This window comes from Natrarchaeobaculum aegyptiacum (genome assembly GCF_002156705.1).
Lineage (GTDB): Archaea > Halobacteriota > Halobacteria > Halobacteriales > Natrialbaceae > Natrarchaeobaculum > Natrarchaeobaculum aegyptiacum.
The window spans coordinates 1,748,860-1,803,208 of sequence record NZ_CP019893.1; the positions used below are offsets into that span (position 1 = coordinate 1,748,860).

The window sequence follows — 54,349 nt, forward strand, 5'->3', positions numbered from 1 at the left end:
TCGAGGCGTCCACCGAGTGACCACGCTCTATCGACGCCCATCGTCGGATCGCCGCTGGCGAGGAGTGCACCTCGCTGGAGGCGAACCGGATGCCCGCCGAACCGTACGCACTTTAGGCCCGCCGCCGAACGCCTCCCTATGGGTACGGGACTCGAGGGGCAATTCGACGAGGAGAGGGGCGTCGTCCGCGTGGGTGGCGACGCACGCCAGCGCTACTACGACTCGCGGGGCTACGGCTATCCCAGGTCGGGCAACGAGATCGCACTGGCACCGGTCGAGGCGGCTCACCTGCTCTTCAGGGGTGACCTCGAGGCCGTCGTCGACGAGTCGGGAGCACGACTGGACTTCCGGGCGTTCGTCGCGCGCGAACCCGGCGCGGATTTCGGCGTCCGTTTTCTGGTCTACGCGGACCTGCGCTCGCGCGGATTCTACCTCTCGCCTGCCGCCGAGCCGTGGGTCACGGACCCGCCTGCCGCCGACTTCGCGGTCTTCCCGCGGGGAAAAGGCCCTCAGGACGGCGAGGTCGAGTACGCCCTGCGGGTTGTCGGCGAACGGACCGACATTCCGGCAACCGAACTCCGGGCGGGCGTCCTCGCGGTCGTCGACGAGGAGAGTGAGATCACCTACTTCGACGTCAGTCAGGCCGATCCCCGCGGCTCGTCGGCCGACTCGCTCCCCGCGAACTGTGATGCCGACCTGCTGGCCGACCGCGTCGTCGTCTGGGACCCACCCGTGTCCCTCTACGAATCGACGTTCTACGGACAACCGCTGGAGGGCCGGGAGTACGACCGACCCACGCTCCAGTGTTCGCTGCTCGAGGCGACTTACCTGGCCGAGCGGGGCGCGATCGACCTCGAGCCGACGACGGTGTACGAGCGCGGGCGGACTGTCGAGGGTGAGCGATTCGATCGCCGGCTGGCGGTGTACACGGCGCTCCGTGACCGCGGCGTCGTCCCGAAGACGGGTTACAAGTTCGGCGCGGACTTCCGGACCTACGCCGACGTCGAGTCGGTCGACGACCTCGGTCACTCCGAGTTGCTGGTCCGGGTCCACCCCGACGAGCACGTCTTCGAACCGCGGGACCTCGCACTCGACGTTCGACTGGCCCACGGCGTCCGCAAGACCATGGTGTTCGCGCTGGTCGGAGACGTGTCGGTGGCGCTTGGCGACGATCCCGGGGCTCTGACGGGCGAGTGGCCCGACGACGGCGACCTCGAGTGGTGGTCGATCGAACGGGTGACACCCTGACCCAATCCGAGCAGGGAACGACGCGCGACAGACGCACGTCTGACGCGAGGGGAAACGTCAAATCCCCGGACTGCGGAGCTACCGAACATGCAACTCGAGGTGATCGGCGTCGGCGGGGCCGGCGGTCGGATCGCCGACGCGATCGCGGCTGCCGACGCTCGCGGGGCCGAAGACGGTGCGACCCCTTCGTTCGTGGGCACCGCGTACGCGTTCGACACCGACGGCGAGGCCGTGACGGCGCTCGAATCGATCCCCGTCGCGAGACGACACCGGTACGGAGAGACGATCGAGAACGGACTCGAGGGAAACCTCCAGGAGGGGTTTGCGACGGGCGAGGAGTACGCCGACGAACTGAGTCGCCAGCTCGACGCCGGCCAGCCCTCGATCGCCGACGCGTTTCTCGTCTGCGTCGGACTCGGCGGGGCGACCGGCGGCGGGACGGTCCCGGCGCTGGTCTCGAACTTCCAGCGGCTCTACGACGCCCCGGTCTACGTCCTCGCGACGCTCCCGGCACGGAGCGAACTCGAGGAGTCGGCGGACGACCGCCTCGAGCCGCGGGCGGGCGGTGGCAACGCGACCCCCGATCGGGAAGACGTCCGGCAGGTCCGCCCGTTCGCCGAGGAGAACGCCGTGCGGACGCTCGATCGGCTCGACGGACTGGCCGACGCCGTCCTCTGTTTCGACAACGACGCGTGGGTGCGAGATAGCGAGCGACTCCACGACGTTCGCGACCGGCTCAACGCCGACCTCGCGACGCGCGTGCAGGCGTTCTTCGCAGCGGTCGCCGACGATGCCGGCGGGACCCCGCAGGCAGAGAGCGTCGTCGACGCGAGCGACGTCAGACGGATTCTCGGTTCCGAGACCGCCGTCGCCACGATCGGCTACGGTTCCCAGCAGGTCGAAACCGGCGGTGGCTCCCGCTTTGGCCTCGGGATCTTCGCTTCGAGAGAGCACGTCGATACGGGCGAGGCTGTCCGCGCGGTCGAGACTGTAATCGGCAAAGCCCTTCGAGGGCGGCTCACCCTCGACTGTGAACCGCAGGCAGCCGAGCGAGCGCTCTTGCTGGTCGGTGGCCCGCCGGCCTGGCTCAACCGCCAGGCGATTGCCGACGGCCGGTCGCGCCTCGAGTCCGAGACGGGATCGGCGGCGATCCTGACCGGTGACGCGCCACGGCCCGAGGGTGAGTCGGTGTTCGCCGTCGTCGTCCTCGCCGGCGTCGGTTCGACGCCGCGTCTCGAGGCGCTTCGGGAGGGAACCCGGCCGCTCGAGAACCGTCGTGGCCGCGAGCGCGACTCGTAGCCGGTGGTTCCTGTTCGCTGGCCGGAAATACGCGGCTGTCCGTGACGTATGGTCTGCCTACCGGGAGTCACGTCTGCCTACCGGTCGATACGACGATACGTCGGCCGAGACCGTCCGCCGCTCGGCGGCTGGACGGCCGAGTGCTTTTATATGTTTCAGTCTCGAGATACGTAAGAGAACGAGGGGCAGGGATGAGAATGGATAGTTCAGGAGACGTGGGCGAGGAACCCTCGGGGATCGGTCCGGACTGGGGACAGGTCGCGCTGGTCGGCCTCGCGGTCGCGATCCTCGCGCTCACGGCTGTCGCTGCCCCCGCACTCGGCGGCGCTGGGCTCGGCGACGCCTTCGACGGCGTGGGGGACGGTGCCGGCGACTCGAGCGAGCTTCCATCGCTGGGTGAGGAGGGCCCACCGGGTGGTGGCGATGGAGGCGACGAGGTCGGTGAAGGCGGTGGCGAAACGGACGCGGACGGTACTGACGGGGGTGGCGCAGAGACGAGTGATGCCGACGATGGCGAGACTGGGGCTCTCCCGGACGACCGTCGAGCGGGTGCAGATTCAGACGAAGTTGGCCCCGAAGCCGGTCTCGAGGCCCAGGACGCCGACCCCGAGTCGGGTGAACCGGGAGCCGAGGAGTCTGAGGCGGCTGCTGACGGCGAGAGCGTATCCGACGGTGCGGACGGGGACGCGGACGCTGTCGACGGCGAATTCGATGGTGGGGATGGCGACGACCTCGAGGGCGCCGGCGACGAGTCGGACGGATCGTTCGACGACGGCGATACGAGCGGGACGGCAGACGGTGGCGAGGCGGACGACCCAGCGTTCGGAGACGACGGATCTGGTGAGGGTGTCGACGGCGACGAGTCGATGAACGCAGACGGCGACAGCGGCGAATCGGACGGCGACGCTGGCGACGCCGAGGCAGACGACGGCGACGGCGCTGCGGACGACAGTGCCGCTGACGACAGTGACGAAGCGACGTTCGACGTCGGAGACGACGATTCGGACACGACCACGTCGGACGACGGAACCGACGATGCCGGTGACGGTGTCGACGGCGACGGGGGCGACGACGCCGCCGCAGGCGGTGAGGACGAGTCCGAAGCCCCGGCGGATGACGAGCGCGACCTGCTCGAGGACGGCGCAGACGGAGAGGCAGGCGCGAGCTACGGCATCTCCGTCGAGGACGAGTTGACGCCCGGCGGCGAGGCGACGGTCACCGTCACCGAGGACGGCGAGCCCCTCGAGGGTGCAACGGTCTTTTTCGACGGTGACTCCGTGGGAACGACGGACGTCGACGGCCGGGTGACGGGGACGGTCCCGTACACGACCGAACTCGAGGTGACGATCGATCCCGACGGTGCGAGCCAGCCGTCGATCGTTCGCGGGGCCGGTGCGCCCGGGTCGGGCGGTCCACAGCTCTCTGCCACGACGTTCGATCCGGGCGTCACGCCGCAGGCGGCCAACGACACCTTCGAGGTGACCGCCGAGACCGCTCTCGAGGTCGACGACCCACTCGTCGCGGGTGCGGAGACGACGGTGACGGCGACGGTAAACGACGTGCCGATTCCGGAGGGGACGGTCCTGATCGCTGGCGAGGAAGTCGGGACGACCGACGACGACGGCACGGCGACGGTTACCGTTCCCGAATCGGTCGCCGACGACGGCGACGCGGACGGCGACGACGAGGCCCAGACGACGACCGTCGCAGTCGAGCGCGACGAGATCCGTGCCGAACGGGTGGTCCCGGTCCGACTGCTCGAGGTCGACGTTGACTCGCTCCTCGCGCTCCCCGGACGGACGGTCGACGTCTCGGTCACGGATGGCGACGAGCCGGTCGACGGTGCCACGATCGCCCTCGCAGCGGGTGGCGACGCCGACATCGACGAGACCGGATCGGCGGTCACAACGACCGAGAACGGGACCGCCAGCGTCGACCTCCCGGTCGCGGGCGCGGCGACGATCGGAGCGAGCCACGACGGGGCGACCGCCGAGACGACCGTCGACGGCCTCTACCGGAACGCGGCGATCCTCGGACTGGTCGTCGTTGGAGCCGTCGCACTCGTGGCCCGGACGGTCGCCGGACGGGTCGAGGTCTCACGGGACGCGGTCCGCTCGCTTCCCGCGCGCATCGTCGCGTTCGTCGCCTCGCTCGGGAACCGGGCCGTCGACGCCGTCGTCCGACTCGCCGACGGCATCGCGCGTCTCGGCCACTGGGTCGCCACCCAGTCCCGGAGCGTCCTTCGCGCACTCGAGCGGGCCGCCCGGTGGCTGATCGGCCTGCCACGGGCGCTGGCCGACCGGGGACTGGTCGCGCTGGCCGCGCTCGATCCGCGACGACTCTGGCGCTGGCTGCGTGCGACCGTCGCCGCGCTGCTCGCGTCCTCGCAGGACCGCCTCGAGCGCGTCCAGTCTTCGCGATCTGGAGATGGGGCGGGCTCGACCGAGGGCTCCACGGGAGGCGTCGACGAGACGGTCGCCGCGAGGGTGCGCGATCTCTGGGCGGAGTTCGTTCGGCTGGTCCGGCCCCCGAGCCTGCGCACGAAGACGCCAGGCGAGGTCGGCCGCTACGCGGTCGGAAAGGGACTGCCGGAGCGCCCCGTTCGAACCGTCGTCGACGCCTTCCGCGACGTGGAGTACGGCCGGCGGGCGCCGGACGACGAGCGCCTCGAGCGGGTTCGGTCGGCCGTCGACGCGGTCGATAGCGATGGATCTGAGGACCTCGAGTCGGACACCGGGGCGGACTCGAGCATTCCCCCGGAGGCAGGTGAGAGCCCCTTCGACCGCGACGCCACCGGAGGTGACGAGTCGTGAGTCGATCGCTCCTCGACGCCCTCCTCGTCTGCGTCGCGCTGGTAGCGCTCGTTTTCGGTGCGCTACTCGCGGTCGTCCCCGGTCTCGTCCCGCCTGCAATCGAAGACCAGATTCTGACGCTCGAGCGCTCGCTCGACCCCGACCTCGCATTGCTCGCCATCGGCGTGCTCGTCGGTCTGTTCGCCATCTGGCGGTCGTACTTTTCCGGGGCGAGCGACGTCGGCGACAGTGCTCCGACTCGAGACAACCGTGCAACTGCGGCGAGTGACGCCCGCGGGACTGCAGCGACAGACGTCGCGGTCGTCGGCCAGCGCACGAGCGAGGACGTCGACCGGATTATCGAGGCCCTCCAGCGCGGCCGCTCGGTCGACACGGACCCGATCCGCGCGGACGTTCGGGACGCGCTGACGACCGTCGAGACTGCACGCGGGCACTCACCCGAGGCGGCAGCCGAGCGAATCGCTACCGGTGCCTGGACCGACGACCGGATCGCCGCGACCTTTCTCGGCGACGAGCGGGCTGGCCGGCTCACGCTCTGGCACCGCCTCCGGGCGTGGCTCTTCCCCGGTCGGACCGTCGAGCGCCGACTCGAGCGAACGCTCGCCGAACTCGAGCGCTACGCCGATGCCCGGGCGGCGGTCGACGACGCCAGAACGGGTGCGGGCTCGAGTGGAAACGAAGGGGGTAGCGAGGATGCGTAGAGTCCCGCGCTGGCACTCGGCGGTGATCGCCTCGATCGTCCTCGTGGCGGCCGGCTTCCTCGTCGGCTCGGCCGGTCTCGTTCTCGCCGCGATCGTGCCGATTACGGTCCTGGCCTACGCCGCGCTCTCGTCGGTTTCCGACCCGGAAGCGGTACTCGGCCTCGAGCGCGAGTGTACGCCCGCAACGCCGCTGCCGGGTGAACGCGTCGAGGTGACGCTCACGGTTCGAAACGAGAGCGACCGGACGCTGCCCGACGTGCGGGTGATCGACGGCGTTCCCGACGAACTCGAGGTGCTCGAGGGAACAGCGAGGAAGGCGGTGACCCTCCGGGCCGGCGAGGAGGCCACTCTCTCGTACGTGCTGCGCCCCCGTCGGGGCTCGTACGCCTTCGAGGAGACGTGGGTGCGCGTCCGGAGCCTGAGCGCGACCGCCGTCGCCACCGCCTCGGTTGCTGCCGCCGGGGACGACGCCCTCGAGTGTACGGTCCCGGTCGACGGGCTGCCGTTGCACCGCCGGACGATCCCGTTCGTCGGCGCAGTCGCGACCGACAGTGGCGGGCCGGGCTACGAGTTCCACTCGACGCGGGACTACCAGCAGGGCGATCCGCTGAACCGGATCGACTGGCGGCGGTACGCCCGCACGGGCGAACTCGGGACCGTCCGATACCGAGAACAGGAGGCCGCGAACGTCATCGTCGTCGTCGACGGGCGCGAGCAGGCCCGCGTGGCGGCGGCTCACGGACATCCAGACGGCGTCACCCTCTCGGCGTACGCCGGCGTCGTCACCGCGAGCGCGCTCGCGTCGATGGGCCACAGTGTCGGCGTCGCCGCCCTCGGAATCGCCGGTGACATCCCCGGCGTCTACACCGGCCCGCCGGCGTACGTCGAACCCGGGATGGGTGCCGACGTCGGTGGTCGGGTCGCGCGCGTCTGTGACGCCGTCGCGGCCCGTGGAACCAGCCCAGCCGACGACGCGACCCGCGCTGGGAACGGACCGAGAGGCGAACCCAGAACCTCTCCGCAGGTCCACGCCCGCGCAGATGGCGGCGCTCGAGCCGCCGACCACCTCGACGCGCTCTTCCCGCCGAACGCCCAGCTCGTCGTCTGCACGCCGGTCGTCGACGACCACGTGGTCGACCTCGCACTCGCGTTGCGCCGCCGGGGCTACCCCCTCTCGGTCGTCTCGCCGGACGTGACCGCCCGAGACGACGTCGGCGCTCGACTCGCCAGCGTCCGTCGCAACGCTCGCCTCGAGCGACTCCGCCGGGTGGACGCCCCCGTCGTCGACTGGGACCCGTCGGTGACCCTCGCGTCCGCGCTCGAGCACGGGTTCGGGGAGGTGATCCGCTGATGGCGACCCGTCGCGGAGCCAGACCGAACTCGAGTGTGACTCGCGAACGTAACGGGGACGAGACAGTCAGCGCGCCTGTGGCCGCGATCGCGACGATTTTCGCGACCGTCGTTGGCGTGACCGTCCTCGCGATCGGTGCCGACGCGCTCCTGCCGGGAATCGTCGCCGCCGTCGCCGGCTGCCTGCTCACCGGGCTGGTGACGGCGGCCAATCGCCGAACACCGGGCGGACGAGCCGTCGGGGGCGTCCTGACCGTCCTCGCCGCCGTCTCGCTCACCGGCGCGATCGGTCTCGCGGCACTCGAGGGCGGGGAGCCGTTCGCGCTGATCGCCCGCAGCGCCGTCGTGGTGACCATCGCCCTCGCGGCGTTCGGTGCGACTGCGACCGTCACCGGCGCGATCGGCGACGGGGCCGTCCGGGCTGCCATCCCGATTGCCGTCGCGACCTCGATCCCGATCGCCGTGGTCTCGGCGCTCTACACGGAGGCGCTCCGATCGATCTGGCTCGAGCGCGACGTCGGGGGCGTCGACGCGAACACGGTCACCGGCCCCCTGCTCACACCCGAGCCCGGAACCGGAGCTCTCGTCACGTTCGTCCTCGTCCTCACGGGAACGCTCTGGCTCGTCTCGGTCGTCGTCTCCCGACTTCCCATCCCGGACCTAGTTCCGCGAGACCGGCGGGAGGACGCCCGCGAGCGTATCGCCGCGATCCGGTCTGCGACACGCTGGTCCGGTCTCGCCGCGCTGTCGTTCGGTCTCGCCATCGCCGCGACGATCGCCGTCGCCGACTCGATCGTGGAGACCGTCGAGGACCACGCCGACTCGTACGCGTCTCAGGTCGAACTCGCCCTCGAGGGCCTCGAGTCGCTCTCGATCGCGCTCGCGGCGACACCGGCGCTCCGCCTCCCGCTGGTGGCGATCGTGGCCACATTCGTCGTGCTGTACGCCGTCTCGCGGCTCCCGATCCTGCACCGGGTGCGCCACAGCCGACTCCTCCCGTGGCTTCCGGTCTTCACGGGCGGCGCGATCGTCGCCCTGGTGCTGATCGCCGCCTACCCGCCAGTGTTCGAATCGATGCTCCGACCGGCGCTGGCCGACCTCGGATTCGCGTCGAGAGAGGACGGACTCGAGGAGCCGGCGTCGCTGCTCGCCCCGCCGAACGGCGTCGCAGTCGCGGCCGTGGCGACGACGGCGGTCGTCGGCCTCGTCACCGGAGTGCTCGGATCGATCTGGCTCACCGGTGCGGTCGCGCTCCTCCCCGACCGGGCGGCACCGGGCGCGCTCGGCGCGGGCGCGCTGGTTCTCGGAAGTGTCTTCGTCGCGCTCGGAGGGGCGACGACGCTCGTGATCGTCCTTCCCGTCGCCTGTGCGATCGTCGCCTGGGACGCCGCGAGCTACGGCGTCGCGATCACCGACGAACTCGCTCGAGACGCGCCGGTTCGCCGTCCGGCGCTCGTCCACGTCACCGGAACGGCCGTGGTTGCGGCGGTGAGCGTTGCGTTCGTGCTGGGGCTCCGGGTTGCCGCCCAAGCGGTCACCGTCCAGACGGGGATCACGATCGTCCTCAGCCTCACCGTCGCTTTGCTCGCGGTCTGGATCGTCCTGAAGCGACGAGCGGTGCGGACCGGCCGCGTCGCCGAGCCCGATGCGGGCGGGCGGTCGGCGGGCGATCCCCGCCCTGTGACGTCGACGACGATTCCAGTCCTCGACGACGTGGAGGCCCGGAACCTCCGGGCGACCGGCTTCGAGACCGTCGGCGACCTCGAGGCGGCGACCCCGGAGGAGATCTCCCGCATCGGCCAGATCGAGCCGCGAAAGGCCGAGGCGATCGATCGGGCGCTGCGGGACCTTCGGCGGGACCGAGAGCTTCTGGGAGACTCTCCTGACCCGGCGGACTCGACGGGTCCAACAGACCCGGAGAACGAAACGAACTGGCAGAACTGAGTGACTCGCCGGGATCAGGGCTGGACCGCCGGCACCTCGACGCGCTCGAGCACGTCCCGGACCACGGTCGCCCCGTCGACGCCTTCGATACGGGCGTCGGTCGTCAACACGAGCCGATGTTGCATCACCGGCTCGGCGATCAGTTTCACGTCGTCGGGGACGACGTACTCACGGCCGGCGATCACCGCTCGCGCTCTCGCAGCCTCGAAGTACCGCTGTATGCCTCGCGGCGAGATCCCGATCTCGACTCTGGGGTCCGTCCGGGTCGCCCGCGCGAGTTCCACGAGGTACTCCCGCACTGGCCGTTCCATCGTCACCCGCTCTGGAACCCGCTGGAGCGCTCGTACGCCGTCCGTGTCGAGCACCGGTTCGACCGAGGGCATCTTCGTCTCCCGGCGGCTCCGCCGCTCGATCAACTCGAGTTCGCCCGCCGCATCGGGGTAGCCGATCGACGATTTCACCATGAACCGGTCGCGCTGGGCCTCCGGCAGTTCGAAGGTCCCCTCCTGTTCGACCGGGTTCTGCGTCGCGATCACGAGAAACGGATCCGGCAACTCACGGGTCGTCCCGTCGACGGTCACCTGCCCCTCGTCCATCGCCTCGAGCAGCGCAGCCTGCGTCTTGGGTGGCGCGCGGTTGATCTCGTCGGCCAGCACGACGTTCGCGAACACCGGCCCCGCCGTGAACTCGAACGTGCCCGTCTGTTCGTTGAACACGTGCGAGCCGGTGATGTCACTCGGTAGCAGGTCCGGGGTGAACTGGATCCGACTGAATTCGAGGCCGAGCGCCTGAGCGAGCGTCAGCGCCGTCAGTGTCTTACCCGTCCCGGGGACGTCCTCCAGCAAGACGTGCCCACGCGCGAGCGCGGCCGTGAGAACGTGCTCGAGGAACGAACGGTCGGTGATCACCGCGTCGCTGATCCGATCGATGACGGCACCACAGCGCTCGCTCGCGGCCGCCACCGAAACGTCGTTGCTCATCGAGAGATACTGTCCGCCCGAGCCACAAGAACGTAGCGGCGGTACGTACTGAACCGCGGCTGACTCGTCTCTCGAAGACGGATCCTGGATACGGAGAACCAGATCGGCTACAGGGGCTGACAGAAGGTAGAACGAGATGGCAACAGCGGGCGTTCAGGGCAGTTGCGGGCGCTAGTGCTGATTGTAGCCGTGGCCGACGTACAGCGCGAGGACGTTGACGCCGAGCAGGGCCAGGAAAGTCAGGGTGACGGCCGGATCACCGAGTCCCTGCGCGAGCAGCGGGACGTGGACGAACGGCAGGGCGATCGCGATCCAGAACGAGAGGAACTGGGCGGGTCCCTTGATCGTCTCGAGGAGGGTTCGGCCGTCGCTCTGATCCGTCTCGGGGCCCGACGGCGTGAGCGATTCGTTCGTGAGCGGGGAGGGGTTAGTCACAGGGTGGTCACCTCGTCTCGAGAGAGACATTCACCTTGCACATCATATAACGGGCTGAATATTGGTTCTATTTCGACCCGTTTCACCCTGCTAACGGACGTCCTACGACATTTCGTGACGCTTCGAGAGGTCTCGAGACGTTTTATACTCGATGGAAACGCTGTATCTCGAGATTGTGAACGATCTATACACGATCAACACTGGAACGCCACCGATCCGACGTTCTCTCACCAATCTGTTATTCCTGGGATGGGAGGGACTGGGTAGCTGTTCCCCTCGCGAGCGCGGCTGGTCGTGACTCTTACCGGTCGACCCGTCGCGACCGGATCGTGACGGCACTGCGGCGAGCGCAACCCCCTTGTATCCGTGGTGCGACCGGCAGGACATGAACGAGAGTGCGAGCGCGAACGGTGACGAGAACGAGGCCCGTACGGCCACCGTCACCCGCGAGACCGGTGAAACCGAGATCGAGTGCACGCTCGCCGTCGACGGCACCGGCACCGCCGACGTCGAGACCGGAATCGGATTTTTCGATCACATGCTCACGGCACTGGCCAAACACGGCTTCTTCGACCTCGAGCTCACCTGCGACGGCGACCTCGAGGTCGACGACCACCACACCGTCGAGGACGTCGCGATCGTCGTCGGGACGGCACTGGACGAGGCGCTGGGTGACCGTTCCGGGATCGTCCGGTACGCAGACCGGCGGGTTCCACTGGACGAGGCCGTCGCGAGCGCCGTCGTCGACGTCAGTGGTCGCCCCCGGTTTTACTTCGAGGGCTCGTTCTCCCAGGACACCGTCGGCGAGTTCACGAGCGATATGGCCCGCCACTTCGGTGAGTCACTCGCGATGAACGCCGGCCTGACCCTCCACGTCGCCGTCGACGGCGAGAACGCACACCACGAAGTCGAGGCGCTGTTCAAGGCCCTCGCCCGGACGCTCGACGACGCCACGCGGATCGACGAACGACGGGAGGGAACGCCGAGCACCAAAGGGACGCTCGACGGCTGATCGGTCGCTCCGGCTTCGGCTCCCCGTGTGTTCGCTCTTCTCGAGTCTGCTCGTGCGTACTTCGGCCCGAGACGCCTCAGGCGCGATGAAGTTCGCCTCCCTGCTCGAGGAACGTCCCGCGCTCGAGCGTCCGGTCGACGATCGCCTCCGCCTCGTGATCCTCGAGGTCGTACGCGCTCGCGGCCAGCTCTTCGGCGGCAACGCGCTCGATCGGGAGGTCGCGGTTCTGCAGGAGGCGGATTACCTTGGCCACCGTTCGCCGGTCGACCGTCGACTGCGTCCGGCCGTCGTCCGTCGGGTCCGCGTGGCTCGCGGTGCTCGAGGTGGTGTCGTCACCCTGCTCGACGTCGTCGGTGCTCGCCTCGGATTCGTCAGCGTCTCCCTCGACCGGTTCGTCGGCTCTCACGACACCACTGCGGCCCCCCTCCGGTTCGACCGGTGTACTCCCGGCGGCGTTGCCCTGTCCCGACTCACCCGCGGCGGTTTCGTCGAACGTGATCCCCGTCCGTTCACCGGTCGCATCCGGCTCCGTGGTCCCATCGGCCCCGTCGACTCGAGCGCGTTCGGACGGATCGTCTCCCGCGTCCGTCCCGGCTGCTTCATCGGGACCTGTCCTCTCTTCGGGTGTCGTGAGAGACGCGTTCGGCCGTCTTCGCTGCCGCCGCTTCTCCGTCGATTCGTCGGCCGACGCCACGACCGATCCCGGTTGATCCGCTTCGGCGTCGGTCGCTTCTGGCTCGTCCGCTTCCGGGTCGACCGGCTCGGGATCGACCGCTTCGAGCGCTCGAGGATCGCGACCGGGCGCGTCGCTGGGGTTCGGTTCGGCTGCGGTGCCAGCACTATCGTCGTCCGTCAGGGTGCGATCCGGCTGCTGGTTCGACGTCCGACCGGCGGGGAAGCCGTCGGACCCGGGTTCGTCACCACCCTCCGCCGGACTCGCGCGGGCAAGCAACGGCTCGAGCAGGACCTCGAGGCGCTGTTTGCACGACTCACAGAGGACGGCTCGCCGGCGTTCGGCTTCGGTAGGCTCGAGTTCGGGCGGGACGACGTCGAACGTTCCGAGGGCGTCTGCGTCACAGAAGTCGCAGCTTCGAAGCGGGCGCATGTCGGGGGCCTACCACCGGGGACGATAAAAACGTCCGGTCGACCGAACTGTCACGTCATCTGGCACAGACGTTGGTGTCGTCGGTTCGCTGCGTGCACGGGATCACCGCACCTTATACCGCCCGCGTGGTACTATTCGGCCATGTTCGACGAGATCATGGAGAAATTCGAGGGGTCGCCGAGCCAGCAGGCCGTGATTCGGCTGCTGCTCGAGCGCGGCTTTTCGGTCAACGACGATGGCCGAGTCGTCTCCGGGGGGATCGAAATACCGAACACCGGCATCGCCCGCGAGATCGACGTCGATCGCCGCGTCGTCGACTCGACCACGGACGTCATCCTCGAGGACCCGGAACTGCGCCGGATCTTCCAGAACATCTCCCAGGTGCCCAGCCTGATGGACCTCGCGCCCGTCCTCGACCTGACGGTCCTTTCGATCACGGTCCACGATGCCGAGGCGGAGGGAATCGTCGCTGGCGTCACCGGGACGCTCGCCGACCACGGCGTCTCGATCCGCCAGACGATCAGCGAGGATCCGGAGTTCACCGACGAACCCAAACTCTACCTGGTCACCGACCACGACCTCTCCGGCGAGGTCATCACCGACATTCGCGACCTCGAGTTCGTGCGCAAGATCGAACTACAGTAGCAGGTGGTGGGCTGGCGAACGCGTCCGGTCACTCACCTTCGACGTCCATTACGTCGTGACTTTCGAGCACCGACTCGAGGGCGCTCGTCAGCTCTTCGAATCGCTCCATCGACATGTCGTCGACGGTCACCCAGACGCCGTGATCGCCGCGGATCACTCGCGACAGGTAGCCGTTCTCGAACAGTCGAATCGTCGCCTCGTACTCCCCGAGCTGTGAGTTTCGGTACGCCGACTGCGAGCGAAAGCCAAGCCGCTCGTGTTCGGCAAACCCGACGAGATCCGCCGTTCGATCGAGGTCAGATCGCAGGTACAGCTGTTCGAGGTCGTCTTCGGTAAAGTACGAGATGCTCCGAAGCTCGTCGCCAACCGTCGTCCGACAGACCGACAGCAGTTCGTCCGCGAGCGTCTGGTCGATAGCGTCGCCCTCCATGCGTTGGCATAGCACACCATTCCCTATGAGACTGTCGGACGGCGACGATTTCGCACCTCGACTCGGTCTGTGGGTCGTTTGACGGGTGTATTTCCGCCGTCGGGTGATCACGATCTTCTGGCCCTGTCTCCGACGTGGCTGGTGGGCGTTCTCACGGCCGGCGACGGCTGCTCGAGGCCTGCCTGCCCCGGGGACCGATGGGCTCTTTTCGCGGGTCCCGTACTGTTGGGTATGATCGTGACGGCGAGCGCGGCACCATCGAGTACCGCCAGGGGTGGGCGACGGTGAGCGGAACCTACCAGACCCTCGAGGGACCGGCCACGGCCTCGTTCGCCGTCCAGGGCTCGGAATTCATCGGCCACGCTCGCCCCGCCGACAGCGTCGCGGCAGCCGAATCCTTCGTCGACGCCGTCAGCGAGGAGTACGCCGACGCGACCCACAACGTCCCCGCCTACCGCGTCCGGGCCGACGCCGACGGCGACCTGCTACGCGAATACTCGAGCGACGCGGGCGAACCCTCCGGTTCGGCTGGCAAACCCGCGTTGAACGTCCTCGCCCAGCAGGACATAGAGAACTGCGCCGTGGTCGTCACCCGCTACTACGGCGGGACGAACCTCGGGGTGGGTGGACTCGTCCGGGCCTATTCCCGTGCAGTGAAGGAGGCCGTCGAGGAAGCCGGAATCGTCGAGGAACGCCCCCACGAACGCGTGGCGATTACGGTCGCCTACGACGACTCCGGGACCGTCCGCGGGATTCTGGAAAGTGAGGGCCTCGAGTTCGACGCCGACTACGAGGCCGAGGTCAGCTTCGAGGTACGGGTCCCACTCGCAGAGAGCGACGCCCTTCGGGACCGACTCCGGAGCGCGACGAGCGGACGCGTGGACCTATCCTGAGACTCGAGGGTGTGGGTAGGTTCCACACGAAACGAGGGGGTCTGGGTGGGCGATTCTGGTGGGTTGTGAATAGATACTGTAGGCGGATTTTGTTGGATGATGAACGTGTTTTCGGGTGGAGGGGTCGGGGCTCGAGATGATAGGGCTGCAAATGGGTGCCTGTTCACTGATTCCTGGGTAAACCATCCGCCAGCACATCAGTTTCACTCCACTAGACTCTCCTGTTCAGGGACTGTGAGCTATTTGAGGGCCTGTCGTGGCAATTTTTCACATGGGAAGAAAACCACGATCACGACGAGTGATTCTGGCAGCCCTCGGCAGTGTTGCCGCTGGGAGCACAGCAGCAAAGGCAACCGATCATCACGAGGATCTGGATCGACCACGGACGATCGAAGAGAACGGTATCGAATTCACGAAATGGGACTGTTCACGCGTCATCATCGAGGATCATACCGGACGAGCAGATCACATCAATATTCTCGTGCGGTACCTCGGACTCGAGATGCTAGACGATCCAGACGACGAGCCTCAACGTCTGGTGCAGGATCTGTCGACCGCGACCAGTTTGCCGGAACTCGACGGGAGAGTGGATATCAACGTCAACGAATACGCGCACGAAGTGCGACCAGAGCGTGGCTCGATCGTAATCAGCGAAATACGGGTGAGTAACTCTGATGGTGAGGGACAGTTGGCTCACGTCGTCTGGCCATCAGATGAATGGGACTGTGACTATGTGATGCACCAAGAGGTCGAATAGTGGTCTAGTTCTGTGATTCTTCTGTTGACAGGTCGTATTCTTTCATGCTCACGCTCGAGCAGTGTAGCTGGCACGATGCCCGCTTTCTGAACGGGACTCCCGTCGGGATCAAGGGCACCATGCTCGAGAACCGCGACGGCCAGCCGGGGGAAACTCCAAGGTCTACCGGGCGTATCCCGACCGACCCCGGCGGGCTGACGGCGGTACTGTTTCGTCGTCTATCGGACACACGGCCGGTCTGGCTGCACGATCGTCAAGGACAAGATGGTGAAGGTGTCGAACCTCCCACTACTCCGGTGGCACGACGGTGGCGATCACCGCGGGACTGAGCAGGCGAAGATATCGATTACAGACGTCTTTTGATGTCGTGTGGTGCTTACGTTTGATAACGTGACAGGAAACCGCTGCTGACTCGATGGAAATTCTGCTATATCCCATGAGAGCGTGAAACAAGTATGGGACGCAAGAGACCGAGCTGTATTCCGTGCCCGAGAGCACGTGCTGCTGACTGGTCCGAGTGCGTAGGAAGCCGAGTCCTGGGCATTACAGCCCGACTGCCGCCAGGAGCGGCAGTCGGGAAAGCCCGCATAGGTGAATCTCTGTTTCACGCACCGGCGTTCCAAGGTGAGCCCAATGTTCATTGGAATCGACGTACACAAGCGGTACTCACAGATCGCAGTACTGGACAAAAACGGTGAGATCGTCGAAGAGGTTCGCGTCGAAAACGCGAACCTCGACGACTTTGCCCAGCGGTACGCTGGGTCCAAAGCCGCGCTTGAAGCCACCAGCAACTACTACCACATCCACGATACGCTTTCAGCGTATCTGGATGTGACTGTCGCTAACCCCGGCGAATTGAAGCTGATCTCTGACTCGGATAAGAAAACTGACCGCGTTGATGCGAAACAACTCGCTCGAATGCTTCGGTTAGGCTCGGTTCCAGAAAGCTACGTTCCAACCGACGAGGTTCGGCAAGCCCGCGCACTCGTGCGCGGGCGCCAGAAACTCGTTGAGAACCGGACTGAGTACGCGAACAAGATCCATGGCTTGTTGAGTGACCACGGTATCACCCGTGAGGTAAAGCCGTTGAGTGTGGAGGGACGAGAGTTCCTGGCGGAACTCTCGCTCCCGGCACCGTGGGACGCGTTGTTGGAGTCGTACCTGGAACTGATTCAGGTGCTCACCGAGCAAATCGAATCGTTAGAAGCAGAGATCGAGGAGCGGGCTGGGTCTCTGAAGGAGACCCAGCTCCTGATGACGATTCCTGGTGTGAGTTACTTTACGGCGTTGACGATTTACGCGGAGTTGGGCGAGGTCAACCGGTTTGACCGGGCCAAGGAAGTTGTTAGCTACTTCGGGTTGAACCCGATAATCCGCGAGTCTGGCGACTCGCGGTTTGAGGGAAGCATCTCGAAGCGAGGGTCAGGACGGGTCCGGTGGCTGCTCGTTCAAGCGTCGTACACAGCGGTTCATACATGCGAAGACGAGTACCTTAGCCGGTTCTACAACCGGTTAGCTCGAAAGAAGAACTCGAAAACAGCGATTGTGGCAACCGCTCGGAAGTTGCTGGTTTCAATGTATCATATGCTGGACCGTGAGGAGGTGTACGATCCACCAGGGGTGAGTGCCTGAGCGCCGCCGGGGCGGCGCTCATTGGCTGGCTGGTGGCAGCGTGAGTGATTACTCTCGCAAACAGGAAGTCCCCCGCCTGATGGTTGTGACAGTAGCCACCGGTTCGCCGGTTGTCGATTCTAGGCCAGAAAACCACAGCAAGTCCTTGTCGCCCGAAGAATTATCTTGGCAAACGTGGTTTGATCGATTAGCAGAATTTCCATAGGTGAATATAGAGGATAGATTCAGCACGAGGGCTTCGTTTGTTTCACACCGAACGCGATGAATCGTCCGCTCACTACTCGTGCGGGCTGACCGCTTGCCTCCTAACAACCCTTCAAATCCCTCTCTATAGAATATAATTCTGAGTGTGGCGCAAGGTTCTTATGTCAATGGAGAATATAATCAGCATGGTTGCTATTGGGATTGGTACCCCTGCATTCTTGATTGGACAGTCAGCTATCTCTGGTTACGCAATAAATGAAACATATGGAAAATCGCTAGTGGGAGCTATCGCACTTGGCGTCGGAATTTTCACACTTGGAATAGTTGGGGTGCTTATTTTTGATAGTATTGTGATTCCACTGGTGGCCCAGATGATTCTCTTGCTATTTCATCTATTATGGAAGAGAGTATCTGGTGCAGGGGCTTAGAACGAAAATCATCTATAGTGAGCGATGTGTGCTTGGTCTGTACTGAGCGTTTGACCTTCTGCGTCCATCGCTACTTAGTCTGTGCCACATTCGCGCTGTAAGTTCAACACGCCTCGCTCAATCTATCCAGTAGCTGGTAGAAAGCGCGTGCAACATCCAGAGCGTGAGTTCAGCAGTGGGAGTTTGGTATTCAGGTAGAGTCGGAATGTCACTGATGGCTGCCGATGCGTTTACTCGTCGATCCAGTCGGGTGCGTCGACCTCGGCGTCCACAGTGTCGAACTCGTAGACGACGGAGACGGACTCGCTGTCGTCGAGGTTCCGATGGTAGTGCGCATACGACATCCCGGGCGTGAGGCGGTAGGAGACGTCGGCCCGGTGTAGCTGCTGGTCGCCGTCGACGACGACCTCCCCGTCGGTGTGTGAGAGGCGGAAGTCTCGGCCAGGGCCGTCATACAAATGCCAGGCGTCGCTGGCGGCGTACACATCGAACCCGTCCGTGGTGCTGGCTGTCTCGTAGTCCGCCCGGTAGAGCGTCGACCAGGCGATGTACCGCCAGGAATCGACGACCTTCGCAGGCGGGGTGACTTCATCGCCCTCGAGGATGACGACGTGGCGGTTGTCCTCCTGGTAGCGGTCGACGACCTCGCCGTCGGAATCGTCGGCGAGGCGGTCGGCTTCCTCCTCGTCGACGACGCTGATGCGGGCGTGCGTAACGGAGCTGTTGCCGGGCGAGTATCGCTCCACGTAGTAGTTGCCGCCGTCCGTCTCGAGGACGAGGTGCTCGGCGCCTTCGGCGGCCGTGACGTACGAATAGTCGAAGAACATTACGCCATCGATATGGACGGCTGCCGTCTCGGTGTTGGGGACGGTGGCGTCGGTGCCGGCAGTGGTGTCGAACGGGATCGACCGGTCGGTCGACTCGAGAGGAAGGGTGAACGCGAGGCCGACGCTGGCGGCCAAGAGGACGACAACGACCGCGGCGAGAATGAGGCGTCGCGGAGCGATGTCCATGACTGGCCACAGCCATCTATCTTTGAAAAATATTTCGGAGTTTTGACCCTCGAAACGCCCGATCAGGAACTGTAGATGTATGGGCTGCCGGGATGCCCACGGTCGCGGCACTTCATCCGAAAGTGACCGTCGTCATCGCCTCGGTACCGCTCCGTGTCGAGCGAGTCGCATTCGACGCACCAGTTCGTCACGGTTCGTTCCTGACCTCGTCACTCGTTCCGGTCGAGCGAACGCCTGTGCTGCATGTGCGCTGTGGATTCAGCACGGATTGTTCGAACTGCTCAGATTCTGTCAGGAGTGGTGTGACCGACTTAGAGCATTAGTGCACCATGACGGTTGGCTTTATTTCGCCCATATAGGCTTGATACACCCGGAAGAGAACCTGCGTATTGAGCGAGCAGTTCGAATGAATTTCCGTAGACCAAACCAATCGGTGACGACACCAGAAACAATTAACTTTTCACTCTATGTTAACCAGAATTGATGAAGTTGGCTCGGCTCTTCACGTGGTCTCCCCACCAGGGGCAGCTCCGTGCAATCGTAAAGACACTCTGCTACCGCCTGTTTATGATCATGATTACGGTTGGTGTCGCATGGATCATTACGGGGAGCGGGACTGACGCAGTAAGTATCGGCATCGTCACGAACGTCACCAAGACGTTCACATACTATCTCTACGAGCGAATGTGGGACCACATTACTTGGGGAATTGACCCCAACCCCAACTGATCCGCTATTCCTATGTTCGGTATCGACTCTATACTGATCGATCACTCATCTTCGCAGATGGCTCTCAGTCCGTGCCACATTCGCGCGGTGAATTCAGCACGTCTCATTCAATCTATTCAGTAGCTGGTAGAAAGCGCGTGCTGAATCCAGAGGATGGGTGCAGCACGACAATCCCGTTTGTTTCACGTCGGGATCAGTGAACCATCCGCACACTACACGTGCGAACTGAACACTGTATTTGAACTAGTTTGCAGTAATGAAACCGCCAATAATTGTAATTAGAAGTGGGGAGATGTCATCAGTCGTCAGGTCGCTCTTCGACGGTGACTATTGGGTCGTAGGTTTGGTAAACCTGTCCGATCCCGGTGCCTGCGATGAGTTCCCAGTCGCCAGCGACTGTCGCTTCAAACAACCCAGTAGTGAAAAACCTCGCTGCCCCGGACGGGATTTCGTCATCATCGTCAACAACGATGGTGGCCGTTTGAACGCCCGAATCTTCGTTCGGTGGGACGAGTTCAACATCGACTTCACCGGTAATGGATTCGCCACCAGCGTTTCCGAGAACAACTGCGATTTCAAATTCGTCACCAACGGTGACGCCGCCTGGTTCCTGTGGCTGATTCCGAAGGAGAATGAACTCACCGGGGGCGTCTTCATCGACCTCAAACTGGGGTGCATCAGAAGTAGTATCCGTTTCGGCAGTATCTTCATCACCGGTATTGTCTGTGTTAGAACTATTCAGGCATCCAGCGATAATTGATGCACTGACTGGAAGGGTGGTGAGGAGGGCACGACGGCGCATAGTTAATTCACATTTCGTTGGAGTATAAATATTGATGGAGTTTTCGTCCCAGTGATGTACCCTTCACCTGTACTGGGCGATCACCACCTCCGCAAATCAAGCAGAATCTCTTGCCACATTCGCGCTGTGGGTTCAGCACGAGCTGTTCGAACTAGCCGACTTCTGTCAGAAACGTTGTGACACACCCAGAGTATATCTTGTCGTTCCCCGATTCGCCGTCATTGAGGTAAATGAAGATGGACAGCACTAGTCGGTCTGTGGTTCAATGAGGCCGAGCTGTTGCATCACCCCGAAATAATCAGCCTGCCCATACTCTTCGATGATTTGACCGTCTCGCACAGTGAATACTGTCGTGCCCGTATACTGTGCCTTCTCACCGGAGGCCTCCGGGAGGCTGCCTAGTGGAAGCTCCCAAGAGCGGCCGGTGTGTGTCCCACCTCCCTCCCAGAGGGCGACCACTCGGTCGCCTTCAGCGATCAGTTCGTCGGTAAGCTCAAACCTCCCTTCTGGGAACCGCTGCTTATATCCAATAATGCGTTTCTTGACTTCTTCACGTCCTTGCACTTCACCGGCCAGTGGGTAGTACCACCGAATGTCATCTGCGGCGAGTTCGTCGACGATGTCGGGGTTCGGTTCGCCCCAGTACTCGGACCACCAGCGTGAGACAATCTCTTTATTCGTTTCATGTGTCGAGGGTTTTGCCATAGATTGAATCACCCACATTTCCTTTGGGGTCTACTATCATAGCGTCATCCGCTGAAAAATCTGCAGATGGTGAACAAGAGGGACATAATTCGAGAAAAGACGTGAGCGATACGCGCGGTGAATTCAGCACGTCTCATTCAATCTATTCAGTAGCTGGTAGAAAGCGCGTGCTGAATCCAGAGAGTGGGTTCATCACCAGCATCCGGGCGAGCAAAGCGAGCCCGGTTCTCGGGCGGCGAGGCCGTGGGCCGAGCCGTCCGCCTTTTTCATCGAAGTTTTTGCGCGAGCGGTTCGCCTCCGGCGAACCCGACGCCGAAAAAGTTCGCGCCTTGTATGCAGCAATCCCGCTGAAATCTATCATCGACTGGGGTTTCAATTAGGCCGCTTATGTTGCCCACTCAAGCCGGATACAACCGATTCACGCGGATGCGAAGGTACCACTCCGAAATGTAACAATTATAATATTATGGGGGTCGGATCAGAGTGGTTTCGTATAAACGTACTCCTTGACTTCCGGTTTCAGGTCGCTATCCTGGGTTCTGATCCGTTTGAAGCTTGCCGATTCGTAGAACGAGACGCCCACCTCGTTGTCCGCAAGGACGGCAAGGTACAGCCGATCGTATTCTCCGCGAAGGGAGTCTTGGACGTGCTCGAGCAGCGCCGTACCACTTCCTTCGCCCCACCGGTCGGGACGGACGTAGATCCGGTTCAGCGATGCGACCGCTGGCCGATCGCGGTGCGGACCGGCATGCACGAAGCCGACGGGTTCGTCCGCTTCCTCGGCGATCAGGCAGACGGCGTCTTCACGGGCATGTGACTCCGCAATCGACGCCTTGAGGTTCTCAAGTGCGTACCACTGGTTGATCGTCTCCGTGACGGTCTCCTCTCCGAGGATCGGGTCGTAGGCGGCGTGCCAGCTCTTACGAGCAATTTCACGGATTGCCGCCGCGTCGTCCGGGACTGCACATCGAACGTCCAGAGGCACGCCTCTTTGTTTGACACCAGGGGGATAAACTGTTACTCTCCCTCACTCATTGGTCAGTAGAATCATCAAAAGCCCCTCTCGCTGAGTAGGTGATCACTGGTAGCTCTCAGAAGAGGCGCATTCCTCAGTAGTTACCCCTCCGTTCGTACTACACTCGCGATATATATTCATCAGCGTGTGACAAACCTCTCAAGTCTTGTTAGTGACTTATCTTTTACCCTTGCTCTGACAAAGACCGAGCTTTCCACGTCGAAGGTGATCGCTCGAGTCGAGAGTGTCTCGGCGATCTCCTCTCGCTGCTTCTGGGTGAGGTCGTCGCGCTCGAGGACGTCGCTGGTTCTCTCCTGATCGCCCACTCAGAAGCCGCCCGACGAATCGACGAGCGTGCTCGAGGTTGCACTACTTCGAACCCCTCGAGGTGCGTGACTCGCTCGTTGCGTCCACTTTCTGCAGAATCGCTTGCACGATGGGATTCGAACCACGGTCGGAGACAAGCACCTCCCTGATTCGAATCCCACGAGATCCGTTCCGCACGGCTCACAACCGTTCGCCGGCGTCACGGGCACGATGGGATTCGAACCCACGACCGTCGGATTAGAAGTCCGACGCTCTATCCAGACTGAGCTACGTGCCCTCGAGTACGTCTCACCCATCGAGTGGTATAAGCAGTACGGATTTGCCCCCTCGAGACCGGATCACAGGTCCATGAACCTGAGAAATGCCCCGAGGGCCACGAGCACGAGTCCGATGGCAGCCCCCACGAACGGCGGTAACACCGGAATCGGGATCACGATCAGGAGGATGCCGACGAGGAGCACCTTCGTTGACAGTCGCATGGGATGGGCGTCCACCTCGAGGACATTAGTCTCGAGGGGTGCCATAGAGTGTGTTGTTGTGACCGTCCGTTCTCCCACCTGTATTGAATGAGAACACCTCGAAAGCCCCTGCCGGCGTCCAGTCGATGGCCTGGCGAGACGCTTCGCGTCTCGCTGGCATTCGCTCACTCCGGTCGCGAATAGCTCGCTGCGCGCTTCGGTCGCTTTGCTCCCTCCAGTGCTTGCGTCGCCCGTCTTCCCGGACGCCGGCAGCCCCTTTCATTCCCGCCCGCGGTGGCATGGTCGGCTTGGCGACATGGGTGGGAATGAAAGGGGGCGACTCGTGCGTGGCGGTGGAGCCGCCACGCACGAGTCGGGGGCTTTCGAGGTATCCACACCAGTTCTCGAGGGTCCAACCGCTATCCCACCCACACCGACAACCTCGAGGCACAGTCCTTAAGCGCTCGTCGCCGTTATCCGGGGGTAATGCACGTCATCGGAACGGTGGGGTTGCCCGGGAGCGGCAAGGGCGAGGCAGCCACCGTCGCGCGTGAGGAGGGAATTCCCGTGGTGACGATGGGCGACGTCGTTCGCCAGGAGACGGCCGATCGCGGCCTCGACCCGTCAAAAGATCACGGGACGGTCGCCCAGGCGTTGCGCGAAGAGAACGGGCCGACGGCGATCGCCGAGCGCTCGCTGCCGATGATCGAGGACCGCCTCGAGAATCACGATGCGGTCGTGGTCGACGGCATTCGATCGGATACCGAGGTGGACGTCTTCGAGGAGCGATTCGACGAGGCGTTCACGCTCGTGAGTATCGAGGCCCCCTTCGACCTGCGGGCCGAGCGGATCGACGCCCGCGGGCGGGACGCGGGCGAGAACGACGGCGGCGAAGCGCTCGCAGACCGTGACGAACGCGAGCGCGGGTTCGGGATGGACGACGCGATGGAGCGTGCGGACGTCGTCGTCGAGAACACGGACACGCTCGAGGCGTTCCACGACCGGATTCGCAAGGTAATCCGTGAGGGGCCGTCGGTGGCGTCGGAATCCGACCAGCTGGACGACGAACCGACGGAGGCGCGCCAGCCATGACCGACGTCTACCGGGTCGACGTCGAGATCACCGCCCCCGTCTACGACACCGAGGTGACGGCCCGGGTTGCAGACGCGATCACCAACATCTTCCCGAACGCGGAACTCGAGGAATCCTACGGCGAGTTCCGCGGTGAGGCCCACTCCCTCGAGCACTTTTCCGATCTCCTGCATCGACAGGAGATCCTCGATACGGCCCGCGGGGAGTTCTTCTCGAATCGCGAGGGGGACGTCTTCTCGTTCGCACTGAAGAAGCAGGCGGCCTTCGAGGGGCGAGTCAATTTCTCGGTCGGCGAACCGGACGAACTCGGCGAAATCGCGGTCCGAGTTCGCGTCGACGAGCCGACGCTCGAGGAGTACGTCGACCAGATCGCGCCGCCGACGGAGGACGGGCGGCCGATCGAGGGCTGACGTCCCGGCGCAATTCTGCCGCAGACGCGATTTTCAAGCTCCGAACGTGTCTGATTCGAGGGGCAAACACCGTAGTGGCCTGGCGTGGGAGGCCGTCGTATGCACGACGCGATTCCGGTTTCGGAGATTATGGTCACGGACGTGGTCACCCTGCCGACGGACGCCGCGGTGCCCGATGCCGCCCTCGAGATGCGCGATGCGGGCGTCAGTTCGGTCGTCGTTACCGACGCCGATGTCGATACGGCTGTGCCCGTGGGAATCGTCACGGAAGGCGACTTCGCCACCGAACTCTGTCGCCACCCCGATATGGGCGACCTCGAGCTCGAGGCGGTGATGTCGACGCCACTCGAGACGATCGAACCCGGCGCGTCGATCGTCGAGGCTGTCTCGGCGTTACGGGACGCTGATCTCGAACATTTGCCGGTGGTGGCCGACAGTGATCCCGGCGCTGTCGGCGGCTCCACCCTCGAAGGGATCGTTACGACGACAGAACTCACCTACTACGTGCCCCACCTGGTCCATCGACGGCGCACTCGAGCGCAACAGCCACCCCGGCAGCAGGTGCGGACGGACACGTTGTACGAGCGTGACGACTGGCAGTTCGAGTACCGCGGCGCAGACGAATCCACGGTTTCGGTCGGGGACGTCGCCCGGTTTTCGAAGGCGATCACCGCCGATGACGTCGAGGCGTTCGCCGAGGTGACGGGCGATACGAATCGGGTGCACCTCGACGAGGCGTACGCAGTCGAGAGCCGATTTGGCGAGCCGATCGCCCACGGTGTCCTCGCAAACGGCGTCGTCAGCGCGACGCTGGCCCGGCTACCGGGGCTGACGATCTATCTCTCACAGGAGAGTAGCTTCCTCGCACCCGTCTCGATCGGCGACCGTGTCACCGCGACCTGCGAGGTCACCGAGGAACTGGGTGGCTCGAGATACCGGGTCGACACGGTCGTTACCGACGGCGAGGGGACGGTGGCACTCGAGGGTGATGCAGTGGTACTGGTCGACGAGTTGCCCGAGAGCGCCGACCTCGAGCCGTAAGCAAGCGGGTGAGGAACGTGTGAACGCGTGTGGACGACCGATCAGAACGGCCCCATGCCGCCGAGGCCGCCGCCACCGCCGCCTTGCTGTTCCATCTGTTTCATCATGCGCTGCATCTCCTGTTCGGAGCCCATGTTCTGGAACTGCTTGATGGTCCGTTCCATCATCTTGTACTGCTGGAGGAGTTCGCGGACGTCGTCTTCGCTGGTGCCCGAGCCGCGGGCGATGCGCTCGATCTGACTCGCGCCAACGGCCTTGGGGTACTCCTTTTCGGCGTCGGTCATCGAGTCCATGATGACGGTGAACTTCTGCATCCGGTCCTGGGTGACGTCCATCGCGTCGTCGGGAAGCTGGTCTTTGATCCCGCCGCCGAAGCCGGGGATCATGTCGAGCACCTGATCGAGCGGCCCCATGTTGTTCATCGCCTCCATCTGTTTTTGCATGTCGTTCAGGGTGAAGTTGCCCTGCAACATGTCCTCGGGGTCCCAGTCGTCTTCCTCGATGTCGGTCTCCTGCATCGCGCGCTCGACGCGTTCGGCGAGCTGGGAGAGGTCCCCCATCCCGAGCAGCCGCGAGATGAAGCCGTTTGGCTCGAAGCGTTCGACGTCCTGAACCTCCTCACCGGTGCCGAGGAAGGCGATCGACGAGTCGGTCTGGTCGACGGCAGTCAGCGCACCGCCACCTTTCGCCGTCCCGTCGAGCTTGGTGATGACGACGCCGTCGATGCCGATCGACTCGTCGAACTGGCTCGCCTGCTCTTTCGCACCTTGCCCGATCGCGGCGTCGAGCACCAGCAGGGAGGTGTCGGGCTCGACGACGCCCTCGATCTGTTCGATCTCGTCGATCAGGTCGTCCTCGAGCGCGTGGCGACCCGCGGTGTCCACGATGTGGACCTCGGCGTCGCTCGTCTCCTCGAGGCCTTTCCGGGCGATGTCGACGGGGTCGTCGTTGTCGGGGTTGCCGTAGAAGTCGACCTCCGCGCGCTCGCACATCTCCTTTGCCTGGTCGTACGCACCGGGTCGGAAGGTGTCGGTCTGGATCACGGCGGGTCGGAGCCCCTTCGTCGAGAACCACCAGGCCATCTTCGCGGCGGAGGTGGTCTTCCCAGACCCCTGCAGGCCGGCGAGCAGGATGGTCTGATCCTCGAGTGGCAACTCCGTCGAGTCGCCGATGAGGTCGACCAGTTCCTCGTAGACGATGCGGAGGACGAAATCCCGGGCCGGGGTGCCAGCCGGGGGTTCTTCCTCGAGCGATCGCTCCTTGATGCTGTCCGACAGTTCCATCACGAGCGAGACGTCGACGTCGGCCGCCAGCAGCGACCGCTGGATCTCCTTGACGACCTCCTCGACGTCCTCCTCGCTGATTCGGGACTTCCCGCGGAGTTTGTCGAGGGTGCCCCGCAGCGAACTCCCGAGATCGTCGAGTACCATTTACAGAGCGTAGGGGCCGACGCCGTTAAAGGCTTTTTCTACGGGCGACACGGCAGTGCTGCTCGAGTGGGGATTACGATTATTCTCAGGTCTGCTCGATCCGCGATTCGATCGCGGCGAGCCGCCGCTCGAGACGCTCGAGCGGCTGACGATCCCGTGGGCCAGTCGACGGCGGATCGTCGGGTCGGTCGTCCAACTTCAGGTCGAGATCGTGAGTGTTCGTCGTCGGTGGCCAGCAGTCTGGGTACAATTATATGTCTTCCAACCGTAACTGCGTGCATGGAACGGGAACCCGACCTCGAGACCGACGGCGGTGAACCGACCGAGATGTCCCCCGAGGAACTCTACACCGTCGTCAACGCTGCCGTCACGGACGCACTTCTCGACGTTCTCGCGACCGTCGTCCTGCTCGGGCTCGGCCTGCTGTTCGTCGCTGGCGGCCTCCAGGGAATTTTCGAGTCTTCAGACGCCATCAGCTACGTTGCCAGCGGCGCGCTCCTCGGGTTCGGGCTCGTCCTCATCGCGGTCGCACTGGATCTCGTCCCGTCGTTCCACGAGAAACTGCTCGGGTAGGATTACAGGTTGACAGGCCAATGCCACGGTCTTTAGTCGCGGGAGGATGTCAAGAGTCATCGCAGCGTGACCGCACCGCCGGCGAACGTCGGTGCGTATTTCCCCCGACGCCCCCAACGGCCGCCTATGAGTTCCGAGGAACCCGACACCGAACCCGTCGCCCTCGAGGACGTCGACGTCGAGCCGGCCGACTACGAGGCGCTCGCCGACGCCGACGTCCGCCTGCGCGTCAACGACCACGGCCTCTACATCGCCGACGACCTCGAGACCAGCGTCTCGAGCCAGGGGCAGTCGCCCGGCGCGGCGATCGAGAACCTTGCCGAGGCGGTCGACTCCTACCTCGAATCGAGGACGGACGAGACGGGCGACGACTGGCTCTGACTTCGCTCTGCCGACCGGTCGTCTCTCGAACCAGCCAGCGCACGCGACCGTTTTACGGGTCCGACCGTGGTCGAGCGATGCATGGCCGATGGCGACGGCGACAGTGTGGACGGGGACGAGATCGGGGTTGCGGCCGAAGACGACTTCGATGTCGTCGTGATCGGCGGCGGCTCCGGCAGTCAGGTCGCGACCGCGGCGGCCGGGTGCGGCCTCGAGACGGCCGTGATCGAACCCGGGCCCCTTGGCGGGGCCTGCATCACTCGCGGCTGCGTCCCTTCGAAGGCCCTCCTGCAGCGGGCCGAGGTCGCCGAGACGATCCGCCGGGCTGGTCGGTTCGGCCTCGAGGCCAGCCTCGAGTCGGTCGACTACGGGGCGATCACGGCCGCGGTCCACGACCTCGTGTACGAGAAGGCCGACCGACAGGAACGCTCGCTCGAGGACGCAGACGGTGTCACCCTGTTCCGCGGTGAGGGGCGGTTCGTCGACGAGCGGACGGTGGCGATCGATCCGGTCGAGGGTGGTGACGACGACGGTCCTCGTCGCATTCAGGGCGAACACGTCGTGATCGCCGTCGGCAGTCGACCCACGACGCCGCCGATCGACGGCCTCGAGGACGTCGACTTCCTGACGAGCGACGACGCGCTCTTTCTCGAGGAGCAACCGGACTCGCTCGCGGTGGTCGGCGGCGGCTACGTTGGCGCCGAACTCGCGTACTTCTTCGCCGCCCTCGGCACCGAGGTGACGGTCGTCGGTCGGAGTGATCGACTCGTTCCCCGAGAGGACGAGGCCGTGAGCGTGGCTGTAACGGAGTCACTCGAGAACCGCTGTGACCTGTACACTGGCTACGAGGCCGCCGCGGTCTCACAGGCAGACGGCACGGTGACAGTCACTGCCGAACCCGTCGAGGACACGGGCGACGGTGACGACGGGCACGACGAGGACGCCGATCCGGTCGACCTCGAGGCCGACGCGCTCCTCGTCGCCGCCGGTCGCACGCCGAACACCGACACCCTCGATCTCGAGAACGCGGGCATCGGGGCCGACGATGAGGGATACCTCGAGACAGACGACCGGCTCGAGACCGGGGCCGAGAACGTCTGGGCGCTCGGTGACGTCCTGGGCGCGGAACCGTACAAACACGCCGCCGATTACGAGGCTGAAATCGTGGCGGCGAACGTGCTCACCGAGTCCGGCGTCCTCCCCGAGACAGCCGACCTCGAGCGCGAAGTCGACTATCGCGCGATGCCACACGCGATCTTCACCAGTCCGGAAGCCGCGAGCGTCGGGCAGACCGAGGACGAACTCGAGGAGTCCGGCCGCGAGTTCGAGTCGACCCGGGTCAGCTACGACGCAGCGCCGAAAGGGCTGCTGCTCGACCTCGAGGCTGGGGAGGCGTTCGTCAAGGTACTCTCGAGCCCCGACGGCGAGATTCTGGGTTGCCACGTCGTCGGCCCGGACGCTGCGTCGCTGCTGCAGGAGGTCGTCGTCGCGATGGAACGGGGTGGGGGGACCGTCGACGACGTGGCCGGGACGGTCCACGTCCACCCGGCGCTGAACGAGGTGGTGCTGGCGGCGTTCGAGGCGGCGGCCGACCGCGACCTCTCGACGGCACCCGACTGGCGTGACGTCGCGGGCGACTCCTGATTGCCGGAGCCGCGACCGGAATCGACCGACGGGGATACGGTCGTCACCTGCCCCGAACGGCCTTTCGAGCGCCGGAGCACGTCGAAACGACTTTGGAACCCGGTGCGTTATCGCTCCCGTATGGTCGACCTCATCCCCGACGACCCCGTCATCGTCGCCATCGTCCTGATCCTGCTCTCCCTGATCTTCTTCACCTACTTGCTGCTCCGGCGGACCCTCCTCGAGTTCCGGGACGGCATGCGCGGCGGCCGGTGAGGACGGATCGGGAAAACTGGTCCTCGAGCCGTCGTCGCCTGACCTGACGTCGTCGACGGCGTCGCGCTCGAGTCACCGTATCGAAGCGTTCAATTCCCTGTCGTCTCATTCGTCGGTATGGTCCCCTCCCCGTCAGATGACTCCGATTCTGGGCTCCCGTCTGATCACGACCCTAACGCGGGCACAGATTCCGCCCCTGGTCCTGATCCGAATCACGACTCGAGCGTCGGTTCGGACCGCCACTCGAACGGCGGATCGGACGGTCCGCCCCCGTCTTCGGGTGCGTTCGGTCGGCACGTCACCCACGCCGCCGACCGGTTCGACGCACTCCTCCCGTTCGCGCTGGTGCCGCTCGCACTCTCGTTGCTGAATCTCGAGAACGTCCGTCGAACGCTCGACCCCGGGGGCGTCACGATCAACCTCGAGTTCGCCTTCCCCACGCCGCTTCTCGACCTCTGGTCGCTGGCCGACCCACCACCGCCAGCGCCCGATTCGATACCGGTCGGAGACGCCGGACCGGGAACCGGCGGGGGCGATCCGTTCGACGAGGCCAGGGCGGGTGGACAGCCAGCCGGCTCGGAGCACACGCTCGAGGTGCCGCTGTACGGTAAAATCCCGCTCGAGGCCGTCGGACCCGAACTCGCGGGCTGGTTCGGACTCGTACTGGTCGGTTCGATCGTCCTCTACGCCGCCGTCGCGGCGGGCTACCTCGGTGGAATCGACCGCCGACTCCGCGACGAACGGGGGTCGACCCTCGAGTCGCTGATCCGCTACACCCCGTCGCTGCTCGGCTACTACGCGCTGGTCTTCGCAGCGTTCGCGGTTGCTCTCGTTCCCCCGCTGGTCGCCGGTATCGCCGGACTGATTGTCGTCTTCCCGCTGATCCTCCTCGTCGGCTACCTCTTCTACGCCGCGCCGTTCCTGATCGTCGTCGACGACGCGTCGCTGCCTGCGTCGCTCCGTCGCTCGTACGCGTTCGCAGTCGGCGGTGGGGCCTACCTGGCGTTCGCCGTCTGGCACCTCCTGTTCGCGGCGGTCGCCTCGCTCCCGCTGTCACTCGTCGTCAGTCTTGGGGGCGCAGTCGGACTCGCGATCGCAGCCCCCGTCGCAGCGGTGGTTGGCCTGCTTCTCACGGCCGCGACGGTCTCGCTCGTCCAGGAACTGGTCGCGTGGGAGGGTGACGGCTCGAGTCCTGCGCCAGCGGACTCGGTCTGACGTGACTGGCCGATACACTTCGCCCGAAGCTACGTTCCGGTTGCTGGCGTCTGTACGCGTATGACCACAGATCAGCGGTCGACAGACCCTGCAGCGGATGCCGACTCCTCGAGCAGTCGTCGTGACGGCGCCACTCGAGCCGACGGTCGACCCCGAGATTCAGACCACGAGGCCCACCTCGAGCGAAGCCGTCGGGTGTGGAATCGCTGGAGCGACTGGTACGGGATGAGTGAACGGGACTTCGAACCGATCCGGGAGCGGGCGATTTCCCGGCTGGACCTGCACCCGGGGGATCGCGTGCTCGAGGTGGGCTGTGGACCCGGAGTCAACTTCGCGTCCGTCCGCGACAAGATCGGGTCCGAGGGCCGGCTCGTCGGCGTCGACTACAGTCAGGACATGGTCGAAAACGCGCGCGAGCGCGTCAAGGAGCACGGCTGGGAGAACGTCGACGTCGTCCGGGCGGACGCGACGACGGTCGACCTCGACGAGCGCTTCGACGCCGCCATCGCGACGCTCTCGCTGAGCGTGATGCCCGACGTTCGCGCGGTCCTCGAGACCGTCCGCCGTCACCTCGTCCCCGGTGCACCGATCATCGTGGTGGACGTGAGGCCTGCGCCGAGTGGCCCCCTGCGACTCCTGAACCCGCTCATCTGGCGGTTCTTCCGGTGGTATGCCAACTGGAACCCCGACGAGAACGTGCTCGAGGCCCTCGACGACACACTCGAGGAGTGTCGCGTCGTCGAGACGGTCATGGCCGGAACTGCATATACGGCGCTCTGTCGGACAGGCGAGCGGCGAGCCGACGTCCAGCGAGCCGACGACTCCCACCGCTAGCAGGAGCGGTCGAGACCCCACTCACCGGGTGTCCTCGAGCACGCGTTCGACAGCGGCGGCCTCGCCCCGCCGGAGGAGTTCGGAGGCCGTCGAGACCGCACAGTCGAGTTCGTCGGCGACCGCTTCGATGCCGTTTCGCCGCGGAACTTCGTAGAACCCCAGCTCTCGTGCGACCTCGAGTGCGGCCAGTTGGCGATCGGAGACGGGCGCTCCCGAGACCGTCACGCTGTCGCTCGCCCACAGGACGTCGACCGTCACGCCGTCGGCCACTCGCTCGAATACGCGCGTCAAATCCGACGGGTGCCCGACGATGGTCAGCCGGATCGTCCGGTCCGAGCGCACCTCGATCGGTGGTACGACGACGACGGTCTCCTGGGCCAGCGCGTCGAGCAGCGACAGCCCCTCGGCCTCGAGTTCTCGTCGGAGATAACAGAAGAAGCCGTCCTCGGCCGGCGTCACGTCGTACTCGCGGACGGTCTCGAGGCGCTCGAGGATTGATTCGTAGGCTGTGGCGTCGCCGTAAACGAACGAGGTGATCGTCTCGACGCCGTCGACCGACTGTCCGCCGAGGATCACCTCCCGGTCGATCGCCGGGGCGTCACAGATCGCCGCGTGGATTGGCGCGAGCGTCTCCGCGTCGTGTGTGAGGGAGACGCAGGCAGATTTCATCGGGCCGACAGACGGCCCCACTCCGGATAAATCCCTGCCAGTCTGTTCTGCCACCTCCTCGCGCCTCAATCGTTTTGGCGGTGGCCCACCGTCACGAACCTGTGCTCCGAATCCGCCCCGTTCGGTCCCGTGACCGGGTGGTATCGTGACCGGCGAGGACCGCCTCGAGTCCGCCACCACCGGCGCGCGTCGGCTCGTGTCCGTTCTCCGGCTCGTCGCCGTCGCGCTGGTGGTCGTCGGCTTCGTCGGCTGGCTCGTCGACCACGACGGTGAGGTCGTCCTCGAGTCGCCGTACACGCTCGCGTTCGGGGTGGGGGTCGCGTGTGCACTGGTGGCGATCTACCTCGGCGTCTTTCTGGCGAACCGGGGGTGATGGCGCTCGGGTGTGGTGATTCGAAAACGGTATCCGCCCGCTCACACTCCTGTGGCACATGGACCCACGCATTCGCGAACACGCCGAGGTCATCGCGAACCACTCGGTCGACCTGCAGCCGGGGGACAACGTCGTGATCGACGCCCACCCGGTCGCCGAGGACCTCGTCGTCGCACTCCACGAGGTCGCAGGCGACGTCGGTGCCAATCCAGTCACGACGAGCCAGCGCACGGGTAAGCGCCAGCAGCGGGCATATCTCCGGGCCGCAGATGGCGATTTCGACACGCCCGCCCACGAGCAGGCGCTCATCGAGGAAACCGACGTCTACATCGCCATCCGCGCCAGCGACAACGTGACCCAGACCAGCGACGTCGATCCCGAGACCAGCGCGGCCTACCAGCAGGCCCAGCGGCCAATTCTCGAGGAGCGACTCTCCAAGCGCTGGTGTCTCACGCAGTACCCCGCACCGGCGAACGCCCAGCTGGCGGAGATGAGCACCGAGGCCTACGAGAACTTCGTCTGGGACGCCGTCAACAAAGACTGGGACGCCCAGCGCGCCCACCAGGCGAACATGGTCGAGATCATGGACCCGGCCGAGGAGATCCGCATCGTCAGTGGCGACACGACGGACGTCACGATGTCGATCGACGGCAACCCGACGCGCAACGATTACGGCGAGCACAACCTCCCCGGCGGCGAGGTCTTCACCGCCCCACAGCCCGACAGCGTCGAGGGTGAGGTGCTGTTCGACCTGCCGCTGTACCATCAGGGACGAGAGATCACGGACGTCTACCTCGAGTTCGAAGGTGGCGAAGTCGTCTCCCATTCGGCGGGGAAGAACGAGGAGGTGCTCACCGAGGTCCTCGATACCGACGACGGTGCCCGCCGACTGGGCGAACTCGGCATCGGGATGAACCGCGACATCGACCAGTTCACCTACAACATGCTGTTCGACGAGAAGATGGGCGATACGGTTCACATGGCGGTCGGCCGGGCCTACGACGACACCGTCGGCGAGGGCAACGTCGCGAACGATTCGGCCGTCCACGTCGACATGATCGTCGACATGAGCGACGATTCGTTCATCGAGGTCGACGGCGAGGTTGTCCAGGAAGACGGGACGTTCGTCTTCGAGTAGCGAGCGCTGAGCAGCGCGAAGCTCTCGGAATACCGAGCGGCGAAGCCGCGAGGAGAGCGAGGACTTCGCTTCCCTCTGCTCATTCGGTCGACCACCAGCCCGGAAATCGCGACTGATACAACCCTCGAGTTCCCACGCTCGCGTATGTCCTGTCAGTTTCGAGACCCGGGCAGCGGCGACCTGTGCGCGAGCGAGGCGACGCGCGTGCTGACGGTGTACTTCCCGGAGCGCCAGAAGCAGACGGTCGATCTCTACTGTGACGAACACGCCGAGACGATGGCAGCGGAGTACGAGGGCGACCCGAACCGGCAGTTGATCGCGAATACCGAGGCCTGACGGCAGTCGTCGTCACGCCGATACGACGCGGGCCGACGAACCACGGCCTCGAGGGCCGAAACGGCCGACCCGAGCGACTTGCCGGTCGTGAGTGAGGTGAGTGCCACGAGCGACTTGCCGGTCGTGAGTGAGGTGAGTGCCACGAGCGACTTGCCGGTCGTGAGTGAGGTGAGTGCCACGAGAGACGGTGGCTGGCCGTGAGTCGGGTGATGGTCACAGGAGACGGTGGCTGGCCGTGAGTCGGGTGATGGTCACAGGAGACGGTGGCTGATCGTGGGAGTCACGACTGGCTTTAAGCGTCCGCGACCGAAACGTTGGGTATGGCAATACTCGTCGCGTACGACGGTTCTGAACCCGCACAGAAAGCGGCCACGCACGCGTTCCAGCGCTATTCCGACGAGGAGATCGTCCTCTTGCGGGTCGTCGAAGCGGCCGACGGTTCGACCGGTGCCGGCATCGAACTCGCGAAAGAGTATCTCGCCGATCGGCGGGAAGCGGCTTCCGAAGACGTCGTCGAGGAAGTCGCCGACCTCGCTGGCGCGACCGAAGCAGACTACCGGACCGAGGTCGCCGTGGGGAACCCCGCTCGAGAGATCGTTTCCTTCGCGGAAGACGACGAGGAGGAGATCGAACACATCGTGATCGGAAACCACGGTCGTTCCGGCGTCTCGAGGGTGTTGCTCGGGAGCGTCGCCGAGAAGGTGGTTCGTCGCTCCCCCGTTCCGGTCACGGTCGTTCGGTGACCGCCCTCGCGAGTGCCACCGGTGCGCCGTGGACCGTACCTGACCGGCATCGTCCCACGGTTGTGTCTGCTGATCGATACCAAACGTCGACGACTTCAAACTGCCGTCTTCTTCAGAAAATACTTCCTTTTCGATAGGTCTAAATTATGTTGTGGTGTGTTGTACTTGCCGTATGTCCTGTCATCCGGGAACCGGTTTCGATACATTTCATAGAGTGGAAATTACGATCTGTCTTATCAGTCTCTGGTGTCAGGTACGAAAGTAGACACCAACGATGGCAACGAAACCTGTGGAACGAACGCTGGATGCGGAACTGTTTGGACGATCGATTACGTTCGACTACTCGGAGACGTGGGTGGGCTACTCGCTGCTCTCGCTGCGGCTGGTGATGGCGTACGTGTTCCTCTCGGCGGGAATTTCGAAGCTCTTCGACCCCGAGTGGACGGCAGAGGGATATCTCGTGCATGCGCTGCCGGAGGGGAATCCGTTCGCTCCCTTCTTCGCGGTGATGGCCGACGGCTGGCTGTGGCTGGTCGACCCCCTGAACGTCTGGGGACAGGTGCTCATCGGCATCGCACTGCTCGTCGGTGGCTTCGTCCGGCTGGCTGCGTTCGGTGGTGCCCTGATGATGCTCCTCTACTGGCTCACACAGTTTGAGGGGGGTCTGGCAGCCGGTCTCCCGGTCGAAAACGGCTACATCGTCACCTACCACCTCGTCTACGCGCTCATCATCTTCGGCATCGCCGCCTTCGGTGCTGGCCGAATCTTCGGCATCGACGCGAAACTCGAGCAGACCGACGTCGTCAGGCAGAACCCGGCGCTCAGGTTCCTCCTCGGGTAAGAACTGCCGGTCAGGGCGTGTGGACGACCACGTCCCCGACCTGTCCTTCCTGCATGTGCTCACAGCGGTAGGTTGCGATCGACGGAACGGCTTCGAACGTCAGCGTCTCGGTGGCTCCTTCGACGTCGGTCCCGTCGGTGGTGTACTCCCGGACGACGTCGCGGTCTGCGTCCCAGAGAGCGACGTTGTGGTGGATTCCGTCGCGATTTTCCCACGTGAGATCGTACTCCCGACCCTCGAGTAGCACCAGCGTCGGGTTCTCGACCCGGTCGATCGCCGGCGGCTCGACGCCGACCCAGCCGCCGACCCACCCCTCGAGTCGGATCGTCTCGACGTCGCGCCAGGCCTCGCGGTCGGTCTCACCCTCGAGGGAGTCGGCGGTGTCCACGACGGGCTCGGGTTCCGCGGGTTCGTCGTCGGCCCGGTCGAGACAGCCGGCGAGGGCCACGGCGGCCCCGCCGCTGGCCGCGAGACCCGCGAACCGTGAGAGAAATCGGCGTCGCCCGCGAGTCGTGTCCATCGGCTCATCGTACGCGTCGTAGCGACAAAAACGACCGTTCAGCCCGATCTGACGGTTCGGCCCCGTGACCGGTCACTTCTCAGCAACGTGTCGGCTCTCAGCCGTCCTCGAGCAGCGCCGCGACCATTCCCGCGACGACGTCGAGTTCGTCTTCGTTGACGCCGTGGCCCATCTCCTCGTAGAGGCGGGTGGTGACGTCGGCCTCGAGCGCCTCGAGCACGTCGGCGGTCTCGTGGACGCGTTCGACCGGGATGTGCGGGTCGACGTCGCTACAGCCGAGGAACGCGGGGGTCCCCTCGAGTCGGTCGTCGGCCGCGAGGTACTCGTCGGGGTCGACCGACTCGCCGATCAGGCCGCCGCTCAGGGCCGCGAGGCCGCCGTAGCGCCGGGGGTTGCGTGCGACGAACTCGCTCGCGAGACAGCCACCCTGCGAGAAGCCGACGAGCAGGACGCGGTCGGTCGGAATCCCGGCGTCACCAGCCCGCTCGAGGGCGTTTGCGATCGCCCGCAGGCCGGAGGTTCGTCCCGGTTCGTTCGCCTCGACGGGGGCGAGAAAGGAATTTGGGTACCAGGTATTGCGCGCTGCTTGTGGTGCGAGCAGGGCCACCCCGTCACGATGGACTTCCTGACCGAGCTGGACGATACTCCGGGCGGTCGCACCCCGTCCGTGCGTGAGGACGATCGCTGCGTCGGCCTCCTCGAGTGGGGTTCCACCCGAAACGAGGGGCTGGTTCTGGTGTGGACCGTCGACGTCCGGGACGGCGAACGACGGTGCACTATCGTCGGACTGCGCGCCTATGGACCCGTCCGGTTCGTCTGGACTCGTCACTCGAGACCACCGACGCCCGTGCTGGCGTCGGGCAGGTCGTGTTCGACGAGTTCGAGACCGAGTTCCTCGATCGCACCCCGGAGGTGCTCGTCTTTGGCGTACTCGGCACCGTCTTCCTCCCGGAGTTGCTGGGCTTTGGCCAGTACGTCACCGCGGCGGTCGTCTGGAATGTCGTACTTGTCGGTCGAGAGTTCGATCACGAGGCCGTTGTTGTCCCGGGTGTAGATCGAGTGGAAGATCCCGCGGTCGAAGACGTTGTAGTGGTGGCCGGCGTCCTCGAGTGCTTGCATGGTGTCCTCGTAGTCGTCGGGGTCGACGCTGAAACAGAGGTGGTGGACGGCACCGACGCCGCCGCGCTGGCCGCGTGCGGAGGGCCGGTCGCCGACGAAGAACGTGAGGATGCGGCCGTCGCCGGTGTCGAAGAAGAGGTGCGTTTGCGAGGGATCGTCGAGGTTTGGCTGGCGGAGTACCAGTGGCATCCCGAGCAGGTCGCGGTAGAATTCGATGGTGTCCTCGGCGTTGCTCCCCCAGATGGTGATGTGGTCGGTTCCGGTCGTGTTGACGGGGCTATCCGGCAGGTCGGGCGTGACGGGAATGGTGTCGTCGGACATCGTAGTGGGTCCTGAATCGTGGTGGTCGTCGAATGTGGTCGGTCGCTGTCGTGTGCTATCGCGTCTCTATGTCTCTGAGTCGGTCGCCGAGTGACCGGCCGCGGTTCGAGACACTGAAAGAGAGGAGATGGTCGCGGCTTACTCGGCGACGTGCTCGCCGAAGACGCGTGCTGCGTCGTCGGGGACGTCGAAGTCGTGGTAGTACTCGCCTTTCTCGGTCGAGAGGATGTTCAGCGCGGCGGCCGCGCCGTCGCCGACGGCGATGGCGGCCTGCCACTCCTCGGGACGGACCATCGCGCCGGTCGCGTAGACGCCGTCGACGCTGGTCTCCATGTCGACGTCGACGTCGACCACTTCCTCGTCGGTGAACGCACAGCCGAGTTCTTCTGCGATGTCGCGGTTGGCACCGGTCGCGAGGATCACGTAGTCGGCTTCGTAGCTGTCCTCTTCGGTCTCGACGACGAAGCCGTCGCCGGCCTCCTCGACGCTCGTCACTTCCTCACCCTGTCGGCGATCGACGCCGAAGTCGTCGACCTGCTGGCGGGCGGTCGCCATGAACTCGCTGCCGCCGACCGAGCCGATGCCGAGATAGTTGAACAGGTGGGCCTTGTGCATCCACGTCTCGTCAGCGTCGAACACCGTCGTCTCGAGGCCGTTCTTCTGGGTGAAGAGGGCGGCACTCAGGCCGGCCGGGCCGCCGCCGACGACGATAATCGATGCGTCCAGCGCTGATTCGTCACTGTCGCTCATGTGCAGTCTCACGTTGGTTCCGCAGGAGTATCAATGCGCCAGCAACCCTGGCACAACCACGTGACACCCGTGTCAGTGGTCTCGAGTGCCGGAGCAACTCTCGGCGTCTCGTGAGCGATCGTCACGTCGACCACCGGCGTCCGACCGCGCCGCTCGAGTGGCGTCGAGACGACACTGACGGTTCGCCTGTAGTCTCGCGGCACTCGCGTTCGGGTCGTTCACTGGCTATCCGTTCGATACCCGTGCCGGCGCACGCAGGCTCAATAGCTTCGCCGTGGACCTTCCTAACCCGTTTACTGAGTGGGGACCCGCCGTCGTGCGGTTGACGCCGTCGGCGGACGTCCCACTGCGGTGACTGACTCGCCGTTGTGCCGCCCGGTCGCCGGACCAGCGTCGGCGACCGATCGCCGTCGGAGACGCCGACGGTGGTGAATCGCGACCGGAACTGCGACCTCGGTCACAACCAGCGACGTCCAACACCACGGAGTTACCAATGAACGTAAGCCTCGAGGTGGAGTACTGGGTCGTCGACGACGACGGCGATCTGGTCCCGCCCGACACCCTGCTCGACGTCTCCGAGCAGGTCGACCAGGAGTTCGTCGAGCCGATGATCGAACTGAAAACGACGCCGTGTGCGTCGACGGCCGCGCTTCGAACGGAGTTTCGATCGCTCCTCGAGACGGTCGTCGACGCCGCCAGCGACCACGACAGGCACCTCGTTCCGCTCGCGACGCCGTTGACTACCGATCCGCGAGCGGTCACCTGCCGCGACAAGCGTGCGACGGACCTGCAACAGCAGATCGTCGGCCCGACGTTCGACGACGCCCGGGTCTGTGCGGGGACCCATATCCACGTCGAACAGGCCGACGACGAGTCGGCCGTCGCCGACCAGCTCAACGCGCTGACGGCGATCGACCCCGCGTTCGCGCTGGTGACGAGTTCCTCTCACTACCGCGGCGAACCGCTCGTCGAGTGCGCCAGACCCTACCTCTACCGGCGGTCCTGTTACGGAGCCTGCCCCGAACAGGGTCAGCTCTGGCCGTACGTCGACAGCGTCGACGAATGGGAAGCCCGCCTCGAGTGCTCCTACGTGAACTTCCGGGAGCGTGCACTCGAGCGCGGCGTCGACCCCGACGAGTTCGACGAGACGTTCGATCCCTACGAGGCGGTCTGGACGCCCGTGCGGCTGCGCAAGGCGATGCCCACCGTCGAGTGGCGCTCGCCCGACGTGGCCTTGCCGAGTCAACTGTTCGACCTTGTGGAGGCGGTGGCGGACATCGCCGAACGCGCCGCGACGCAGGGGACCGTCGTCGACGGTGACTCGAGGGCGACCCGCGAAACGGCGTTCGTCCACGACGAGGACGCGATCGGCGACGTCAGGCCTGCCTCGAGTGCTGCCCAGCGCGGCCGCCCGGGTCGACCCGGTGGCGACGAGACGGAGCCAGTCGGGCTCCCGGACTTCGAGACCGTCGAGGCGACTACCGACGAGGCGATCACCGACGGGCTCGAGTCCCGACAGGTGCGACGATACCTCGACGAGATGGGCGTGACTCCCTCCCGGTTCGAGCCGCTGGTCTCCCGACTGCCCGACACCCGGCTGACCGACCGCCGGGCGAAACGCTACCGGCTCGAGGCTGCCTCGTGGCTCGAGGCGGAGGTCAGTCGCCACCGGGCGCGTGCCTGACGACTCCCCGTTTCGATCCAGATCGAGGCCGTTTTCACCGACCGCGTCGTCCCCTCGAGCGTGTCGTCCGATCCGTCCCCGGACTCCGAAGAGCCGCTATTTCCCGACTCGAGACACGTCCTCGAGCCTGACTGCGAGCGCTGTCCGGCGCTCGCCGAGTCCCGTGAGTGCATCTCGTGGGGCACTGGCTCGCTCGAGGCGTCGGTCCTGGTCGTCGGCGAGGCCCCGGGCTACGGCAATCCGGATGCCGACCGCTGGCAGGGCGGCAACTGGACCGGCAAGGCCTACACTTCGAGACACTCCGGGCGGCGCATCCGCCGGATGCTCGCCGACCTCGGGTACGACGACGCCTACTATACGAACGCGGTGAAGTGTTTTCCGGCGGAGGAGCCACCACGTGCCTCGCGTGCGACCGGGGAAGGGAGTGACCTGCGAGCCACCGATCTGGACGAGCCGACGACCAATCGCGAGCCGACTCCCGAGGAGCGCGAGGCCTGCCGTCGACACCTGCTGACCGAACTCGAGACCGTCGACCCCGACGCCGTCGTCGCGACGGGGAAACACGCGACGGCCTCGCTCCTCGCGGCCGAGGGCCGGGAACTCGATGGCTTTCTGGAGACGGTGCTCGAACCGGTCGCGTGTGAACGCCTCGAGACGTGGCTCGTGCCTGTTTTGCACCCGTCGTATCAGGACGTCTGGATCGATCGGCTGGGGTACGATCCGGAGTCCTACCTGACGGCGATCGGTGCAGCGATCGCAGAGTGCCGTGAGGCCCCGATCGACGCGGCCATCGACCGGGAGCGCCCGCTCGAGTAACCTTCTTGGGGTGAGCGGACACACGTCCGCCCATGAGTTCGATCTTCAGCCAGATCGTCGCGGGCGAGATTCCCGCGCGCGTCGTGTACCAAGACGAGACGACGATGGCCTTTCTCGACGCCAACCCGCTATCGCCGGGACACACGCTGGTGATCCCGAAAGACGAGTACGAACGGCTGAACGACGTCCCCGCCGACGTCGCGACCGAGTTCTACGATACCATCCACCGGCTCGTCCCCGCCGTCGAGGAGGCTGTCGACGCCGACGCCTCGACCGTCGCGTTCAACAACGGCGAGGCCGCCGGTCAGGAGGTCCCCCACGTCCACTGCCACATCGTCCCCCGCTTTTCCGACGACAGCGGCGGCCCCATCCACGCCGCGATGGGTGGCTTCGCCGACCTCGAGGACGACGATCTCGACGAGATCGCCGAGGAAATCGAGTCTCGAGCCTGATGGTGGGGGCAACGGGGTCGGTCGGTACCGCCACCGTGAGCGTTTAGTCACCACCGCGTGAGTACCGCGTATGGCTGGTCTCCTCGCACAATTTCGCGAGTATCCCGTCGCGACCACGCTCGAGGTCGGGAGCGTGGTCGTCTGCATCGTCCTGTTCGTCGGGACGCTGGGGCTGCTCGCGCTCGGGCCGCCGGTCGTCCCCGGCACCGATACAGGGCCCGCGACCGGAACGGCGACGACCCCGTGGCTCGCCCTCGTCGGCGTCGGCGCGGCGTTCGTCCTGTTCTGGACCGCCCTCGTACCGCTGTACGAACGCCTTCGCTAGCGCTGCAGCTCAGCGCGACCGCCGCATGCAGGTGGCGCTCGAGGGGCACAGGTCGGCGAACTCGGTCGTGTTTCGGATCGCGTCGGGGGCGTCTGCGCGATCGATCTCGTCGTAGCCGCGGGCCGCGAAGAAGTCGACGGCAGTGGTGGTAAGCAGGTAGAGCGCGTCGACGGTCGCGACGAAGAATTGCGCCTTTTCGAGCGTACGTCCGCCGTCGGCAGGCTGTTCTCCGCGAGCAGGGTCTCGACGTACGACAGCGCGCCGTCGGCTGGTTCGAGAGTCACAGCCGGTTCGGTCACGCGCTACGGTACGACGAGGAGGGACGTACATCCGGTCACTATCGGCTCAGAGAAGGATGCCGACCAGCAGGTCGCCGTAGGTGAAGGCGACGACCATCCCGGCAAAGACGGGCACGAGAAACGGCGTACCGGGGGAAATCCAGACCCGTTCGCTGGTGGTGAGCACCTCGAGTCCCTCGCGCAACTCCTCGGGAGTCGTCCCGTACGCGGTGTGGTCGATGTCCTCGAGGAAGGCGTCGGCTCCCCAGGGGTCGTCGTAGTCGGCGTCCTCGCTTTCGGTGTGGTTGGACTCGAGCGCTTCGCCGCCGTCGTGTCGCACGTCGGCGGTGACCGCGCCGTCGGTTGGCGGGTTGGGCTCCTCGGGCAGGGTCGCCGGATTGCGGTAGGTGTCCGGGGCCTCGCGGACGTCCTCGAGGGTCAGCCCGCGCCAGCGGAGGTACATCCGGAGAGCGTCCAGATCCAGGCCGCCGCGGCCCCGGGAGACGCCGTCGGTGCGCTCGAGTAGTCGGCCGTGGGTGGTGGGGATGCGGTCGACGTTGATCGGCCAGCCGACGAACGAGACGAGGCCGACGCGACCGGCGAGGGCGTTTCGCAGGGCCAGTGCGACGGGGATGAGGATTCCGACGAGGACGGCGTTCGTGAGGATCGTAAAGGAGAACGCGCCGATCGGCGGGGGAGAGGCCGGCAGGGTTACCCCGCCGACGGCGTACTGCGGGATCGTCGGGAACAGGAGCGCGAGCACCATCAGGGCCTTGGCGTCGGCGCCGCCGAAGCCGCCGACCCACCAGAAGAGGTAGGCGATAGGGACGACGAAGCCCACGCTGATCGCCGCCGGGAGCAGGAACTCGTGAGTCCAGACCGTTCCGCCAGCGTTCTGCGCGAGCCAGCCGTCCCAGACGAGCAGGACGCCGCCGAGCAGGGCGAGTGGAATCCAGACGTCACTCGAGACGCGACGCGTCCGGATGTCGAGGACGGCGATCCAGGCGAACACCGGGAGCGCGATCAGTCGAAGCAGGTCCGGCGTTGACGCGAACGCGAGAGTCACGTCCTCTGCTGGGAATCCGGGTACCGTTATCCTTTCGGCACCGCTCGACGCCGCTCGTCACTGCGGCGTGGTGTTGCTCCCACGGTGGGTCCACGACGTGTTCACGGTGGATCGTCCCACCTCGAGTCCGGATACTGCGTCTGCTGGTCCCGGGGTTCCGGGTGGCCACGAAAAAGTGTGCAGTGATCGCTGCTCGCGTCTTAGATGACGCGGTTCTGCAGGTAGTCGAGGTGCTTTGCGTTGTACACGATCTTGACCTCGTCGGTCTCAGCGGAGCCGATGCAGGTCAGGCGGACGTTCTTCTCGTCGACTTCCTCGTCCGAGAGGATCTGCTGCATGTCCATCTCGATCTCACCGTCGACGACGATCGCGGCGCAGTTCGCACACGCACCGGCGCGGCACGAGAAGGGCCAGTCGAAGCCCTGGGCCTCGGCGGCCTCGAGGATGTACTCCCCTTCGGCGACCTCGAGCGTCCCGTAGTCTTCCTCGTCCAGACCTTCGTCGGCGGCCGTCTCGAAGACGTCCTCGTCGTAAATGTCCCAGCCGTTGTCGTCCACTACTTCGTAGTTGAGGTATTCTACCGTGGGCATCACCTTGGGGGTTCACGTCCCGTACTGGTATAGCTTGCTGTTCGATCCATAATGGTTTTTGACCGAGAATCGTCCAGTTCGACGGAAAGAACGTCCACGTTCGTTATGTTCGCGCGGCAAAATGCGGATGAAAACTGACGAACGACTCGAGTTCAGCGGGCAACTCGAAGATATTGCCACGATCGGGTGCCCGCGGGGTGCTGGGACCGCAGACGGCGTCGAGTGGACGTGAGCCGACTCGCACTCAGAAGCCGAACACGGGGACGAACCGGAACGTGAGGTAGGCGCCGATCGTCGCCAGTACGGGGACGAAGTTCTGGATGAGGATGACCCGGGCAGTGGTCGACGGATCGAACAGCTGGGACGCCCGTGGAATGTCTGTGGGCTCTTCTTCACCGATCTCGGGTACTGTTTCACCCTCTTTTTCTGCGGTGAGTGCGCCGACAGAGACCGCGGCCTCCTCCCGACCGCGAACGGCGTCGGAGACGGTCGTCGTCCGGGTCGCTCGACCCCACCCGAGGCCGATGATGCTCATCGTCGCGACGATCACCAGTTGCACGGGAATGCCGATCGCCGACAGCACGGTGACGATCGTCGCAGAGACGGTCATGACGACGACGGCGGCCGTCAGCGGCAGGTTCGTGATGTCGTTGCCCATCGTCTCGAGCGTCCGGCGGGCGATGGTGAACGCGCCGATTGTGACGGCGACGCCGGCGATGATGACGCCCCACTCCATGTTCGAGAACGTGGCGAGGACGCCCGCCTCGAACTCGAGTGCACCGCTGCCGACGAGTGGCGCGACCGCGTTGGCGACGTTGCTCGCGCCGGAGCTAAAGGCCATGTAACAGCCGATGGCGACGACGATGAGCGAGCCGGTGAGTTCGCGTCGGTCGGTTCCGTCGGCGGCGCTCACGCGTGGGAACGTTCCGGACCGGTCGACCACCCAGAGGTGGGTCTCACGGCGGGAGATAGCGACCCACTCGTTGATCGTCGGGTAGAAGTACCGGCCGATCACGCCGCTGATCCAGAAGGCGACGATCGGCGCGACGACCCACCAGGAGACGACTTCACCCATCGTCGCCCAGTTCAGGGTTCCCGTGGCCAGTCCGAGGCCAGCGATGGCCCCGACCGCAGTCATCGAGGTCGACGCCGGCACGCCGAAGAGGTTCCCGAAGAAGAGCGCAAAGCCGATGAAAAACAGGATTGCGATCCCCGTCTCGAGCGTCATGAACCCCTCTTCGGCGATGAGGTCCTCACCGAGCGTCTCGACGACCGCGGGGCCAATCAGCCAGCCCCCGAGGAAGAAGAAAATCGACATCAACACTGCTGCCCCAAGCGTCGAGAGGACCTGGGCACCGACGGCAGGGCCGAAGGAGACGCCCGTCGTCGCACCACCGATGTTGTAGCCGACGAAGACGGCCACGAGAATTCCCACGATGAGCAGTACTTCTGTCACACCGTCACGGTACATCGGTCGATCCCATAAGACCGTCTGTTTCTCGCTCGTCTAGCCCTCGTCTAGAGCGTGATCAACACGGCACCGACCACGACCAGCACGGCCCCGCCGATCACCCCCCGGGTGACCCGCTCTACGTCCCGGAGGAAGACGGCGGCGAACAGCAGGGTGAAAAACGGTGCCGTCGCGACGAGCGGATCGACGATGGCGATTCGTCCCGCCTCGAGTCCCAGCGCGGCCATCAGCGAGAACATCGCGACAGTCGTGAGTACGCCGCTGACGACGAAGTAGCGGTAAGACGCCCGCGGCTTCGTGAGCGTCTCGCGACCCCCGACGGTGGCGACGTACGCCAGGAGCGCGACCAGCCCCGCGGTCTCGTTGATCGCGACGGCCTCGAGCGCCGAGAGGGGCGTCTCGAGCATACCGTACCGGCGGGCGACGTTGGCGACGGCGAAGGTGGCCGCGGCGGCGATGGGCCACAGCAGGTCGCGGGCGGTCCACCCCTCGAGGTCGCCGCCCTGTGAGAACGTCAGGATGGCGAGGCCGGCGACGAGGATCACGACGCCGAGGCCGGTCACCGGGCCGACGGGTTCGCCGAGGGCGGCGAGGGCGATCAGCGTGGCGAACAGCGGGCGGGTGCTGAGGATCGTGCTGTTGAGGCTCGCGCCGACGCGGTCGACGCCGACGAAGATGGTGATTCGACCGATCGCCGTCCCGACGACGCCCGCGAACGCGAAGACGACGAGCGCCTCGAGCGTCAGGCCCGTAAACGCCGCGGTCCCGAAGAGTGCGACGATCGCGAGCCAGTAGAGTACGGAGTCGACGCAGACGACGACCAGCGAGGCCTGGACGGCCCCGCCACCGGCAGCCATCCCGCGCTTGTCGAAGATGGGCGCGAGCCCCCAGAGGATCGCGGGGACGAGCGCGAGCGCGACGACCTCGAGGGTGGCGGTGGTCACGTATCGACAGTGTCTCCGGATGCCGCGTGAACGTTGCGGTGTCGGTGATCGTCCGGATTCGCGAAAGACGAACCGTGACACGCGCTCCCTCGAGACCGGAAGTATATAGTCCTCGGTTCGAAACGCGGTATTCAGATGCTGTCTGCCGTGATCGCGTGGGTCTGGACCGTCGGTCTCTCACAGGTGTTCCTCCAGTCGACGGATTCGACGGACGTGACGGACGCGGCAGACTCGACGAACGCGACGAATACGTCGGGAACGACAGACGCGACGAATACGTCGGGAACGACAGACGCGGCCGACCCGTCGGGCTCGTTCCTCGCGGACGTGATGGTCGGCCTCGAGCAGAACTGGCTCGACGTCGCGGTCGTCGTCGGCGGTGCGATCGTGCTGGCGTGGGCGATTCGGCTCGGAAGCAGATACTACCTCGGGCAGGAACGCACCGAGACGTCGTTCGGACAGGCGGCGTTCGAGGAAGTACACACGCCGCTTTCGATCTCCATCGTCCTCGTCGGCATCGGCTCCGGCCTGCTGACGCTCGGGTTGTCCGACGCGCCGCCGGTGATCCCGGAACTCATCGCGTCGGTGCTGGTCGTCCTCTGGGCGCGCGCGGCGATCCGGATCGGGCGGCGCTGGATTGCACTCCTGCAGAACGGGGAGACCAGCTACGAGTTCGCCCCGATGTTCGAGAACCTCTGGACGCTCACCGTCTCTCTCGGTGCCGTCCTGTTGCTGGTCTCGATCTGGGATCTCGAGCTCACGCCCTTCCTCGCGTCGGCGGGGATCGCCGGCATCGTCCTCGGGTTCGCCGCCCAGGACGCAATCGGGAACCTGATCGGTGGTGTCGCGCTCTACTTCGACAACACGTACAAGATCGGCGACGTGATCCACGTCGAAGACGACATGCGCGGGACGGTCACCGACGTCGGCATCCGGAGCACGACTGTCCTGACCGAGGACAACGTGCTCGTGACCGTCCCGAACGCCGTCCTGAACTCCACCGAGGTGGTCAACGAGAGTGCGCCCCAGCGGCACATGCGCCTGCGAATCCCCATCTCCGCGGCCTACGGCACCGATCACGAACTGGTCGAGGAACTGGTTCTCGAGGTCTGCGAGGAGTGTTCACTCGTCCGCGAACGACCCTCGCCAAAGTTGCTGTTCCTCGAGTTCGGTGACTCGGCACTCGAGTTCGAACTCCGGGTGTACGTCAACCACCCGCTGGTCGAGAAGCGCGCGATCGATCAGGTCAACCGCGGCGTCTACGAGGCCTTCGACGAGGCCGGGATCACGATCCCGTTCCCCCAGCGCGAACTCTCATTCCTCGAGGACGACGACCCTCGAGAGTTCCAGTTCAGCGAGCGGCCCGGAGACGAGTCCGGCGGCGCGGATGGGGCGAACGACTCGAGCGAGTCGGCCTCGAGCAGTTCGGGTGGGAGGGCGGACTCGAGCGACCGAGACGAGGACGCCGGTTCCCGTGCGACGGCGGCCGACGACGAAACATGAACTGGTTTATTCGGGGGGCGACAACCGGAGGCCATGACAGTCGTCGCGTTCGATTTCGACGGAACGCTCTCTGACTCCGAGATGACCGTGTTGCTCGGCAAGCGGTGTGGCGCGGCCGACGAGATGGCCGAGATCACCGAGCGAGCGATGAACGACGAGATCGGCTACGCCGAGAGCCTGCGCTCGCGAGCGGCCCTGCTCGAGGGCCTGTCAGCCGAGGAAGCCGACGCGGCCTTCGACGAGGTCGAACTCCGGCCCGGTGCGGCCGACCTGATCGAGGAACTCAACGTGGCTGGCGTGACGACGGCGATCCTCACCGGCGGCTTCGAATGCGGCGTTGCGGCCGCTCTCGAGGCCGAGGGCGCGAGCGTCGATCACATCGTCTCCAACCGCCTCCCACGGAGCGAGGACGGGAGCGAACTGACCGGCGACGTCGAGGGGCCGCTCATCGAGGGCACCAAGGACGACGCACTCGAGACCCTCGCCGACGAGGTCGGCGTCACGCTCGCAGAGTGTGTGGCTGTCGGCGACGGTGCGAACGACCTGCCGATGCTGAAGGTGGCGGGCCGAGCGATCGGCTTCGACCCGAAGCCGGCGGTCGAGCCCCACTGCGACGTGGTCGTCACCTCGATGGCGGAGGCACGCGAGGTGCTGGTCGACGACGGCGTACTCGCCGAAGCCTGACGTCTGGATTCGTTAGAACTGTTCTGCGACCTCTGGTGCGTACGTCTCGGGGGCGACGTCGACCACCCGCTCGTCGTGTAGCGTGTGCATGAAGAACGCGTCCGTGACGTAGTGATCGGAAAGCGGCGCGCGGGCGACCACGTCGACGGTTACGGGCGAGGCCTCGCCCTCGTGGAGGTGGACGGTGAAGTTGTGGGCGTTCAGCCCGAGTGAGCCGTAGTAGGTGAGGACGTTCTCGAGTCCGCGTGCGAGGTCCGCGACGACGTCGTCGTCGGGCGCGGGGAGTCCGGTGACGTCCGCGACGCCGACGACGTGCCAGTGGTGACGCGGGGCGAAGGGTGCGACCCACTCGACGTCCCCGGTCGCCCCGACGTACCGTTCCCCGCCGCGTTCGGCCTCGAGCAGGTCGTCCCAGTACGACTGGCCGTTCGTCTCGAGATACTCACGATCGGCGGTGACCCGGCGACGCGTCTCGTTGGTCCCGTGGTCGTCGACGATCGCCTGCATGTGCGGGTGGACGACGCTGCTCCCCGACGACGGCAGCAGGTTCATGTTGATCGACGCGAACGCCGGCGAGGCGTGCTCGGAGACGGCGTGGACGTACTCGAGGGCGTTCGCGAGACCGTCCCCGAGTACCGATGCGGAAAACTCCTCGATGGGGAGGAAGTGGTCTTCGGTCAGTACGACGACGTTCGCGTGTTCGGCGTACGGAAAGAGGTTGGGGAACGAGACGGAGTCGCCGACCTCGAGTCGGTCTGCGTCGACGAACTCGGGATACTCCGGCGTGGCGTCGTGGACCATGTCGGGACAGAAGAAACAGCCGTCTGCGTCGGTCACCGACGCAGGAAGGTCCGGGCGCTCGTCTGCCCCGGGGAAGACCTGCTCGACGATCCGGGTCTGCTGGCCCGTCAGCGGATCCTCGCGAAATTCGATCTCGACGGTGTCCTCCTCGAAGTCGACCATCGGGCTGTCGAACCGCGCTTCGTCCGTGTGTGCCGTGAACTCGAGTCCCATGCGAATCCGATTCGTCGACCGACGCCAAAAGCGCTCGGCCCGGTTCGACGGCGAGACGCCGAGGGCGGCGTCGCTGTGTGTGGCGCGCCGTCCGGCAAACAGTCACCAGACCCTGAAAATCACCGATTACGGGGTCTGTGATACCGAGAGAGTTATTTACTCAGTAGCGAGTAACTGATTACGATGATGTGGCAAGACCTCGTATTCATGGTTGGAAGTGGCCTCTCGATCGTGTTTCTGGCTCCAACGCTGCGCGATGCAAGTGCCCGGGTCCCGCTCGGAACGAGCCTCCCGTCGATGGGGATCGGTATCGTCTACGCGGCGACGTTCTTCACGCTCGGGATGACGTTTTCGGCCGCTGGATCGTTCGCCGCCGGCACGATGTGGGCCCTGATCGCGCTAATTCGCTCGCCCGCGACGCCTACCGTGATTCGGAACACCGACCTCTCGCTGGTGGCTCGAGACGCGCGCGTCTGGTTCTCCCGACTCGGCTCGAGTGAAGTACCAACGGAGCAGTACGTCGTCGATGGCTCGCGACGATAACCGGAGTGCCGATTTCTCTTCCTCGTGAGTGACCGTCTTCAGTGGATCCCAGACTGCCGGTTCGTCCCCGAAGATATCAGCTGGCAACAAGATATATAGGATCGGCTGACACTGTGCCGGCATGGAATCGAACGACCCGTCGGAGCCGATGCCGACGGACCGCGGGGAGGGGGGCACAGCCGAAACCGGCGACAGTAACGACGCAGCCACCGTCCCGGGCGAGTCGACCGACGGTGACGAACCAGCCGACTCGATCCCCGGAGACGTGCCCGGCAGGCCAGCGGGGACGCCGGACGAGTCGTCCGCCGGTGGAGCAGACGCCGCGAGTGACGCGGCTTCGACCGACGGACCCGCTGGCGGAACCGAGTCCCCGGTCGAGGAACACTCCGGCGAGACGACTACCGTCGCTTCGCAGTCGGACCTCGCTCCCGACGAGCAGTACTGTTACAGCTGCGGGGCAGTGATCAAGCGCGAAGCCGTCATCTGCCCGGAGTGTGGGGTCAGTCAGGAGCAATCGTCCTCGAGCGACGGGGACCCGGGCGTGGCCGCGTTGCTCTCGGCCGTCGGATTCATCTTCCCGATCGCCGCGGGAGCCGGCCAGATCTACAACGGCCAGATTGGTAAGGGCATCCTCTTCAGTCTCGTCCAGTTCGTCAACTTCTTCCTGGTCTTCCTGTTCATCGGGTTCATCACCTACCCGCTGGTTGGCATCTGGACGATCTACGACGCCTACCAGAACGCGCAGTAGCGACTCGTTTCCTGTCCCTGTCCGGACACTCAGTCCGAAAAGAGGCTGGTGTGGACGGGTGCGAACGAGGAGTGTTCCTCGTCGTCGGGTGCGGTGTCGGTGATGCTCCGCCCCTCGAGGCCCTCGCCGAGTAAGGCAGACAGCGGCGGGCCGACCTTTTCCGGTTCGACGAGGAAGGCGTCGTGGCCGTGGTCGGATTCGACGACGTGGTGGGCGACGTCGACGTCGGCCTCGCGGGCGGCCTCGGCCACCGACTCTGACTGCTCGACGGTGAAGTGCCAGTCGCCGGTAAACGAGAGCAAGAGGAGTTCACCCTCGAACGCCGCGAGCGCGTCGGCGTCTCCCTCGTAGCCCGCCGAGAGGTCGTAGTCGTCCATCGCCCGTGTCAGGTAGAGGTAGCTGTTGGCGTCGAACCGGTCGACGAACTTCTCGGCCTGGTAGTCGAGGTAGGACTCGACCTCCCGGTACGGGAAGAACGCGGCTGCAGGGTCCGGGGGTTCGTCCCGGACGGTCTCTCGGCCTGCCGACCGCCGACCGAATTTCCGGGTCATCGAGGCCTTCGAGAGGTACATGATGTGGCCAATCTGTCTCGCGCGTGCGAGCCCTTCGGTCGGCTCCGGGCCGCCGTAGTAGTGTCCACCGTTCCAGTTGGGATCGCTGGTGATCGCCCGGCGGGCGACGGTGTCGAGACCCAGACACTGGGGATCGAGTCGGGCGGCGGCGGCGACGACAGCGGCCCGTTCGACGTCGTCGGGATAGCGCTGGAGCCAGTCCAAGACGTTCATCCCGCCGACGCTGCCGCCGACGACGGCGTGGAGACGACCGACGCCGAGTTCGTCGAGCAACTGGCGCTGGGCGCGCGTCCAGTCCCCGACGGTCACCGGCGGGAAGTCGGTGCCGTACGGCTCGCCCGTCTCGGGGTTCTCGCTCGCGGGACCGGTCGTGCCGTAACACGACCCCGGAACGTTCGCACAGACGACGAAGTACTCGGTGGTGTCGACTGCCTTCCCGGGACCGACGACGTCGCCCCACCACGCCCGGGCCTGTCCGGCGGTGTCGTCGCCAGCGTCCGGTCGGCGCGCGACGTGGGCGCTCCCGGTCAGGGCGTGGCAAATGAGGACGGCGTTGTCGCCCGTAAACTCGCCGTAGGTCTCGTAGGCGACCTCGAGGTTCGGTATCGTCTCTCCACAGAGGAATTTGAACTCCCCGAGGTCGAGGGTGTCTCTGGTCGTCATCAGTGGCACACCTCCTGTCGACACGCCGTTTCGATCGCCTGCGATATGTCTGCCAGGATATCTGCGGGGTCCTCGATGCCGACGGACATCCGGATCAGGTCCTCGGTGACGCCTGCCTCCTCGCGCTCTTCGGGCGTCAACTGCCCATGGGTCGTGCTCGCGGGATGGATGACGAGCGTCTTCGCGTCGCCGATGTTCGCGAGGAACGAGGCGAGATCGACGTGCTCACAAAAGCGCTTGCCGGCTTCGAACCCCTCCTCGAGTCCGAAGGCGACCATGCCGCCGTAATCGTCGAGGTACCGCGTCGCGTTCTCGTGAGTCGGGTGGGACTCGAGGCCGGGGTGGGTGACCCAGGCGACGTGGTCGTGGTCGTCGAGGTAGTCGGCGACGATGGCGGCGTTCTCGCAGTGTTTCTCGACGCGCAGGGGGAGCGATTCGATCCCCTGGAGGGTCTGCCAGGCGTCGAACGGCGACTGCTGGTTGCCGAGGCTGCGAAGCGAGCGGTAACGAACGGCGGCGGCGAAGGGAGCCTCGGGGAAGTCACGCGAAAAGTCGGTATCTGGGTAGGCGTGGTTCTGGCCGGCGATCTCCTCGTAGCCGTGCTCGCCCCACGGGAAGTCGCCGCCGTCGACGAGGACCCCGCCGACGGTGGTCCCGGAGCCGTGGAGCCACTTCGTCGTCGACTCCCAGACGACGTCCGCGCCGTACTCGAGCGGCCGGCAAAGGGCTGGCGTCGCGAACGTATTGTCGACGACGAGGGGGACCCCGTTTTCGTGGGCGATCTCGGCGATTCGCTCGAAGTCCGGCGTGACGAGCGACGGGTTACCGATCGTCTCGACGTGGACGAACGCGGTGTCCTCGTCGATCGCCTCGCGATACTTCTCGTACTCGAGGGTCGAGACGAACCGGGCCTCGATGTCCCGGCGGGCGGCGGTCTTCGAGAGATACGCGCTCGTCCCGCCGTAGGTGTCCGTCGAACAGACCACGTTCTCCCCCGCTTTCGCGAGGACGAGCGTGGCCGCGTCGAGTGCGGCCAGCCCGCTCGCGGTCGCGACCGCGTCCGCGCCACCCTCGAGGTCGGCGAGGCGCTTCTCTAGCGTTCTGACCGTGGGATTGGCGATTCGAGAGTAGATGTATCCGTCGGCCTCGAGCGCGTAGCGATCGGCGGCGGTGTCGGCGTCCTCGAAGACGTAGGAGGTGGTCTGGTGGATCGGCGGGGCCATCGCGCCGGTGGCCGGATCGGGGGATTGGCCGGCGTGGACGCTGCGCGTTCCGAACTCGTGGTCGGAACGACCGTCGGTCCCGTCGCTCGCGTCGTCGCTCATGTTTAGTACTCATACTACGCCGGGCACTTATGCGCGTCAGTAACGGCAAAAACCGCAGGCGATCCGGCACGATCACACGGTATCGGCTGACGGCGCGTCGATACGCAGCCGCTCCCTAGATCGAGAGTCGGTTCCCACAGTGAGGGCAGTGGACCATCCCGCCCGTGCCGAGCATGTACGCCTTGCTACAGCGTGGACAGGGGCCGGCGACGAGCACGCCCGCTTCGCGCGCAAGCCCCGTGAGCGTTCGCTCGAGGACGCGCTGGCTCTCCTCGAGTGCGGCGAGGCGTTCGTGGACCGTCCGCCGTGATGAGGGCTCCCTCCGGGGTGGCAGCGTCGGCCGGGGTGGCGACGAATCCATGCCGAACAACAGGCCTCGAGCGAGAATAAACCCCTTTGCAGGGGATCTGGACACTCTCCGGCCCGGATACCTCTCTCGACACAGCGGACCGGCGGTCGAATCGCTACACTCACTTACCGCCGGAAGAAACCCACGCGAGCGTGACCAGTTCGCCACCCGCGAGAGGTGCTCGAGCCGTCCTCGCGACCGGGATCGTCCTCGGCGTCGCGATGCTCGTGAGCATGGCTGCAACGCGCTCGCACATGCTCGCGGCCAACTTCGAGGTGTACCGCGTCGCCGCCGAAGCCGTCCTCGCGGGCGAGGACTTTTACGCCGTCGCTCCCGACCGGTTCCCCGACTTCTACTACCTCTATCCGCCGATCACGGTTCTCACGTTCCTCCCGTTCGCCGCCGTCGGCCTCTGGACCGGTTTCGCCATCCACACCCTCCTCGAGGTCGCCGTCGGCCTCGCGCTCGCGTGGGTGATCGTCCGCTGGATCGAGCGCGAGCGATCGCTCGAGCGGCTCGATTACGCGCTGATCGCGGGCTTCGTCGTCGGTTCGATCCACACCGTCCCCTCGCTCGTCTACGGGCAGGTCAACCTCCGGATGGCCCTGCTCGTCGCGGTGGGACTGTGGCTGCTCGAGCGGTCACACACCGTCGAGTCCTCGCCGCTGTCTCACTCACACGAGCCGGGCGCGCGACTCGAGTTCCTGGCCGG

General features: G+C 65.3%; 62 protein-coding genes, 1 tRNA gene and 1 pseudogene (2 of these 64 running past the window's edge). 38 read left to right on the forward strand and 26 right to left on the reverse strand.

Annotated features, from left to right (window positions below):
* The 7 genes from B1756_RS08620 to B1756_RS08650 all read left to right on the forward strand — a co-directional run.
* Positions 1-20 carry the 3' end of an endonuclease NucS domain-containing protein gene (locus B1756_RS08620; RefSeq protein ID WP_086888175.1) on the forward strand. The gene continues 799 nt to the left of window position 1, outside the view, so 20 of the gene's 819 nt are visible here — the last part of the coding sequence; its start codon lies beyond the left edge, outside the window; it ends in the stop codon at positions 18-20.
* Positions 21-138: 118 nt separating this feature from the next.
* Positions 139-1,248 carry a tRNA-intron lyase gene (endA, locus tag B1756_RS08625; protein WP_086888176.1) on the forward strand — a complete coding sequence of 370 codons (1,110 nt, stop codon included), beginning with the start codon at positions 139-141 and terminating at the stop codon, positions 1,246-1,248.
* A gap of 87 nt (positions 1,249-1,335) precedes the next feature.
* The gene (locus B1756_RS08630) at positions 1,336-2,547 is read left to right on the forward strand and encodes an FtsZ/tubulin family protein (protein WP_086888177.1); all 1,212 of its coding nucleotides are present in this window, start codon (positions 1,336-1,338) and stop codon (positions 2,545-2,547) included.
* A gap of 197 nt (positions 2,548-2,744) precedes the next feature.
* Entirely contained in the window at positions 2,745-5,360 is a 2,616-nt protein-coding gene (locus tag B1756_RS08635) for a DUF4129 domain-containing protein (RefSeq protein ID WP_152031281.1), read from the forward strand.
* Positions 5,357-6,061 carry a DUF7269 family protein gene (locus B1756_RS08640; RefSeq protein WP_086888179.1) on the forward strand — a complete coding sequence of 235 codons (705 nt, stop codon included), beginning with the start codon at positions 5,357-5,359 and terminating at the stop codon, positions 6,059-6,061. The genes B1756_RS08635 and B1756_RS08640 overlap by 4 nt, the downstream gene beginning before the upstream one ends.
* Positions 6,054-7,412 (forward strand): DUF58 domain-containing protein, encoded by a 1,359-nt coding sequence (locus B1756_RS08645; protein WP_086888180.1) that lies wholly within the window; start codon positions 6,054-6,056, stop codon positions 7,410-7,412. Before B1756_RS08640 ends, B1756_RS08645 begins: the two co-directional genes overlap by 8 nt.
* A complete protein-coding gene (locus B1756_RS08650) occupies positions 7,412-9,355 on the forward strand; it encodes a DUF7519 family protein (RefSeq protein WP_152031282.1) in 1,944 nt (647 codons plus the stop codon). The genes B1756_RS08645 and B1756_RS08650 overlap by 1 nt, the downstream gene beginning before the upstream one ends.
* A gap of 14 nt (positions 9,356-9,369) precedes the next feature.
* Here the strand turns inward: B1756_RS08650 and B1756_RS08655 are convergent, their stop codons facing one another.
* Entirely contained in the window at positions 9,370-10,335 is a 966-nt protein-coding gene (locus B1756_RS08655) for an AAA family ATPase (protein WP_086888182.1), read from the reverse strand.
* A gap of 171 nt (positions 10,336-10,506) precedes the next feature.
* The gene (locus tag B1756_RS08660; protein ID WP_086888183.1) at positions 10,507-10,770 is read right to left on the reverse strand and encodes a DUF8028 family protein; all 264 of its coding nucleotides are present in this window, start codon (positions 10,768-10,770) and stop codon (positions 10,507-10,509) included.
* A gap of 385 nt (positions 10,771-11,155) precedes the next feature.
* Between B1756_RS08660 and hisB the strand changes: the two genes are divergently transcribed.
* On the forward strand, positions 11,156-11,782 hold the full coding sequence (gene hisB, locus B1756_RS08665; RefSeq protein ID WP_086888184.1) for an imidazoleglycerol-phosphate dehydratase HisB: 627 nt from the start codon (positions 11,156-11,158) through the stop codon (positions 11,780-11,782).
* Between the two features lie 76 nt (positions 11,783-11,858).
* On the opposite strand, the gene B1756_RS08670 is transcribed toward hisB, so the two are convergent.
* Entirely contained in the window at positions 11,859-12,887 is a 1,029-nt protein-coding gene (locus B1756_RS08670; protein ID WP_086888185.1) for a prolipoprotein diacylglyceryl transferase, read from the reverse strand.
* Between the two features lie 141 nt (positions 12,888-13,028).
* Between B1756_RS08670 and B1756_RS08675 the strand changes: the two genes are divergently transcribed.
* The gene (locus B1756_RS08675) at positions 13,029-13,532 is read left to right on the forward strand and encodes a TrpY family transcription regulator (RefSeq protein WP_086888186.1); all 504 of its coding nucleotides are present in this window, start codon (positions 13,029-13,031) and stop codon (positions 13,530-13,532) included.
* Positions 13,533-13,560: 28 nt separating this feature from the next.
* Here the strand turns inward: B1756_RS08675 and B1756_RS08680 are convergent, their stop codons facing one another.
* A complete protein-coding gene (locus tag B1756_RS08680; protein WP_086888187.1) occupies positions 13,561-13,962 on the reverse strand; it encodes a DUF7522 family protein in 402 nt (133 codons plus the stop codon).
* A gap of 284 nt (positions 13,963-14,246) precedes the next feature.
* On the opposite strand from B1756_RS08680, the gene B1756_RS08685 reads away from it, so the two are divergent.
* The 5 genes and pseudogenes from B1756_RS08685 to B1756_RS19190 all read left to right on the forward strand — a co-directional run bounded on the left by B1756_RS08685 (position 14,247) and on the right by B1756_RS19190 (position 17,876).
* On the forward strand, positions 14,247-14,855 hold the full coding sequence (locus B1756_RS08685) for an IMPACT family protein (protein ID WP_086888188.1): 609 nt from the start codon (positions 14,247-14,249) through the stop codon (positions 14,853-14,855).
* Between the two features lie 271 nt (positions 14,856-15,126).
* Entirely contained in the window at positions 15,127-15,612 is a 486-nt protein-coding gene (locus B1756_RS08690) for a hypothetical protein (RefSeq protein ID WP_086888189.1), read from the forward strand.
* Between the two features lie 53 nt (positions 15,613-15,665).
* Positions 15,666-15,975, forward strand: a pseudogene (locus B1756_RS19855) (PD-(D/E)XK family putative nuclease); the annotation flags it as partial.
* Positions 15,976-16,245: 270 nt separating this feature from the next.
* Positions 16,246-17,244 carry an IS110 family RNA-guided transposase gene (locus B1756_RS08700; RefSeq protein ID WP_086888190.1) on the forward strand — a complete coding sequence of 333 codons (999 nt, stop codon included), beginning with the start codon at positions 16,246-16,248 and terminating at the stop codon, positions 17,242-17,244.
* Positions 17,245-17,609: 365 nt separating this feature from the next.
* Positions 17,610-17,876, forward strand: coding sequence for a hypothetical protein (locus B1756_RS19190; protein WP_152031283.1), 267 nt, complete (start codon positions 17,610-17,612; stop codon positions 17,874-17,876).
* A gap of 230 nt (positions 17,877-18,106) precedes the next feature.
* Here the strand turns inward: B1756_RS19190 and B1756_RS08705 are convergent, their stop codons facing one another.
* Positions 18,107-18,889 (reverse strand): hypothetical protein, encoded by a 783-nt coding sequence (locus tag B1756_RS08705; protein ID WP_086888191.1) that lies wholly within the window; start codon positions 18,887-18,889, stop codon positions 18,107-18,109.
* Positions 18,890-19,372: 483 nt separating this feature from the next.
* Between B1756_RS08705 and B1756_RS08710 the strand changes: the two genes are divergently transcribed.
* On the forward strand, positions 19,373-19,618 hold the full coding sequence (locus tag B1756_RS08710; RefSeq protein WP_086888192.1) for a DUF2061 domain-containing protein: 246 nt from the start codon (positions 19,373-19,375) through the stop codon (positions 19,616-19,618).
* Positions 19,619-19,916: 298 nt separating this feature from the next.
* On the opposite strand, the gene B1756_RS08715 is transcribed toward B1756_RS08710, so the two are convergent.
* The 6 genes from B1756_RS08715 to B1756_RS19620 all read right to left on the reverse strand — a co-directional run bounded on the left by B1756_RS08715 (position 19,917) and on the right by B1756_RS19620 (position 22,946).
* The gene (locus B1756_RS08715) at positions 19,917-20,420 is read right to left on the reverse strand and encodes a hypothetical protein (protein WP_228434546.1); all 504 of its coding nucleotides are present in this window, start codon (positions 20,418-20,420) and stop codon (positions 19,917-19,919) included.
* Between the two features lie 246 nt (positions 20,421-20,666).
* Positions 20,667-21,125, reverse strand: coding sequence for an ester cyclase (locus B1756_RS08720; RefSeq protein WP_228434548.1), 459 nt, complete (start codon positions 21,123-21,125; stop codon positions 20,667-20,669).
* A gap of 478 nt (positions 21,126-21,603) precedes the next feature.
* On the reverse strand, positions 21,604-22,110 hold the full coding sequence (locus B1756_RS08725; RefSeq protein ID WP_086888194.1) for a GNAT family N-acetyltransferase: 507 nt from the start codon (positions 22,108-22,110) through the stop codon (positions 21,604-21,606).
* 170 nt (positions 22,111-22,280) lie between these two features.
* Complete coding sequence (locus B1756_RS08730; protein WP_086888195.1) at positions 22,281-22,466, reverse strand: hypothetical protein; 186 nt, start codon at positions 22,464-22,466, stop codon at positions 22,281-22,283.
* A gap of 203 nt (positions 22,467-22,669) precedes the next feature.
* Positions 22,670-22,744, reverse strand: a tRNA-Arg gene (locus tag B1756_RS08735).
* A 61-nt stretch (positions 22,745-22,805) separates the two neighbouring features.
* Positions 22,806-22,946, reverse strand: a complete 141-nt coding sequence (locus tag B1756_RS19620) for a hypothetical protein (RefSeq protein ID WP_186336522.1) — start codon at positions 22,944-22,946, stop codon at positions 22,806-22,808.
* A 465-nt stretch (positions 22,947-23,411) separates the two neighbouring features.
* Here B1756_RS19620 and B1756_RS08745 point away from each other — a divergent pair, with 465 nt between their 5' ends.
* The 3 genes from B1756_RS08745 (at position 23,412) to B1756_RS08755 (ending at position 25,468) form a co-directional block, all read left to right on the forward strand.
* Positions 23,412-24,017, forward strand: a complete 606-nt coding sequence (locus B1756_RS08745) for an AAA family ATPase (protein WP_086888197.1) — start codon at positions 23,412-23,414, stop codon at positions 24,015-24,017.
* Positions 24,014-24,427, forward strand: a complete 414-nt coding sequence (locus tag B1756_RS08750) for an RNA-binding domain-containing protein (RefSeq protein ID WP_086888198.1) — start codon at positions 24,014-24,016, stop codon at positions 24,425-24,427. The genes B1756_RS08745 and B1756_RS08750 overlap by 4 nt, the downstream gene beginning before the upstream one ends.
* Before the next feature lie 99 nt (positions 24,428-24,526).
* On the forward strand, positions 24,527-25,468 hold the full coding sequence (locus B1756_RS08755; protein ID WP_086888199.1) for a MaoC/PaaZ C-terminal domain-containing protein: 942 nt from the start codon (positions 24,527-24,529) through the stop codon (positions 25,466-25,468).
* Positions 25,469-25,509: 41 nt separating this feature from the next.
* Here B1756_RS08755 and B1756_RS08760 read toward each other — a convergent pair whose 3' ends face one another.
* Positions 25,510-26,898, reverse strand: coding sequence for a signal recognition particle protein Srp54 (locus B1756_RS08760; protein WP_086888200.1), 1,389 nt, complete (start codon positions 26,896-26,898; stop codon positions 25,510-25,512).
* A 279-nt stretch (positions 26,899-27,177) separates the two neighbouring features.
* On the opposite strand from B1756_RS08760, the gene B1756_RS08765 reads away from it, so the two are divergent.
* The 6 genes from B1756_RS08765 to B1756_RS08785 all read left to right on the forward strand — a co-directional run bounded on the left by B1756_RS08765 (position 27,178) and on the right by B1756_RS08785 (position 31,800).
* Positions 27,178-27,471, forward strand: coding sequence for a hypothetical protein (locus B1756_RS08765; RefSeq protein ID WP_086888201.1), 294 nt, complete (start codon positions 27,178-27,180; stop codon positions 27,469-27,471).
* Positions 27,472-27,597: 126 nt separating this feature from the next.
* Positions 27,598-27,852, forward strand: a complete 255-nt coding sequence (locus tag B1756_RS08770; protein ID WP_086888202.1) for a type II toxin-antitoxin system HicB family antitoxin — start codon at positions 27,598-27,600, stop codon at positions 27,850-27,852.
* Between the two features lie 81 nt (positions 27,853-27,933).
* Positions 27,934-29,496 carry a dihydrolipoyl dehydrogenase family protein gene (locus B1756_RS08775; RefSeq protein ID WP_086888203.1) on the forward strand — a complete coding sequence of 521 codons (1,563 nt, stop codon included), beginning with the start codon at positions 27,934-27,936 and terminating at the stop codon, positions 29,494-29,496.
* A gap of 120 nt (positions 29,497-29,616) precedes the next feature.
* The gene (locus B1756_RS20045) at positions 29,617-29,751 is read left to right on the forward strand and encodes a DUF7859 family protein (RefSeq protein WP_267128239.1); all 135 of its coding nucleotides are present in this window, start codon (positions 29,617-29,619) and stop codon (positions 29,749-29,751) included.
* A gap of 117 nt (positions 29,752-29,868) precedes the next feature.
* Complete coding sequence (locus B1756_RS08780) at positions 29,869-30,966, forward strand: hypothetical protein (protein ID WP_086888204.1); 1,098 nt, start codon at positions 29,869-29,871, stop codon at positions 30,964-30,966.
* 60 nt (positions 30,967-31,026) lie between these two features.
* Positions 31,027-31,800, forward strand: coding sequence for a class I SAM-dependent methyltransferase (locus B1756_RS08785; RefSeq protein ID WP_086888205.1), 774 nt, complete (start codon positions 31,027-31,029; stop codon positions 31,798-31,800).
* 21 nt (positions 31,801-31,821) lie between these two features.
* Here B1756_RS08785 and B1756_RS08790 read toward each other — a convergent pair whose 3' ends face one another.
* A complete protein-coding gene (locus tag B1756_RS08790; protein WP_086888206.1) occupies positions 31,822-32,469 on the reverse strand; it encodes a helix-turn-helix domain-containing protein in 648 nt (215 codons plus the stop codon).
* Between the two features lie 145 nt (positions 32,470-32,614).
* Here B1756_RS08790 and B1756_RS08795 point away from each other — a divergent pair, with 145 nt between their 5' ends.
* The 5 genes from B1756_RS08795 (at position 32,615) to B1756_RS08815 (ending at position 35,900) form a co-directional block, all read left to right on the forward strand.
* Positions 32,615-32,842, forward strand: coding sequence for a hypothetical protein (locus tag B1756_RS08795; protein ID WP_228434550.1), 228 nt, complete (start codon positions 32,615-32,617; stop codon positions 32,840-32,842).
* 58 nt (positions 32,843-32,900) lie between these two features.
* Positions 32,901-33,980 carry an aminopeptidase gene (locus B1756_RS08800; protein WP_086888208.1) on the forward strand — a complete coding sequence of 360 codons (1,080 nt, stop codon included), beginning with the start codon at positions 32,901-32,903 and terminating at the stop codon, positions 33,978-33,980.
* A 144-nt stretch (positions 33,981-34,124) separates the two neighbouring features.
* Positions 34,125-34,316: a hypothetical protein gene (locus B1756_RS08805; protein ID WP_086888209.1), complete on the forward strand. Its 192-nt coding sequence runs from the start codon at positions 34,125-34,127 to the stop codon at positions 34,314-34,316.
* A gap of 320 nt (positions 34,317-34,636) precedes the next feature.
* Positions 34,637-35,059, forward strand: coding sequence for a universal stress protein (locus tag B1756_RS08810; protein WP_086888210.1), 423 nt, complete (start codon positions 34,637-34,639; stop codon positions 35,057-35,059).
* A 274-nt stretch (positions 35,060-35,333) separates the two neighbouring features.
* Entirely contained in the window at positions 35,334-35,900 is a 567-nt protein-coding gene (locus B1756_RS08815) for a DoxX family protein (RefSeq protein WP_086888211.1), read from the forward strand.
* A gap of 10 nt (positions 35,901-35,910) precedes the next feature.
* Here B1756_RS08815 and B1756_RS08820 read toward each other — a convergent pair whose 3' ends face one another.
* The 4 genes from B1756_RS08820 to B1756_RS08835 form a co-directional block, all read right to left on the reverse strand.
* Positions 35,911-36,420 (reverse strand): cupredoxin domain-containing protein, encoded by a 510-nt coding sequence (locus B1756_RS08820; RefSeq protein ID WP_086888212.1) that lies wholly within the window; start codon positions 36,418-36,420, stop codon positions 35,911-35,913.
* A 97-nt stretch (positions 36,421-36,517) separates the two neighbouring features.
* Complete coding sequence (locus B1756_RS08825) at positions 36,518-37,219, reverse strand: alpha/beta hydrolase (protein ID WP_086890109.1); 702 nt, start codon at positions 37,217-37,219, stop codon at positions 36,518-36,520.
* Between the two features lie 26 nt (positions 37,220-37,245).
* A complete protein-coding gene (locus B1756_RS08830; protein WP_086888213.1) occupies positions 37,246-37,860 on the reverse strand; it encodes a VOC family protein in 615 nt (204 codons plus the stop codon).
* 138 nt (positions 37,861-37,998) lie between these two features.
* A complete protein-coding gene (locus B1756_RS08835) occupies positions 37,999-38,610 on the reverse strand; it encodes an NAD(P)/FAD-dependent oxidoreductase (RefSeq protein ID WP_086888214.1) in 612 nt (203 codons plus the stop codon).
* Between the two features lie 493 nt (positions 38,611-39,103).
* On the opposite strand from B1756_RS08835, the gene B1756_RS08840 reads away from it, so the two are divergent.
* The 4 genes from B1756_RS08840 (at position 39,104) to B1756_RS08855 (ending at position 41,887) form a co-directional block, all read left to right on the forward strand.
* Positions 39,104-40,294, forward strand: a complete 1,191-nt coding sequence (locus B1756_RS08840) for a glutamate-cysteine ligase family protein (protein WP_086888215.1) — start codon at positions 39,104-39,106, stop codon at positions 40,292-40,294.
* A gap of 60 nt (positions 40,295-40,354) precedes the next feature.
* Positions 40,355-41,110 carry a uracil-DNA glycosylase gene (locus B1756_RS08845; RefSeq protein ID WP_228434552.1) on the forward strand — a complete coding sequence of 252 codons (756 nt, stop codon included), beginning with the start codon at positions 40,355-40,357 and terminating at the stop codon, positions 41,108-41,110.
* A 32-nt stretch (positions 41,111-41,142) separates the two neighbouring features.
* Positions 41,143-41,562 carry an HIT family protein gene (locus B1756_RS08850; protein WP_086888217.1) on the forward strand — a complete coding sequence of 140 codons (420 nt, stop codon included), beginning with the start codon at positions 41,143-41,145 and terminating at the stop codon, positions 41,560-41,562.
* A 70-nt stretch (positions 41,563-41,632) separates the two neighbouring features.
* Complete coding sequence (locus B1756_RS08855; protein ID WP_086888218.1) at positions 41,633-41,887, forward strand: hypothetical protein; 255 nt, start codon at positions 41,633-41,635, stop codon at positions 41,885-41,887.
* Between the two features lie 9 nt (positions 41,888-41,896).
* Here the strand turns inward: B1756_RS08855 and B1756_RS08860 are convergent, their stop codons facing one another.
* The 5 genes from B1756_RS08860 to B1756_RS08880 form a co-directional block, all read right to left on the reverse strand.
* Complete coding sequence (locus B1756_RS08860; protein ID WP_228434553.1) at positions 41,897-42,217, reverse strand: GNAT family N-acetyltransferase; 321 nt, start codon at positions 42,215-42,217, stop codon at positions 41,897-41,899.
* Positions 42,218-42,232: 15 nt separating this feature from the next.
* Entirely contained in the window at positions 42,233-43,231 is a 999-nt protein-coding gene (locus tag B1756_RS08865) for an A24 family peptidase (protein ID WP_086888219.1), read from the reverse strand.
* A gap of 200 nt (positions 43,232-43,431) precedes the next feature.
* Positions 43,432-43,821, reverse strand: a complete 390-nt coding sequence (gene fer / locus B1756_RS08870) for a ferredoxin Fer (RefSeq protein ID WP_086888220.1) — start codon at positions 43,819-43,821, stop codon at positions 43,432-43,434.
* Positions 43,822-44,065: 244 nt separating this feature from the next.
* A complete protein-coding gene (locus B1756_RS08875; protein ID WP_086890110.1) occupies positions 44,066-45,277 on the reverse strand; it encodes an inorganic phosphate transporter in 1,212 nt (403 codons plus the stop codon).
* Positions 45,278-45,339: 62 nt separating this feature from the next.
* Positions 45,340-46,236: a DMT family transporter gene (locus tag B1756_RS08880; RefSeq protein ID WP_086888221.1), complete on the reverse strand. Its 897-nt coding sequence runs from the start codon at positions 46,234-46,236 to the stop codon at positions 45,340-45,342.
* Positions 46,237-46,371: 135 nt separating this feature from the next.
* Between B1756_RS08880 and B1756_RS08885 the strand changes: the two genes are divergently transcribed.
* Together B1756_RS08885 and serB are read left to right on the forward strand one after the other, a co-directional pair.
* Positions 46,372-47,739: a mechanosensitive ion channel family protein gene (locus B1756_RS08885; protein WP_228434555.1), complete on the forward strand. Its 1,368-nt coding sequence runs from the start codon at positions 46,372-46,374 to the stop codon at positions 47,737-47,739.
* Positions 47,740-47,772: 33 nt separating this feature from the next.
* A complete protein-coding gene (gene serB, locus B1756_RS08890; protein WP_086888222.1) occupies positions 47,773-48,423 on the forward strand; it encodes a phosphoserine phosphatase SerB in 651 nt (216 codons plus the stop codon).
* Between the two features lie 12 nt (positions 48,424-48,435).
* Here the strand turns inward: serB and B1756_RS08895 are convergent, their stop codons facing one another.
* Positions 48,436-49,437, reverse strand: coding sequence for a hypothetical protein (locus tag B1756_RS08895; protein ID WP_086888223.1), 1,002 nt, complete (start codon positions 49,435-49,437; stop codon positions 48,436-48,438).
* 183 nt (positions 49,438-49,620) lie between these two features.
* Between B1756_RS08895 and B1756_RS08900 the strand changes: the two genes are divergently transcribed.
* Both B1756_RS08900 and B1756_RS19860 read left to right on the forward strand, forming a co-directional pair.
* Entirely contained in the window at positions 49,621-49,980 is a 360-nt protein-coding gene (locus B1756_RS08900; protein ID WP_086888224.1) for a hypothetical protein, read from the forward strand.
* A gap of 121 nt (positions 49,981-50,101) precedes the next feature.
* Positions 50,102-50,728 (forward strand): zinc ribbon domain-containing protein, encoded by a 627-nt coding sequence (locus B1756_RS19860; protein WP_228434557.1) that lies wholly within the window; start codon positions 50,102-50,104, stop codon positions 50,726-50,728.
* Between the two features lie 29 nt (positions 50,729-50,757).
* On the opposite strand, the gene metX is transcribed toward B1756_RS19860, so the two are convergent.
* The 3 genes from metX to B1756_RS08920 form a co-directional block, all read right to left on the reverse strand.
* Entirely contained in the window at positions 50,758-51,963 is a 1,206-nt protein-coding gene (gene metX, locus B1756_RS08910) for a homoserine O-acetyltransferase MetX (RefSeq protein ID WP_086888225.1), read from the reverse strand.
* Complete coding sequence (locus B1756_RS08915; RefSeq protein WP_086888226.1) at positions 51,963-53,288, reverse strand: O-acetylhomoserine aminocarboxypropyltransferase/cysteine synthase family protein; 1,326 nt, start codon at positions 53,286-53,288, stop codon at positions 51,963-51,965. The genes metX and B1756_RS08915 overlap by 1 nt, the downstream gene beginning before the upstream one ends.
* A 115-nt stretch (positions 53,289-53,403) precedes the next feature.
* Positions 53,404-53,649, reverse strand: coding sequence for a zinc-ribbon domain-containing protein (locus B1756_RS08920; RefSeq protein WP_228434560.1), 246 nt, complete (start codon positions 53,647-53,649; stop codon positions 53,404-53,406).
* Positions 53,650-53,789: 140 nt separating this feature from the next.
* Between B1756_RS08920 and B1756_RS08925 the strand changes: the two genes are divergently transcribed.
* Positions 53,790-54,349: the start of a glycosyltransferase family 87 protein gene (locus tag B1756_RS08925; protein WP_228434562.1), read on the forward strand. It continues 751 nt past the right edge of the window; only the first 560 of its 1,311 coding nucleotides appear in the window; its start codon is at positions 53,790-53,792; the stop codon falls past the right edge of the window.

What these genes read in the sequence shown, in the direction of transcription:
- B1756_RS08760 (WP_086888200.1), bottom strand. Translation starts at nt 26,898, where the DNA reads ATGGTACTCGACGATCTCGGGAGTTCGCTGCGGGGCACCCTCGACAAA.
- B1756_RS20045 (WP_267128239.1), top strand. Translation starts at nt 29,617, where the DNA reads ATGGTCGACCTCATCCCCGACGACCCCGTCATCGTCGCCATCGTCCTG.
- B1756_RS08755 (WP_086888199.1), top strand. Translation starts at nt 24,527, where the DNA reads ATGCACGACGCGATTCCGGTTTCGGAGATTATGGTCACGGACGTGGTC.
- hisB (WP_086888184.1), top strand. Translation starts at nt 11,156, where the DNA reads ATGAACGAGAGTGCGAGCGCGAACGGTGACGAGAACGAGGCCCGTACG.
- B1756_RS08650 (WP_152031282.1), top strand. Translation starts at nt 7,412, where the DNA reads ATGGCGACCCGTCGCGGAGCCAGACCGAACTCGAGTGTGACTCGCGAA.
- endA (WP_086888176.1), top strand. Translation starts at nt 139, where the DNA reads ATGGGTACGGGACTCGAGGGGCAATTCGACGAGGAGAGGGGCGTCGTC.
- B1756_RS19620 (WP_186336522.1), bottom strand. Translation starts at nt 22,946, where the DNA reads ATGCGACTGTCAACGAAGGTGCTCCTCGTCGGCATCCTCCTGATCGTG.
- B1756_RS08710 (WP_086888192.1), top strand. Translation starts at nt 19,373, where the DNA reads ATGAAGTTGGCTCGGCTCTTCACGTGGTCTCCCCACCAGGGGCAGCTC.
- B1756_RS08700 (WP_086888190.1), top strand. Translation starts at nt 16,246, where the DNA reads ATGTTCATTGGAATCGACGTACACAAGCGGTACTCACAGATCGCAGTA.
- B1756_RS08805 (WP_086888209.1), top strand. Translation starts at nt 34,125, where the DNA reads ATGTCCTGTCAGTTTCGAGACCCGGGCAGCGGCGACCTGTGCGCGAGC.
- B1756_RS08680 (WP_086888187.1), bottom strand. Translation starts at nt 13,962, where the DNA reads ATGGAGGGCGACGCTATCGACCAGACGCTCGCGGACGAACTGCTGTCG.
- B1756_RS08800 (WP_086888208.1), top strand. Translation starts at nt 32,901, where the DNA reads ATGGACCCACGCATTCGCGAACACGCCGAGGTCATCGCGAACCACTCG.
- B1756_RS08915 (WP_086888226.1), bottom strand. Translation starts at nt 53,288, where the DNA reads ATGAGCGACGACGCGAGCGACGGGACCGACGGTCGTTCCGACCACGAG.
- B1756_RS08675 (WP_086888186.1), top strand. Translation starts at nt 13,029, where the DNA reads ATGTTCGACGAGATCATGGAGAAATTCGAGGGGTCGCCGAGCCAGCAG.
- B1756_RS08720 (WP_228434548.1), bottom strand. Translation starts at nt 21,125, where the DNA reads ATGGCAAAACCCTCGACACATGAAACGAATAAAGAGATTGTCTCACGC.
- B1756_RS08850 (WP_086888217.1), top strand. Translation starts at nt 41,143, where the DNA reads ATGAGTTCGATCTTCAGCCAGATCGTCGCGGGCGAGATTCCCGCGCGC.
- B1756_RS08815 (WP_086888211.1), top strand. Translation starts at nt 35,334, where the DNA reads ATGGCAACGAAACCTGTGGAACGAACGCTGGATGCGGAACTGTTTGGA.
- B1756_RS08820 (WP_086888212.1), bottom strand. Translation starts at nt 36,420, where the DNA reads ATGGACACGACTCGCGGGCGACGCCGATTTCTCTCACGGTTCGCGGGT.
- B1756_RS08895 (WP_086888223.1), bottom strand. Translation starts at nt 49,437, where the DNA reads ATGGGACTCGAGTTCACGGCACACACGGACGAAGCGCGGTTCGACAGC.
- B1756_RS08670 (WP_086888185.1), bottom strand. Translation starts at nt 12,887, where the DNA reads ATGCGCCCGCTTCGAAGCTGCGACTTCTGTGACGCAGACGCCCTCGGA.
- B1756_RS08765 (WP_086888201.1), top strand. Translation starts at nt 27,178, where the DNA reads ATGGAACGGGAACCCGACCTCGAGACCGACGGCGGTGAACCGACCGAG.
- B1756_RS08920 (WP_228434560.1), bottom strand. Translation starts at nt 53,649, where the DNA reads ATGGATTCGTCGCCACCCCGGCCGACGCTGCCACCCCGGAGGGAGCCC.
- B1756_RS08770 (WP_086888202.1), top strand. Translation starts at nt 27,598, where the DNA reads ATGAGTTCCGAGGAACCCGACACCGAACCCGTCGCCCTCGAGGACGTC.
- B1756_RS08715 (WP_228434546.1), bottom strand. Translation starts at nt 20,420, where the DNA reads ATGCGCCGTCGTGCCCTCCTCACCACCCTTCCAGTCAGTGCATCAATT.
- B1756_RS08830 (WP_086888213.1), bottom strand. Translation starts at nt 37,860, where the DNA reads ATGTCCGACGACACCATTCCCGTCACGCCCGACCTGCCGGATAGCCCC.
- fer (WP_086888220.1), bottom strand. Translation starts at nt 43,821, where the DNA reads ATGCCCACGGTAGAATACCTCAACTACGAAGTAGTGGACGACAACGGC.
- B1756_RS08780 (WP_086888204.1), top strand. Translation starts at nt 29,869, where the DNA reads ATGGTCCCCTCCCCGTCAGATGACTCCGATTCTGGGCTCCCGTCTGAT.
- B1756_RS19860 (WP_228434557.1), top strand. Translation starts at nt 50,102, where the DNA reads ATGGAATCGAACGACCCGTCGGAGCCGATGCCGACGGACCGCGGGGAG.
- B1756_RS08745 (WP_086888197.1), top strand. Translation starts at nt 23,412, where the DNA reads ATGCACGTCATCGGAACGGTGGGGTTGCCCGGGAGCGGCAAGGGCGAG.
- B1756_RS08655 (WP_086888182.1), bottom strand. Translation starts at nt 10,335, where the DNA reads ATGAGCAACGACGTTTCGGTGGCGGCCGCGAGCGAGCGCTGTGGTGCC.
- B1756_RS08630 (WP_086888177.1), top strand. Translation starts at nt 1,336, where the DNA reads ATGCAACTCGAGGTGATCGGCGTCGGCGGGGCCGGCGGTCGGATCGCC.
- B1756_RS08635 (WP_152031281.1), top strand. Translation starts at nt 2,745, where the DNA reads ATGGATAGTTCAGGAGACGTGGGCGAGGAACCCTCGGGGATCGGTCCG.
- B1756_RS08840 (WP_086888215.1), top strand. Translation starts at nt 39,104, where the DNA reads ATGAACGTAAGCCTCGAGGTGGAGTACTGGGTCGTCGACGACGACGGC.
- B1756_RS08775 (WP_086888203.1), top strand. Translation starts at nt 27,934, where the DNA reads ATGGCCGATGGCGACGGCGACAGTGTGGACGGGGACGAGATCGGGGTT.
- B1756_RS08855 (WP_086888218.1), top strand. Translation starts at nt 41,633, where the DNA reads ATGGCTGGTCTCCTCGCACAATTTCGCGAGTATCCCGTCGCGACCACG.
- B1756_RS08860 (WP_228434553.1), bottom strand. Translation starts at nt 42,217, where the DNA reads ATGTACGTCCCTCCTCGTCGTACCGTAGCGCGTGACCGAACCGGCTGT.
- B1756_RS08690 (WP_086888189.1), top strand. Translation starts at nt 15,127, where the DNA reads ATGGGAAGAAAACCACGATCACGACGAGTGATTCTGGCAGCCCTCGGC.
- B1756_RS08885 (WP_228434555.1), top strand. Translation starts at nt 46,372, where the DNA reads ATGCTGTCTGCCGTGATCGCGTGGGTCTGGACCGTCGGTCTCTCACAG.
- B1756_RS08810 (WP_086888210.1), top strand. Translation starts at nt 34,637, where the DNA reads ATGGCAATACTCGTCGCGTACGACGGTTCTGAACCCGCACAGAAAGCG.
- B1756_RS08900 (WP_086888224.1), top strand. Translation starts at nt 49,621, where the DNA reads ATGATGTGGCAAGACCTCGTATTCATGGTTGGAAGTGGCCTCTCGATC.
- serB (WP_086888222.1), top strand. Translation starts at nt 47,773, where the DNA reads ATGACAGTCGTCGCGTTCGATTTCGACGGAACGCTCTCTGACTCCGAG.
- B1756_RS08750 (WP_086888198.1), top strand. Translation starts at nt 24,014, where the DNA reads ATGACCGACGTCTACCGGGTCGACGTCGAGATCACCGCCCCCGTCTAC.
- B1756_RS08835 (WP_086888214.1), bottom strand. Translation starts at nt 38,610, where the DNA reads ATGAGCGACAGTGACGAATCAGCGCTGGACGCATCGATTATCGTCGTC.
- B1756_RS08705 (WP_086888191.1), bottom strand. Translation starts at nt 18,889, where the DNA reads ATGGACATCGCTCCGCGACGCCTCATTCTCGCCGCGGTCGTTGTCGTC.
- B1756_RS08790 (WP_086888206.1), bottom strand. Translation starts at nt 32,469, where the DNA reads ATGAAATCTGCCTGCGTCTCCCTCACACACGACGCGGAGACGCTCGCG.
- B1756_RS19190 (WP_152031283.1), top strand. Translation starts at nt 17,610, where the DNA reads ATGTCAATGGAGAATATAATCAGCATGGTTGCTATTGGGATTGGTACC.
- metX (WP_086888225.1), bottom strand. Translation starts at nt 51,963, where the DNA reads ATGACGACCAGAGACACCCTCGACCTCGGGGAGTTCAAATTCCTCTGT.
- B1756_RS08645 (WP_086888180.1), top strand. Translation starts at nt 6,054, where the DNA reads ATGCGTAGAGTCCCGCGCTGGCACTCGGCGGTGATCGCCTCGATCGTC.
- B1756_RS08785 (WP_086888205.1), top strand. Translation starts at nt 31,027, where the DNA reads ATGACCACAGATCAGCGGTCGACAGACCCTGCAGCGGATGCCGACTCC.